Source organism: Methylorubrum sp. B1-46 (assembly GCF_021117295.1).
Taxonomy (GTDB): Bacteria; Pseudomonadota; Alphaproteobacteria; order Rhizobiales; family Beijerinckiaceae; genus Methylobacterium.
This window is the reverse complement of record NZ_CP088247.1, coordinates 1,419,169-1,476,839: the sequence shown is the minus strand read 5'-3', so window position 1 is coordinate 1,476,839 and position 57,671 is coordinate 1,419,169. Positions and strand designations below refer to the sequence as shown.

40 protein-coding genes, 1 pseudogene, 1 riboswitch and 1 other annotated feature (2 of these 43 only partly in view) are annotated in these 57,671 nt (G+C 67.7%); of the genes and pseudogenes, 18 read left to right on the top strand and 23 right to left on the bottom strand.

The window, feature by feature from the left end; all coding sequences use genetic code 11:
* The 12 genes from LPC10_RS06940 to LPC10_RS06885 all read left to right on the top strand — a co-directional run.
* Positions 1–962 carry the 3' portion of an urease subunit alpha gene (locus tag LPC10_RS06940; RefSeq protein ID WP_231346038.1) on the top strand. Its footprint begins 757 nt before the window's first position, so only the last 962 of its 1,719 coding nucleotides appear in the window; the start codon falls outside the window, past its left edge; it ends in the stop codon at positions 960–962.
* A gap of 37 nt (positions 963–999) precedes the next feature.
* Complete coding sequence (locus tag LPC10_RS06935) at positions 1,000–1,383, top strand: CrcB family protein (RefSeq protein ID WP_231346037.1); 384 nt, start codon at positions 1,000–1,002, stop codon at positions 1,381–1,383.
* A gap of 9 nt (positions 1,384–1,392) precedes the next feature.
* Positions 1,393–1,776 carry a fluoride efflux transporter CrcB gene (gene crcB, locus LPC10_RS06930; protein WP_231346036.1) on the top strand — a complete coding sequence of 128 codons (384 nt, stop codon included), beginning with the start codon at positions 1,393–1,395 and terminating at the stop codon, positions 1,774–1,776.
* A 23-nt stretch (positions 1,777–1,799) separates the two neighbouring features.
* A complete protein-coding gene (ureE, locus tag LPC10_RS06925; protein ID WP_231346035.1) occupies positions 1,800–2,474 on the top strand; it encodes an urease accessory protein UreE in 675 nt (224 codons plus the stop codon).
* A complete protein-coding gene (locus LPC10_RS06920) occupies positions 2,474–3,196 on the top strand; it encodes an urease accessory protein UreF (RefSeq protein ID WP_231346034.1) in 723 nt (240 codons plus the stop codon). Before ureE ends, LPC10_RS06920 begins: the two co-directional genes overlap by 1 nt.
* Positions 3,197–3,216: 20 nt before the next feature.
* The gene (gene ureG / locus LPC10_RS06915; protein WP_231346033.1) at positions 3,217–3,924 is read left to right on the top strand and encodes an urease accessory protein UreG; all 708 of its coding nucleotides are present in this window, start codon (positions 3,217–3,219) and stop codon (positions 3,922–3,924) included.
* A 4-nt stretch (positions 3,925–3,928) separates the two neighbouring features.
* Positions 3,929–4,864 carry an urease accessory protein UreD gene (locus LPC10_RS06910; protein WP_231346032.1) on the top strand — a complete coding sequence of 312 codons (936 nt, stop codon included), beginning with the start codon at positions 3,929–3,931 and terminating at the stop codon, positions 4,862–4,864.
* Positions 4,865–4,879: 15 nt separating this feature from the next.
* Positions 4,880–5,890: an urea transporter gene (gene yut / locus LPC10_RS06905; RefSeq protein WP_231346031.1), complete on the top strand. Its 1,011-nt coding sequence runs from the start codon at positions 4,880–4,882 to the stop codon at positions 5,888–5,890.
* A gap of 55 nt (positions 5,891–5,945) precedes the next feature.
* Positions 5,946–7,184 (top strand): ammonium transporter, encoded by a 1,239-nt coding sequence (locus tag LPC10_RS06900; RefSeq protein ID WP_231346030.1) that lies wholly within the window; start codon positions 5,946–5,948, stop codon positions 7,182–7,184.
* Positions 7,185–7,372: 188 nt separating this feature from the next.
* Positions 7,373–7,462, top strand: a riboswitch (glycine riboswitch).
* Between the two features lie 339 nt (positions 7,463–7,801).
* Positions 7,802–8,533: a L,D-transpeptidase gene (locus LPC10_RS06895; protein WP_231346029.1), complete on the top strand. Its 732-nt coding sequence runs from the start codon at positions 7,802–7,804 to the stop codon at positions 8,531–8,533.
* A 180-nt stretch (positions 8,534–8,713) separates the two neighbouring features.
* Entirely contained in the window at positions 8,714–9,343 is a 630-nt protein-coding gene (locus tag LPC10_RS06890) for a trimeric intracellular cation channel family protein (protein ID WP_231346028.1), read from the top strand.
* A 107-nt stretch (positions 9,344–9,450) separates the two neighbouring features.
* On the top strand, positions 9,451–10,812 hold the full coding sequence (locus LPC10_RS06885; RefSeq protein ID WP_231346027.1) for an amidohydrolase: 1,362 nt from the start codon (positions 9,451–9,453) through the stop codon (positions 10,810–10,812).
* Between the two features lie 55 nt (positions 10,813–10,867).
* On the opposite strand, the gene LPC10_RS06880 is transcribed toward LPC10_RS06885, so the two are convergent.
* The 4 genes from LPC10_RS06880 to LPC10_RS06865 are packed head-to-tail and all read right to left on the bottom strand — an operon-like array spanning position 10,868 to position 14,596.
* On the bottom strand, positions 10,868–11,812 hold the full coding sequence (locus LPC10_RS06880) for an HlyD family secretion protein (RefSeq protein ID WP_231346026.1): 945 nt from the start codon (positions 11,810–11,812) through the stop codon (positions 10,868–10,870).
* A 50-nt stretch (positions 11,813–11,862) separates the two neighbouring features.
* Positions 11,863–12,072 carry a DUF1656 domain-containing protein gene (locus LPC10_RS06875; RefSeq protein WP_231346025.1) on the bottom strand — a complete coding sequence of 70 codons (210 nt, stop codon included), beginning with the start codon at positions 12,070–12,072 and terminating at the stop codon, positions 11,863–11,865.
* Positions 12,069–14,108 carry an FUSC family protein gene (locus LPC10_RS06870; RefSeq protein ID WP_231346024.1) on the bottom strand — a complete coding sequence of 680 codons (2,040 nt, stop codon included), beginning with the start codon at positions 14,106–14,108 and terminating at the stop codon, positions 12,069–12,071. Before LPC10_RS06870 ends, LPC10_RS06875 begins: the two co-directional genes overlap by 4 nt.
* Complete coding sequence (locus LPC10_RS06865; RefSeq protein WP_231346023.1) at positions 14,105–14,596, bottom strand: MarR family winged helix-turn-helix transcriptional regulator; 492 nt, start codon at positions 14,594–14,596, stop codon at positions 14,105–14,107. Before LPC10_RS06865 ends, LPC10_RS06870 begins: the two co-directional genes overlap by 4 nt.
* Before the next feature lie 706 nt (positions 14,597–15,302).
* Between LPC10_RS06865 and LPC10_RS06860 the strand changes: the two genes are divergently transcribed.
* From LPC10_RS06860 to LPC10_RS06840, 5 genes are all read left to right on the top strand, one after another.
* Positions 15,303–16,436, top strand: coding sequence for a helix-turn-helix transcriptional regulator (locus LPC10_RS06860; RefSeq protein WP_231346022.1), 1,134 nt, complete (start codon positions 15,303–15,305; stop codon positions 16,434–16,436).
* Positions 16,437–16,901: 465 nt separating this feature from the next.
* Positions 16,902–18,692, top strand: coding sequence for a type I secretion system permease/ATPase (locus tag LPC10_RS06855; RefSeq protein ID WP_231346021.1), 1,791 nt, complete (start codon positions 16,902–16,904; stop codon positions 18,690–18,692).
* A gap of 31 nt (positions 18,693–18,723) precedes the next feature.
* Positions 18,724–20,625, top strand: coding sequence for an HlyD family type I secretion periplasmic adaptor subunit (locus LPC10_RS06850; RefSeq protein ID WP_231346020.1), 1,902 nt, complete (start codon positions 18,724–18,726; stop codon positions 20,623–20,625).
* A gap of 167 nt (positions 20,626–20,792) precedes the next feature.
* Complete coding sequence (locus LPC10_RS06845) at positions 20,793–38,240, top strand: carbohydrate-binding protein (RefSeq protein ID WP_231346019.1); 17,448 nt, start codon at positions 20,793–20,795, stop codon at positions 38,238–38,240.
* 517 nt (positions 38,241–38,757) lie between these two features.
* Positions 38,758–39,897: an HPP family protein gene (locus tag LPC10_RS06840; protein ID WP_231346018.1), complete on the top strand. Its 1,140-nt coding sequence runs from the start codon at positions 38,758–38,760 to the stop codon at positions 39,895–39,897.
* 349 nt (positions 39,898–40,246) lie between these two features.
* On the opposite strand, the pseudogene LPC10_RS06835 reads toward LPC10_RS06840, so the two are convergent.
* Positions 40,247–41,304, bottom strand: a pseudogene (locus LPC10_RS06835) (IS3 family transposase); the annotation flags it as partial.
* Positions 41,078–41,194: a sequence feature (AL1L pseudoknot), on the bottom strand. Its footprint overlaps the pseudogene before it by 117 nt.
* A gap of 74 nt (positions 41,305–41,378) precedes the next feature.
* Positions 41,379–42,730 (bottom strand): IS3 family transposase gene (locus tag LPC10_RS06830; RefSeq protein ID WP_231345814.1). Its coding sequence is split into 2 segments (ribosomal slippage): positions 41,379–42,392 and positions 42,395–42,730, totalling 1,350 coding nucleotides; the frame shifts between segments, so codons are not numbered across the junction.
* 114 nt (positions 42,731–42,844) lie between these two features.
* Here LPC10_RS06830 and LPC10_RS06825 point away from each other — a divergent pair.
* Complete coding sequence (locus tag LPC10_RS06825; protein ID WP_370644671.1) at positions 42,845–43,126, top strand: hypothetical protein; 282 nt, start codon at positions 42,845–42,847, stop codon at positions 43,124–43,126.
* 169 nt (positions 43,127–43,295) lie between these two features.
* Here the strand turns inward: LPC10_RS06825 and LPC10_RS06820 are convergent, their stop codons facing one another.
* The 17 genes from LPC10_RS06820 to LPC10_RS06740 all read right to left on the bottom strand — a co-directional run.
* Complete coding sequence (locus tag LPC10_RS06820) at positions 43,296–43,373, bottom strand: DUF4113 domain-containing protein (protein ID WP_231346984.1); 78 nt, start codon at positions 43,371–43,373, stop codon at positions 43,296–43,298.
* A gap of 626 nt (positions 43,374–43,999) precedes the next feature.
* Positions 44,000–44,980 (bottom strand): TorF family putative porin, encoded by a 981-nt coding sequence (locus LPC10_RS06815; RefSeq protein WP_231346017.1) that lies wholly within the window; start codon positions 44,978–44,980, stop codon positions 44,000–44,002.
* 273 nt (positions 44,981–45,253) lie between these two features.
* Positions 45,254–46,108 (bottom strand): quinol dehydrogenase ferredoxin subunit NapH, encoded by an 855-nt coding sequence (gene napH, locus LPC10_RS06810; protein WP_231346016.1) that lies wholly within the window; start codon positions 46,106–46,108, stop codon positions 45,254–45,256.
* Positions 46,108–46,770 (bottom strand): ferredoxin-type protein NapG, encoded by a 663-nt coding sequence (gene napG, locus LPC10_RS06805; RefSeq protein WP_231346015.1) that lies wholly within the window; start codon positions 46,768–46,770, stop codon positions 46,108–46,110. The genes napH and napG overlap by 1 nt, the downstream gene beginning before the upstream one ends.
* Positions 46,771–46,788: 18 nt before the next feature.
* Positions 46,789–47,145 carry a methylamine utilization protein gene (locus LPC10_RS06800; RefSeq protein WP_231346014.1) on the bottom strand — a complete coding sequence of 119 codons (357 nt, stop codon included), beginning with the start codon at positions 47,143–47,145 and terminating at the stop codon, positions 46,789–46,791.
* Between the two features lie 29 nt (positions 47,146–47,174).
* Positions 47,175–48,236 carry a tryptophan tryptophylquinone biosynthesis enzyme MauG gene (gene mauG / locus LPC10_RS06795; protein ID WP_231346013.1) on the bottom strand — a complete coding sequence of 354 codons (1,062 nt, stop codon included), beginning with the start codon at positions 48,234–48,236 and terminating at the stop codon, positions 47,175–47,177.
* A gap of 32 nt (positions 48,237–48,268) precedes the next feature.
* Positions 48,269–49,156: a methylamine utilization protein MauJ gene (locus LPC10_RS06790; protein ID WP_231346012.1), complete on the bottom strand. Its 888-nt coding sequence runs from the start codon at positions 49,154–49,156 to the stop codon at positions 48,269–48,271.
* 128 nt (positions 49,157–49,284) lie between these two features.
* Positions 49,285–49,644, bottom strand: coding sequence for an amicyanin (locus LPC10_RS06785; protein ID WP_017486761.1), 360 nt, complete (start codon positions 49,642–49,644; stop codon positions 49,285–49,287).
* Positions 49,645–49,707: 63 nt separating this feature from the next.
* A complete protein-coding gene (gene mauA / locus LPC10_RS06780) occupies positions 49,708–50,268 on the bottom strand; it encodes a methylamine dehydrogenase (amicyanin) small subunit (RefSeq protein WP_017486760.1) in 561 nt (186 codons plus the stop codon).
* 98 nt (positions 50,269–50,366) lie between these two features.
* Positions 50,367–50,984, bottom strand: a complete 618-nt coding sequence (gene mauD, locus LPC10_RS06775; protein ID WP_231346011.1) for a methylamine dehydrogenase accessory protein MauD — start codon at positions 50,982–50,984, stop codon at positions 50,367–50,369.
* Between the two features lie 5 nt (positions 50,985–50,989).
* On the bottom strand, positions 50,990–51,574 hold the full coding sequence (locus tag LPC10_RS06770; RefSeq protein WP_370644669.1) for a MauE/DoxX family redox-associated membrane protein: 585 nt from the start codon (positions 51,572–51,574) through the stop codon (positions 50,990–50,992).
* A 5-nt stretch (positions 51,575–51,579) separates the two neighbouring features.
* The gene (gene mauB, locus LPC10_RS06765; protein ID WP_231346010.1) at positions 51,580–52,806 is read right to left on the bottom strand and encodes a methylamine dehydrogenase (amicyanin) large subunit; all 1,227 of its coding nucleotides are present in this window, start codon (positions 52,804–52,806) and stop codon (positions 51,580–51,582) included.
* Between the two features lie 71 nt (positions 52,807–52,877).
* Positions 52,878–53,699, bottom strand: coding sequence for a methylamine utilization protein MauF (locus tag LPC10_RS06760; RefSeq protein WP_305080626.1), 822 nt, complete (start codon positions 53,697–53,699; stop codon positions 52,878–52,880).
* 425 nt (positions 53,700–54,124) lie between these two features.
* Positions 54,125–55,255 carry an aminomethyltransferase family protein gene (locus LPC10_RS06755; protein ID WP_231346008.1) on the bottom strand — a complete coding sequence of 377 codons (1,131 nt, stop codon included), beginning with the start codon at positions 55,253–55,255 and terminating at the stop codon, positions 54,125–54,127.
* A gap of 98 nt (positions 55,256–55,353) precedes the next feature.
* The gene (locus tag LPC10_RS06750) at positions 55,354–56,394 is read right to left on the bottom strand and encodes a DUF3445 domain-containing protein (protein WP_231346007.1); all 1,041 of its coding nucleotides are present in this window, start codon (positions 56,392–56,394) and stop codon (positions 55,354–55,356) included.
* A gap of 71 nt (positions 56,395–56,465) precedes the next feature.
* Complete coding sequence (locus tag LPC10_RS06745) at positions 56,466–57,425, bottom strand: PDR/VanB family oxidoreductase (protein ID WP_231346006.1); 960 nt, start codon at positions 57,423–57,425, stop codon at positions 56,466–56,468.
* Positions 57,422–57,671, bottom strand: the end of a protein-coding gene (locus LPC10_RS06740) for a dimethylamine monooxygenase subunit DmmA family protein (protein WP_231346005.1). The gene runs 356 nt beyond the window's last position; the window shows 250 of its 606 coding nt (coding positions 357–606); its start codon lies off the right edge, out of view; the stop codon is at positions 57,422–57,424. The genes LPC10_RS06745 and LPC10_RS06740 overlap by 4 nt, the downstream gene beginning before the upstream one ends.

The following is a 57,671-nucleotide window of genomic DNA, read 5'->3' as shown; positions in this document are numbered from 1 at the left end:
ACACCCTGAACGAGGCCGGCTTCGTCGAGAGCACCATCGCCGCCTTCGAGGGGCGCACGATCCACACCTACCACACCGAAGGCGCGGGCGGCGGGCACGCACCGGACATCATCCGGGTGGCGGGCATCGCCAACGTCCTCCCGAGTTCGACCAACCCGACCATGCCCTACGGCATCAATTCCCAGGCCGAACTCTTCGACATGGTGATGGTCTGCCACAACCTCAGCCCGAAGATCCCCACCGACGTCGCCTTCGCCGAGAGCCGCGTGCGGGCCGAGACCATCGCGGCGGAGAACGTCCTCCACGATCTCGGTGCGATCTCGATCCTGTCGAGCGACAGCCAGGCCATGGGCCGCGTCGGCGAGAACTGGGCGCGCACGATCCAGACGGCCCACGTGATGAAGGCGCGGCGCGGCGCCTATCCGGGCGACGCGTCGGGCAACGACAACCAGCGCGTCCTGCGTTTCGTCGCCAAGGTGACGATCAATCCGGCCATCACCGCGGGCGTCTCGCACGTGATCGGCTCGGTCGAGGTCGGCAAGATGGCCGATCTTGTCCTGTGGGAGCCGGCCTTCTTCGGCGCCAAGCCGAAGATGGTGATCAAGGGCGGCATGATCTCCTGGGCGGTGATGGGCGATCCCAACGCCTCGCTGCCGACGCCGCAGCCTGTGGTCTACCGCCCGATGTTCGGTGGCATGGGCCCGGCGGTGGCCAAGACCCGCGTCACCTTCACCTCGTATGCCGCCTACGAGGCCGGCATCGCCGAGCGCTACGCGCTGACCTCCAAGGTGATGCCCGTCTACGGCACGCGCACGCTGACCAAGGCGTCGATGGTGCGCAACGACCGCCTGCCGGTCATCGAGGTCAACCCGGAGACCTTCGCGGTCACCGTCGACGGCCAGCACGCCACGATCGAGCCGGCGACCCACCTTCCCCTCGCCCAGCTTCACTTCTTCAGTTGACGTCCCGCCGCCGGCTCAAGACTCGGTGCATGCGCTGATGAAACCGATCGACATCATGTGGGTGTGTCTCGGCGGCGGTGCCGGCTCGCTGCTGCGCTGGTGGCTCGGCGGGGTCATCGACCGTGCGATCCCGGCGCGCTTCAAGTTCGGCACGTTTCTCATCAACGTCACGGGGGCCTTCGCCATCGCCTACCTGTCCGCCGCCTTCGCGTTCGGCTGGCAGCATCGCCACGGGGACATGATGGCGTCCCTGGTGCTGACGGGTTTTCTGGGCGGCTACACCACGTTCAGCTCGATGCAGCTCGATACGGCGCAGATGGCAATGGAGCATCGCCACGCGCTCGCCGCCCTCTACCTCGTCGCCTCCGTCGGCCTCGGCCTCTGTGCCGCGGCGGCGGGCGTGGCCCTGGCGCGGGCATAGGGGCTCGGGATGGGCGCGCAGGCCGTCTTCGTCTTCATCGGTGGCGGGTTCGGCGCGATCACCCGCGAATTCCTGATGCTGCTGATCCCTCAGCAGAGCGGCGCCTTTCCGCTCGATATCTTCACCGCCAACGTCGTCGCCTCGTTCTGCCTCGGCGCCGCCTTCGGACTTCACCGCCTCGGCCGGGTCTCGGACGAGTTCATGCTGCTCGTCGGCACGGGCTTCTGCGGCGGGATGTCGACCTTCTCAAGCTTCGTCTTCGGCATCCTGTCCGAGGCCACGGCGCCGGGCCAGGCCGGCCTCGCGGTTCTCTACGGCCTCTCCAGCCTCGCCGTCGGCTACGCCGCGGTTTGGCTCGGGATCCTATCCGGGAAACGTCTGCGCCGCGCCTGAGCGCGGCCGTCTGGGAGGGACGCATGATCCTCGTCGAACACAAGCTCGGTCATCTCGGCGATCCGCTCTGGCAGGAGCGCGCGCGGCACGCCCGGATCGATCCGCTGGTGCTGGAGCAGTGGGAGGCGCCCAAGAGCCGCCTGCGCAAGGCGAGCGAGAGCGGGATCGAGCTGGCGGTCTCGCTGCCGCGCGCCGAGCACCTGCACGACGGCGACGTGCTCCACTACAACGCGGCGCGCGGCCTCATCGTCGTCGCCCGGATCGCCCTCAAGGACGTGCTGGTGATCGAGCTGGAGGGGCTGGAGCGCCTCGCGCCGCACGAGATCCTGCGCGCCTGCTTCGAACTCGGGCACGGCCTCGGCAACCAGCACTGGCCGGCGGTGATCAAGGGATCGACGGTCTACGTGCCGCTCTCGGTCGATCAGAAGGTGATGGCCTCGGTGATGCGCACCCACGCCTTCGCGCATGTGAAGACCCGTTTCGCTCCGGGCGAGGAGGTGGCGGCCAAGCTCGATGCGAAGGAGGTTCGGCTGCTGTTTGCCGGCGCCGACGCCACCCCGCACCACCATCACGGCGATCACGCCGGGGCGCATGCCCACGATCAGCACGAGGCCCATCACCACGCGCACGAACACGATCACGGGCATGCGAACGGTCATGCGCACACGCATCACCACCGGCCCGGTCCGGTGGCGTGATGCGGCACGGTGAGCCGAGGGCCCGTCTCGCGACCCACGGCACGGCGCATCTCGCGCGCCTGCTGCAATGGTCGGATTCGACGCTGCCGGTCGGCGCCTTCGCCTTCTCCAACGGGCTCGAATCCGCGGTTCAGACAGGGATCGTCCGCGATGCGGACAGCCTGCTGTCCTTCGTCGAACTCGTCCTGCACCAGACGGCGCGGGTGGACGGCGTCGCGCTGCTGCATGCCCATCGCGCCGCCCTGACGGACGATGATCCCGGCCTCATCACCGCCGACCAGGAGTTGCTCTGCCGCCGCGTCGGCGAAGAGCAGCAGTTGATGCTGACGCGGATGGGCAAGAAGTTCGCCGAACTGGCGCTCAGGATCACCCCGTCACCGATGCTGGCGCGCTGGCTCGCCGACATCCGCTCGGAGGCCACGCCGGGCTGCCTGCCGGTCGGCCAGGCGATCGCGCTCGCCGGTCTCGGCGCCGACGAGAGCGAGGCCTTCGTCGTCCACCAGTACGGCATCGCCTCGATGATCCTGAGCGCGGCGCTGCGGCTGATGCGGATCGATCATTTCGAGACCCAGCGCATCCTGTTCACCGCGCAAGGGCGTGTTCAGGACGACTACCTCGCCGTGCGCGATCTCGCCCTCGATGAGATGGCGGCCTTCGCCCCCGTCTTCGACGTTCTCGTTGCCCATCACACCACGGTCCATGTGCGCCTGTTCATGAACTGAGTGCGGCAAAGGAAGTAGAGATGAAGAAGATCACCCGTATCGGCATCGGCGGCCCGGTCGGCTCGGGCAAGACCGCGGTCATCGAGACGATCACGCCGCGCCTGATCGCGCGGGGCATCAAGCCGCTGATCATCACCAACGACGTCGTCACGACGGAGGATGCCAAGCAGGTGCGACGCACCCTCAACGGCGTGCTGATCGAGGAGAAGATCGTCGGCGTCGAGACCGGGGCCTGCCCGCATACGGCGGTGCGCGAGGATCCGTCGATGAACATCGCCGCGGTCGAGGAACTCGAAGAGAAGTATCCCGACAGCGACGTGATCCTGATCGAGTCCGGCGGCGACAACCTCACGCTCACCTTCAGCCCGGCGCTCGCCGACTTCTACATCTACGTCATCGACGTCGCGGCGGGCGACAAGATCCCCCGCAAGAACGGCGCCGGGGTCTGCCAGTCGGACATCCTCGTCATCAACAAGCGCGACCTTGCCCCCTATGTCGGCGCGAGCCTCGACGTCATGGCGCGCGATTCCAAGCTCATGCGCGGCGAAAAACCGTTCCTCTTTACCAACTGCAAGACCGGCGAGGGGGTCGACGACCTCCTCCAGCTCATCCTCGACTTGGCACTGTTCGACTTGACCTTGTCCGATGTGGCCTTGTCCAATTTGGCACCCGTCGATCGGGCGCCGTCCGACAGGGCGGTGGACCGCCCGCTCGCGGCGAGCGCCTGAGGCCATGGCGCTCCACGAAGCCCTCGGCCGTCTCGACGGGGCGCGTGAACTGCGCGGGTTCCAGACCGAGCCGGCGCAGATGCGGGCGGGGGCGCCCGGCAAGGTCGGACAACTGCGCCTCGGCTTCGCGCTGCGCGACGGGCGCTCGGACCTGCACGACCTCTACCGGGTTGCCCCGCTGCTGGTGCAGCAGGCGCTCCACTGGGACGAGGCGATGCCGGAGCTGCCGGTCTGCCCGATCATCTCGGTCGGGGGCGGCATCCTCCAGGGCGACCGCTACACGATCGAGATCGCGGTGGGGGAGGGCGCCTGCGCGCACGTCTCGACGCAGGGCGCCAACCGCATCCACTGCATGGACGCGAACTACGCGGCGCAGCACCAGAGCGTGACGGTGGCGGCCGGCGGCTATCTCGAATACCTGCCGGACGTCACCATCCCCTATCGCGGCTCGCGCTTCCTCTCCCGCACGGAGATCGTCGTCGCGGAAAGCGCCACGCTTCTCTACGGCGAGATGGTGCTGGCGGGCCGCAAGCATCACCATGCCGAGGAACGCTTCGGCTTCGATCTGCTGTCGATGGACGTGGCTCTCCGCCGGCCCGACGGGCGCAAGCTGTTTGCGGAAAAGATCCTGATCGAGCGGGGCGACCCGACGATCGGCTTCGCGGGGGTGATGCGCGGCTTCGACGCCTTCGCCAACATCCTCTGCGTGACGCCGCCCGAGACCGCCACGCGCATCAAGGCGCGGTTCGAGACCAACTTCTCCGGCGAGGCGCCGCGGGCGGTCTCCGGTGTGAGCCGCCTGCCCAACGCCGCCGGGCTGATGCTGCGCGCGGTCGGGGTCGAGAGCTACGACGTCCGCCACGAGGTCCGCCGGTTCTGGCGCATCGTGCGCGAGGAGGCCCGCGGCCGCACCCTTCCCGCCGAACCCTACTGGCGCTGAGCGAAGGCCGAAAAGATGCCGCGCGCGAACCCCAACCTTCTCGTCCAGTCGCTGCGCGGAGCGAGCCAGGTCTTCTTCATGGAGAACGCGGCGACCGGCCTGCTGTTCTTCGTCGCGATGGCCTATGCCTCCGCGCTCACCGGCAACTGGGCGACCACGATCGGGGCGGCGCTCGGGGTTCTCGTCGCGACGTTGACCGCGCGGCTGCTGGATTGCGACGCACCCTCCGTCTCCTCCGGCCTCTACGGCTTCAACGGCATCCTCGTCGGCGCCGCGCTGCCCACCTTCATCGCGTCGTCGCCCCAGCTCTGGGCCGCGATCGTGATCGGCGCAGCGGCGAGCACGGTGCTGACCGCCGCCTTCAGCGCGACGCTCACCGACAAGTGGGGCATTCCGGGCTCGACCGGCCCCTTCGTGCTGACCGGCTGGCTGATGGTGGCCGCCGCCTATTCCTTCGGCCGCCTGCAGGTGACGGGCGATGCACCCCGGCTCGCCGCCGACCTCGTGCGGGGCGCCGCCGGCATTCCGGGGCCGGCGGATCTCGTCGCGATCTTCTTTCGCAACATCGCGCAGGTCTATTTGCTCGGCAGCGCGGTGAGCGGTGCCATCATCCTGGTCGGCATCCTGATCGCTTCCGTGCCGGCCGGGATCGCCGCCGTCGCCGGATCGCTGGTCAGCCTCGTCGTCGCGCTCGCGATGGGCGCCGATCCATCCGCGGTGAGCCAAGGCCTCTACGGCTTCAGCCCGGTCCTGACGGCGATGGCCGTCGGCGTGATCTTCCTGCAGCCCTCACCGCGGGTCGCGGTCTATGCGGGACTGGCCACGGTGACCACCGTCTTCGTCCAGGGCGCCCTCGACGCCCTCGTCGCGCCGGCCGGCATCCCGTCCTTCACCGCCCCCTACGTTCTGACGATGTACCTGTTCATCGCGCCTAAGCGCCTGATGGCGCCCCACCCGCACGCGCCGGTCGCCGATCACATGCTCGACGAGGGGACCCCGGCCCGTCCGGTGAGCCCCGCGCGGTGACGCCCGGCACCGCGCCGCCCCGACATTTCCGAAGAACACGATCAAGGAGCGGGCGATGCACGGCATCAATGCAGGCGACACGGCCTTCATCCTCATCTGTACCGCGCTGGTGCTGATGATGACGCCGGCCCTAGCGCTGTTCTACGGCGGCCTCGTCAAGCAGCGCGACGTGCTGTCGGTGATGATCCAGAACTTCGTCTGCATCGGCGTTGTCGGGGTGATCTGGGTGTTCGGCGGCTTCAGCCTCGCCTTCGGCCCCGATATCGGCGGCACGATCGGGGATTTCGCCACCTATTTCGGGATGTACAGGGTCGGCATCGAGCCCAACCCCGTCTACGCGCCGAACATCCCCTTCATCATGGTCTTCGCCTACCAGATGATGTTCGCCATCATCACGCCGGCCCTGATGACGGGCGCCTTCGTCGGGCGCTTTCGGTTCGGCGCCTACCTGTTCTTCATCACCGCCTGGACCATCCTCGTCTACCTGCCGGCCGCGCACTGGATCTGGGGCGGCGGCTTCCTGGCCAAGCTCGGCGTCGCCGACTTTGCCGGCGGCATCGTCATCCATACCTCCGCCGGGTTCTCGGCGCTGGCGACCGCCAAGTATCTCGGCAAGCGCAAGCTCGCGGAGGGCCAGTCCGAAGCGGCGCCGGCCAGTCTGCCGCTGGTCGCCCTCGGCGCGGGCCTGCTGTGGTTCGGCTGGTTCGGCTTCAATGCCGGCGGCGCCTACGCGGCGGACGCGCTGGCGGCCTACGCCTTCACCAACACCATGCTCGCCGGCTCCATCGCCATGCTGACCTGGATGTTCTGGGAATGGCGCGAGACCCGGCACCCCTCCTTCTCGGGCGTCCTCGTCGGCGCCGTGGCGGGTCTCGCGACGATCACCCCGGCCTCGGGCTATGTCGAGCCCATCGCCGCCCTGGCGATCGGTGCCATCGGCGCCACGGCCTGCTACTTCGCCAAATACGTGCAGCGCTGGTTAAGGATCGACGACACGCTGGAAGTCTGGCGCGCCCACGGCGTCGGCGGCCTCACCGGCGCGCTGCTCGTCGGCGTCCTCGCCAGCCCCCACATCAATCAGGTCTCGGCGAGCCTGGAGCAGTTCGGCGTCCAGCTCCTCGCCGTCACTGTGGTCGGCGCCTATGCCGCCCTCGTCACCTTCGGCATCCTGAAGGGCCTCGACCGGTTCGGGACGCTGCGGGTGCCCGACGCGATCCAGGAAGAGGGCCTCGACACGATGCTCGGCGAGCGCGCCTTCAACCTGTGGAACATGGACCGCACCTTGCCGAAGTAGAACCGGCGGAAAGCAGGGCCATTGCCGACCGACGCGGTGCCCTTCGTCAGGCCGGTCGTACCTATCGGGAGAACGGCTCCGTGGCGGCTCCCGCCCGGCGCTCGTTCGTGTGTCGTACCGCACCAATTAAATCGCAAGCTAACGAATTGACTGGCCAAGCCGACCGTCGGGCGATAGAACGGTCAAGTCAGCGACGCGCGGGAGAGAGCCGGTGCAAACCGGCCGCCGAAGGAGCAACCGCCCCGGAAACTCTCAGGCACCCGGACCGCTCGTCGTTCAACACTCTGGAAAGCGGAGCGGACGCTCCCGCCGATGGTGTAAGTCGCGGCCCTGATCGGGGCCGGGCGAAACTCTCAGGCCGATGACAGAGGGGGCTCGCATGCACGGCGCGTGCGAACCGACCTCGGAGGCCTCTCGCCATGACGGACCCATAGGCTGACCCGCAGGCCGCGAGGCGGCCTCTCACGTCTCCCTCGATCCTCCCTCTCGATCCGCGCGACCGGCCGGCTCGGCCTTCGCGCCGGAATGCCGACGCTTGCCCGGCTGCCGCCCGTTCGGCGCGGCCGCGCGGGTCCGAAGATGCGCGGATCCGCGAACCACGAACTGGAGCCACGACGATGCCGGCCACCCGCCGCTCCCTTCTCCTCGCCGCCGCCCTCCTGGCCCCGGGCCGCGCGCACGCCTTCTTCTGGGACTCCGCCCCGGAGCCCAAGGCTCCGGAACCAGTCGAACCGGCCGCGAACCGCGACGCGTGGTTCATCGGCGAGATCCCGGACGAGCCCTTCAACGTGCCGATGGTCGATCTGACCCTCGTTCCGGCGCAGTACCGTCGGCAGATCGTAATTTACGACGGCCCGGAGCGCGCCGGCACGCTGGTCGTCGACACGCACCAGCGCTTCCTCTTCCTCGTCCGCGAGGACCGGACCGCCCTGCGCTACGGCATCGGGGTGGGCCGGGCCGGCTTCACCTGGTCGGGTGTCGCGGTGGTCAAGCGCAAGGCGAAATGGCCGGGCTGGCGCCCGACGCCGGCCATGCTGAAGCGGCGGCCCGAAACCCCGCGCTACGTCGAGCCCGGCATCCACAACCCGCTCGGCTGCCGCGCGCTCTACCTCTACCAGGGCGACCGCGACACGCTCTACCGCATCCATGGCACCAACGAGCCCTGGACCGTCGGCGGCACCGATTCATCCGGCTGCATCCGCCTCCTCAACGAGGACATCCACGACCTCTACGGCCGCGTTCCGCTCGGCACGACGGTCGTCGTGAAGACCGCGCAGCCGGAGGTGATGGTGCAGCGCGAGTGGGACGGCCCAACCCGCTCCGACAACCAGGTGCTGCTGTTCCGCTAGAGCGCTTTCCGACGAAGCGGGTGCCGGTTCGTCGAGAGAAAGCGTGACAAGACAAGGGCGTAGGGCTTCGACCCGAAAGGTGGCCACCGGCTTTCGGGGCGATGCGAAGACAAGAGGATAGCGCGTCGCCCTTCCTCGCTGCCCGCTGACGAAACCCAGACCCCCGATGGACTGAGAACGATGTTCGAGACCGCGACTGCGACCCTGGATTGGCTGGGGCTGATCGTCTTCACGATCACCGGTGCCCTGGTGGCCTCCCGCAAGGAGATGGACTTCGTCGGCTTCGCCGTGCTGGGCACCGCGACGGGGATCGGGGGCGGAACGCTCCGCGACCTGCTGCTCGGATCGCCCGTGTTCTGGACGCAGCGGCCGAGCGCGCTCCTGGCGTGCCTCGGCATCTCCTGTGCCGTGTTCTTCTTTGCGCATATCCCGCAATCCCGCTACCGCACCCTGGTCCGGCTCGATGCCCTAGGTCTCGCGCTCTTCGCGGTAGCCGGCGCCGAGAAGGCCATCCAGGCCGGGGCCGGCAGCGCCGTGGCCGTCGTCATGGGCGTGGTGACCGCGACCTTCGGCGGCGTGATCCGCGATCTCCTCGGAGGCGACAGCCCGGTGATCCTCAGCCGGGAGATCTACGCCTCGGCGGCGGGCGCCGGTGCGCTCACCTACGTCTCCCTGGCCGCGCTCGGCGCGCCGCGGGAACTCGCCCTCGGCTCCGGCTTCCTCGTCGCCCTGCTCCTGCGGGCGCTCTCCCTCCGCCTGGGATGGACGCTGCCGCGATATCGTCCTCGCGCCCGCCGCCCCTATTCTTGAACGGAACGGTCCCCGCGCGCCGCGCGCGAGGCTCTCTCCAAAACACGTATCCAAGACACGCATCGTCGAACGGCGCCGTCCCGCGGATCGGCTGAAGGAGGACCCCAATGGTTGTTCGGGATTTTCGCGGCGCGCCGGCACGGGCCGCGCTCCTCGCACTGACGATCCTCTCCGGCGCGGCACCCGCCTGGGCCGAGGCGGGGCATCTGCCCGGCCCGACGGACGCGCAGCTCGCCACCTTGAGGAGCGTCTACGAGGACCTCCACGCCAATCCCGAACTCTCCATGCAGGAGCGGCGCACCGCCGGCATCGCCGCCCGCTGGCTGAAGGATCTCGGTTTCGAGGTCACCGAGGGCGTGGGCGGCACCGGCGTCGTCGGGCTCCTGCGCAACGGCGACGGGCCGACCGTGCTGTTGCGCGCGGACATGGACGCGCTGCCGATGAAGGAGAATACCGGCCTGCCCTATGCCAGCACCCGGACCGGGACCGACCCGGCCTCCGGCCGAACTTCCCCCATCGCCCATTCCTGCGGCCACGACCTGCACGTGACCTGGCTGATGGGCGCGACCCAGATCCTGGCGGCCCATCGCGACGGCTGGCGCGGGACGGTGATGGCGGTGTTCCAGCCCGGCGAGGAGATCGGCGAGGGCGCCAAGGCCATGGTCGAGGACGGCCTGGTGAAGCGCTTCCCGAAGCCGGACGTGGTGCTGGGCCAGCACGTGCTGCCGTTTCCCGCCGGGCAGGTTCGCCTCAAGAGCGGCCCCGTCCTCTCCCGGAGCGACAGCCTCAAGGTGACGCTGTACGGGCGCGGCGGACACGGGTCCGGTCCGGAATCGACCGTCGACCCCGTCGTCATGGCCGCCGCGACGGTGATGCGGCTCCAGACCATCGTCTCGCGCGAGGTCGCCATGACCGAGGGGGCCGTCGTCACGGTCGGCTCGATGCAGGCGGGGACGAGCGCCAACATCATTCCGGATCAGGCCGAACTCCAGCTCAACATCCGCACCTTCGACGATCGCGTGCGCGATCAGGTGCTCGCGTCGGTGAAGCGGGTCGTCGAAGGCGAGGCGACGATCTCCCGAGCCCCGAAGCCGCCCCTCATCACCATGCTCGGGCAGTTCCCCCTGACGGTGAACGACGACGAGGCCACGGAGCAGGTGAGCAAAGCCCTGAAGCGGCGCCTCGGGCCGGAGCGGGTGCTTCCCGCCGGCAGCGCGGCGGCGAGCGAGGATTTCACCGTGCTCGCCCGCGCCTGGGACGCGCCCTCGGTGTTCTGGTTCGTCGGCGGCACCGACCCGGCGCTCTACGCCGAGGCGGAGCGGGCCGGAACCCTCAACGCGCTCCCGTCGAACCATTCGCCGGAATACGCTCCGGTCCTCGATCCGACTCTGCGCACCGGCGTGGAGACGATGCTGGCCGCCGCAGGCCACTGGCTCGCTCCCGGCGCCTCGGGCTCGGGCCCGCGGTAGCGGGGAAAGGGCACGGAGGGCCGACGCGGGCAGGGGCGCCCAAGCGGCAAGCCCCTCAACGCGCACCGGTGGGCGAGGGGGCGGCCGGCTCCCCGCGCCAGAGCCGCAGCGGGTCGAACCCCGGCGCCTCCCCCTCCGGCTCGACCGAGACCGTCGCCGTCCGGCCGGAGACGAGCCGGACCTCGTCGGCGACGCTGTCGAGCTTGATCCGGACCGGGATGCGCTGGGCGAGGCGCACCCAGGCGAAGGTCGGGTTCACGCTGGCGAGCAGGTTGGAGCCGGCGGTGCGCTCGCGGTCCTCGATGCCGCCCGCAAAACTCTCGACCCGGCCCGTCAGCGTGGCGCGCTCGCCCATCAGCCGGATGCGGGCCCGATCCCCGACATGGATGCGCGGTAGCTTGGTCTCCTCGAAATAGCCCTCGACCCGGATTGTGTCGCTGTCGATGAGCGCCATCACGCCCCGGCCGGTGGTGACGTAGGCGCCGGGCCGCAATTCCATGTTGGTGATGCGGCCGTTGACCGAGGCCTTCACGGCGGAGCGCTCCAAGTTGAGCCGGGCGAGATCCCGGTCGGCGCTCGCCTGCCCGTAGGCGGCCTTGGCCTCCAGGTCGGCCGCACGGGCCGCCTCGACCCTCTGCTGCGACACGGCGGCGTCGCTGAGCTTGGTGTAGCGGGCATAGTCGGCGGAGGCCTGCTCCATCGTCGCCTGCTTGCCCGCCACCATCGCCTCCGCCTGCCGCAGGGCGAGGGCGAAGCGGTCGGGATCGATGCGGAACAGCACGTCGCCGCGCTTCACCACCTGATTGTCTTGGACCAGCACCTCGGTGACGAGGCCCGAGACATCGGGGGCGACCGCGACCACGTCGGCGCGCACGCGCCCGTCCCGGGTCCAGGGGGCCTCCATGTAGTAGTCCCACAGCGCCAGGCCAACGACGACGGCGACGGCGACCATCCCGAGCGTGACGACGAGGCGGAAGGTGAGGGCAAGGAACCGGGGCATGGGATGGGTCCGAACAGGGGAGGCGCGGAGCGGCGGGCGGGCTTGCCCGCTCAGGAGGTGAGCGGCACCGCCACCGCGACGACCGCGCCGAGCAGGATCACGTAGAGGGCGAGATCGAAGAGCGGTCGGTGCCAGACGAGGCGGTAGAGGCCGAGTCCCGCCAGGATCCGCCGAAGCGGAACGCTGATGGCGAAGGCGACGAGCATCCAGGCCGCGAGGCTCGGCACGAACACGCCGTAGAGGTCGAACTCGCCCGTCATGCCGCGAGACCCGGTTCGAGGATGGGGGGGGAGGCATTGTGGGGCGGTGCATCCGGGAACAGGCCGCGGCGCAGGCCGACGAGGCCCATCAGCGCCGCGCGCCCGGCCGCCTGCCGGGCATCGGCCGAGACCGCATCGAGCGCCCCGTCGAGGGTGTCGAGGAGGCGGGGCGGCGGTTCGGCCGCTGCGCTCCTGAAGTGGTGCGCCAGCGCGGCGAGAAGCGCCTCGACGGCGCCGCGCGCCGGGGTCGAGAGCCGGCGCCGGTCGCGGCGCAGTTCGACCACGTTGATGCCGACGCGCACCTCGGCCAGGAGGTCCGCGGTCCATTCGGCGTCGTCCGGCGGCAGGGCGGCGAGGCGCGGCGCGATCAGCCCGACGCGGTCGAGCATCAGCGCCGCCAGTTCGAGGCCGTTCTGCGCGCCGCGCCGCTCCGCGGCTTCGGCGAGGCTGCGCCGGTTGATCGCCCGCAGACGCCGGGCCGACCAGCCAGCACCGACCGAGCGGACGAGGCGCGTGACGACGGCCGCCGACCACATCCCGACGATGACGGCGATCGCGGAATTGGTGAAGGCCGCAAACTCCCCGGTGTAGCTGCCCTGGAGGGCGATCATGGCCGAGCCGTTGACGGCGGCACCCATCGCCAGGGGGGCTGTCTTCGGCTGCGCCATGAAGACCCCGCAGAGCAGGAGTCCGGGCGCGAGCGCCAGCGCCAGCATCTCGAAGGTGGTCGCGAGCGGCAGGATGGCGAACAGGTAGGCGCCCGCGCCGAGCGCGCCGAGAATCGCGGAATTGGCGAAGCTGACGATGAATGGTGCCGGGTCGTCCTGGGCCGCGAAGAAGCTGCACCCGACCGCCGCCATCATCGGGGCGCCGGCCCCGTCGGGCCAGCCGGTGGCGATCCAGATCGCGCAGGTGAGCACGATGGAAAGGAACACGCCGATGCCCGAGAGGAACGCCATGCCGTGATCCCGGTGCCGGATCGTGCGTGCGGAGGCGGTGTAGCGGAAGGCGAGGGATTCCGACACCGGCGTCCCCTCGGCAAGGTGGCGCTGCAGGAGGCGGGCGTCCTGGCGCAGGTCGATGAAGTCGCCCAGGCGCGCCAGAAGGCTCGCGCGCACGAGGTCGTTCCAGGAGGCGCGCCCGGCGAGGTCCGGCTCGAGCGCGCTCGCCTGCACCTTGAGGCGCTCGGCCTGCGCCGGATCGGTCGTGCCCGAGGCGAGCCAGGCCGCCACGGCGTCGAGGAGGCCACGCACGCTCGGAGGCAGGGCGTCCGCCCGCTCCAGGGCCTCGATGCGATCGGCGATCGCGGAGGCGATGGGCAGGAACATCAGCATGTGTTGGCGGAGCGTCGCCATGGCCTCGGCCGAGCGCTCGGCGCCGGTCATGTCGTAGCGCAGCGGCGTCGCCAGGGCGTCGAACGCGACCGCCTCGGCGGCGAGCCGCAGGCGCCTGGCCTGATTGTCCTCCCCCGTGCGGCTCCGATCGAGAATCTCGATCACCCAGCCGCGCGCGCCGCGCAGCCACAGGTCAAGCCGGGCCGCGATCGCGGGCGCCACCGATTGCGGCAGCACGACGGTGTTGACGAGGCTGGCGCAGAGGATCCCGAGGGTGATCTCCTCGGCGCGGGCCACCGCGGTGTCGAACATCGTGCCGGGCTCGGCCACGCTGGGAAAGCCGATCAGGGCCGCCGTGTAGCCGCCGAGCATCATCAGGTAGCTGCGCGGCGTGCGGTCGAGCAGCGAGACGTAGAGGCAGACGGCGACCCAGAGCGCGATCGCGACCGTCAGCAGTTCCGGCGCGTTGGCGAGATTCGGGACGAGGACGACCGAGACGACGGCGCCGAGCAGCGTGCCGAGCACCCGGTAGAGCGCCTTGGAGCGGGTGGCGCCGGCCAGCACCTGACTCGTGATGTAAACTGTGCCGAGCGCCCAATAGGGCTTGGGCAGGTCGATCCAGAACGCGAGGTACAGGGCCAGCATGCCGGCCCCGAAGGTCTTGAGCGAGAAGACCCAGTCGCGCCAGCCCGGAAGGGTCATCCCCGGAACTCCCGTGGGCCCGTTTCCGGAGCCGCTTCCGGGTCCACGCCGCCAGCGTGACGCTGGATCGCCCGGAACACCCGCAGGCCGGCCTCCAGGTCGGCGGCGCTGATACCCGCGAAGGTGGTCTCGCGCAGCCGGTCGAGGTCGGCCTCGATCCGGGCGACGACGGTTTCACCGGCGGCGGTCAGGCTCAGAACCTTCGCGCGCCGGTCGCTCGGGTCTTCCCGGCGCCGGACGAGACCGGCCGCCTCCAACTGGTCGAGGAGGCGGACGAGCGACGGTCCCTCGATTCCCACCGCCTCGGCCAGGGCGTTCTGGCGCGGCTCACCCCCCAGGCGCCCGATCAGGACCAGCGGCAGCGCCTTCGCCTCGGAAATCCCATGCGCCTCCGTCGCCGTATTGGCGAGCCGCCGCCATTGGCGCCCGGAGAGCAGAAGGGTGTGGGTGTAGGCCAGCCGCAACTGGCGCAAAGTCTCGTCGGCCATCTCAGCCTGTCCGCTTCGCCCCTGAACGAACACGCCCAAGGCCCCGAAATCATACGAGTAGGAAGCTATCAATGAGCTGACGAGCCTTCAAGCGTGCTTCCCGGCTGAAGGATGAGCCATCCGCGTTCGAACCGCGTGGCGAACTGCGTGGCTTGGCCCCATGGACCCTTCGGAAGACGCTAAATCACGCCCGACACCTCCTTTCTCGCCGGACAGGAGCGAGAGCATATCCGATCAAACTCTTGTACAGGGAAAGGTCGAAGCACTCACAGACGTGATGCGCCGCTTGGTTCGAATGGATCAGCCATCGGGATGTCCTGCGCGCGCGATGCAGGCTACCCCGATGGCTGAGTTCTGAGCTGTCCCCCCCTTCGATCAGCTCGCCCCGCGACCGTAGCCGTTCCGATCCCAAGATTTGTCTCTCAAGACGGAGCTGGTCCCCGAGCTACGATTAGACTGAACTTGAGCGTCGGCCGACTTGAAAAGCCCTTATGCTTGCAGCTGCGGTAGAATACCGACAACTCAGATGATGCGACGCGTGCGAATCAAAATACCAACTGCTTAAGTGCAGTGCGCGTCAGGAAGTTATAATAAATCAATGTTGTTTTGGTGTGGATAAATCTGTATGTTCCTAAAAATTGCCGGCGGGGTTCCGATATAGATATGTGCGCGATGTCATAATCTGGATGCGGAAGCGGCCTGTGAGATGAGCAGGGCAGAGTTAAACTACGCAGACGGGCTTTCCTTCGGTATCGACATTTCGGAACTGGCTCGGCCCGAGGTGCTCCACAAGATCGTTTCATTCGTTGGTGCGGAACGGGGATGGATCGGTCTGCTGGATGGGGGGGATCGAGCGATCGAACGCATCGTCACGTCGACGATGATGCCCGATCGGGGCAACATGTCGGCGCTGAAGGCAATCTCCAAGATCATCCTGTCGAGTTGTCGGGAGCGAGAAAGCGACGGCTGGCATCTTTGTACTCTTCGTTCCATCAATCCGTCCGAAGCGGTCTACCTGGCGCCGAACTGCGCCCATGCTGAAGATGGACGATTGTATTCATTTTCCGAATTCGTGTTCGATGCGGACCGCCGCGTGGTGTGCTTCTTCGAGTTTCCTCTCACATTGCGCTCTGACATTTCATCGATCAGGCAAAAACTTTCCCACCTCGGGATGGAGCTGGGCAATTCAATAAATGTACTTTCAAAGATTGCCCAGCAAAGCACTTCTATCACGGTCGAGATGTTCGATTATCTCGGGATCGCGGCCGCGATCGCGATGGGGGCTGGTCTTGAGGTCGCCCGGAGCAATCGTGCATTCCGGCCCTACCTTCCCGAATCCGGACGTTTGAGGTCGGAGCCGGCGAGACTGGGCCAGTCGGTGGATGGCATGCGCGACGGACGGATCGTCGCTGCGCTGACACGACTGGCCGCAAGTCTCCGAGAGCCAGCCGCGGATGCCCCGTCTCAGCACTTCATTCCCATCCCGGCCCAGGGCGAACTCTCTCCCCTCCTGATGCACGTCATCAGGGACGACGACCACCTGATCTCAGGCCCCCTCGCGGTGCCGACTTTTCTCGTGCTCGTGACGCGCGTCGTCCGGCCGGCGGTGCCCAAGGAAGATGTGCTTCAGAAGCTCTTCGCGATGACGGGGGCCGAGGCGCGCGTCGCCCGCAGCATTGCAGCCGGCGAGAAGCTCGAAGAGATCGCCGTCAAGACCGGTGTCACCGTGGGTACCGTTCGGTTCCATCTCAAGGGCGTGTTCGCGAAGACCGGATTGGACCGGCAGGCCGATCTCGTCGGTTTGCTCAGTGGATTATCAGTGTCGCGCTGCCCGAAGTAGGTGTGCGAGCCATCCGATTTCGGGGCTGAATAAACCTTAACAATTGATTGTGGGGTTTTGTCGCGACCATGCGGCGCTGCTGAGGTCTGGTCTTCAGGCTTTGCGAGATTTGGTGTGGCCGATCAGGCGCGCCGACGGCTTTGATGACTACGTAGGTGAAAATTTGGTTAAAGATTATTATTGGCTCTCCCCGTTTGGGTAGTGCGGAGTGGACACCGTCCGGCTCAGATCAGAATAACGAACAAGGGAACCGTCCAAGGGCGGGAGGAAAAATCCAGATTGACAGTATGGGGCGGTCGGATTGCAGCCGCTTGTCCCCACCATCGATTGTGATGCTTCGCCGCGTCACAAATCGGGAAGTCATGTCCGTCAGCGCAGGTCTGTCCCTGTGCGCTGATCAGGGGCACACCTGTTCTCTTGCAAAACGTCGATCAACATTCTGCTGTAGAGCGTACGACAATGGCGATGGACGGCGTCTTTCAGAACTGTATGCGCCAAGTGCGCCGACAAGTGATGCCCGTGATGTGGTTCAGCCTCGCGGTCAACTTGTTGATGCTGATCAGCAGCATCTACATGATGCAGGTTTTCGATCGGGTGCTCGCCAGCGGCTCGCTGCATACGCTGCTGTGGCTGACCATCGCGGCCCTCCTGGGCATCGCCGCCTACGCCGTCATCGAGCAGGCCCGGCGTCGTGTCCTGGCGCGCACCGGTCTGTGGGTCGAGCAGCGGCTGTCGCAGCCGGTGATCCGGCGCGGCGTCGACGCGAGGCTCGCGGGGGTCCGGAGCGAGGCGAGCGCCTCCGACGTGGGGGACTTGAAGACCTTCATCTCGGGTGAGGCCCTGCTCGCCTTCCTCGACGCCCCCTGGATGCCGATCTTCATCGTCGTGATCTGGCTGATGCACCCCGCCCTGGGGGCCGTCGCAGTCGCCGGTGCCGTGATCTTGTTCGGTCTTGCCGTCCTCAACGATGTGCTGACCCGCTCCGCCTCGGCTCGATCCGCCGGCGACGCACGCCAGTTGCAGTTCAGCGCGCAGCAGATGGTCGAGCACGGCGAAACGCTGAAGCCGCTCGGCATGGTGGATCCGATGCTGCGCCGCTGGCGCGACCGGCAGGGCGCCGTCCATGCGGGTGCGCAGGGCACGCAGGACGTGACCGAGACGATCTCGAATCTCACCCGGGCGCTCCGCTTGGGCCTGCAGATCGTCATCCTCGGCGTCGGCGCGCTCCTCGTCCTGCGCGGCCAGCTGACATCGGGGGGCATGATCGGCGCCTCGATCATCCTGGGACGCGCGCTGTCGCCCGTGGAGCGGGCGCTGACCGCGTGGCGGAGCTGGGTCTCCGCCCGAACCGCGCACACGAACCTCCGCGCCCTGTTCGACGCCCTGCCGGACCATGCCGGGCCCATGGATCTGCCGGCGCCGGTGGGGCGCCTGGACATGGAAGCCGTGCGCTACGCGCCCCCCGGCGCGGTGGAGCCGGTGCTGCGCGGCATCGATGCCCGCATCGAGCAGGGCACGACCTGCGGCATCCTCGGCCCCTCCGGATCCGGCAAGTCGACCCTCTGCCGGCTCATCGTCGGCGCCTGGACGCCGAGCGCGGGGCATGTGCGCCTGGACGGAGCCGACATCACCGCCTGGAACCCGACGCAGCTCGGCCGCTCGATCGGCTACCTGCCCCAGCAGGTCGATCTGTTCCCCGGCACGGTCGCGGAGAACATCGCCCGCATGGGCGCCGTCGATGCCGAGCGGGTGGCGCGGGCGGCGATGCTGGCCGACGTGCACGAGATGATCCTTCGCTTGCCCGAGGGCTACGACACCGATGTCGGTCGCCTCGGCAACCGGCTGTCGGGCGGGCAGCGCCAGCGCATCGGCCTCGCCCGCGCGCTCTACGGCGATCCGGTCCTCGTCGTGCTCGATGAGCCCAACTCCAACCTCGACGGCGACGGCGAGCAGGCGCTCAATCGCGCCCTGATCGAGCTGAAGCGCCTGGGTCGCACGGTCGTCATCGTCGCGCACCAGCCCGGCGCCCTGCGCACCGCCGACACGCTGCTCGTGCTGCGCGACGGGGCGGTGGGCGCGTTCGGTCCGCGCGACGAGGTGCTCAAGCACCTCATGGTGCCCAAGCCGCGCGACGAGGCGACGGCCCCTGCGCACCGGAACGCGCCGGCCGGACCCGCGGCGGCATCCTCCGCCGCGTCCTTCGCCGCCGCTCCCTTTGCCGCCGCACCCTTCGCCGCGGCTGCCCCCGCCGAGTGACCCGCCGCGTGTTTTGTCGAAGGCCGATCCCATGCTCGCCCTCCTGTCATTCTTCCCGGCGCCCGCCCTGTCCGGCGAACCGCACGCACAGCCCTCGGCGCAGTCCGGCCTCCAAGCCGACGTCGAGGCCCTGCTGAAGCCGGTGCAATCCTTCGCTCAGGCCACCTTCGACGGCCTCGCGGGCCTCGTGGGGACGACCCTGGCTGACGTCCACGCCGCCTTCGCCGCGGCCCCGCTTCTCGCAACGAAGCTGGCGGCGGTGGCAGGCCTCGTTCTCCTCGGTGCGGGCTGCCGGGCCTTGGCCCGCCGCGCCTTTGGCTCCGCGTCGCGCAAGACCCGGATCGGCGGCTTTGCCGTGTTTCTCCTGGCTCTCGTCACCGGTATGGCCGCGGCCGCCGGGCTATTCGGCGCGGGAATGAATCCGTCTGCGCCAGCCCTTCGCGATGCGGCGCAGCGCCCGTCGGCCACAGGCTTGCGTGAGGCGTGGATCGATCCGCCGCTCGCGCTTCTGCGCGAGACCGGCCTCGACCCCGCGATCGGCCTCGCGCTGCTGCTGGGCGCCTGCGCCCTCGCCCTCCTCCTGAGTGCCAAGGTCGGCAAAAGTGCCAAGGCCGGCAAAGGCGACGGCGCTCACGACGATGCGGAGGCTCTGTCCCAGTACGTGCAGGCACCCAGGCGCCTCGGCTGGGCAACGATCCTGCTCGTGTTCGGCTGCGGCACGACGCTCGCGGCCGCCATCCCCCTGGCGGGGGCGGCCGTCGCTCCCGGTTTCGTCAGCCCGGATGGGCACCGCAAGACGGTGCAGCACTTCGAGGGCGGCATCGTCCGGCGCATCCATGTGCGCGAGGGGGATCTGGTGCGCGCGGGCGACCGGCTCGTCACCATCGAGGACACGCTCGCGCGGGCCAACATGGCCGAACTGAGCGAGCGCCTTGTGCACTTCCTGGCCATAGAGGCGCGCCTGCTGGCGGAGCAGGCCGGCGCGTCCGCCATTCCCCCCCAGGACGCGCCGATGATCCATCAGGCCGCCCTGGCGAACGCCCTGCGCGGTCAGGAGACCCTCTTCATCAGCCGTCGCGAGACCCGGGCCGGGCGCGAGCGCATCCTGGGACAGCGCATCCTGCAGCTGCACGAGGAGAGCGAGGGGCTGCGCCAGGTCATCGCCTCCCAGAACGAGCAGGAGGCGCTGATCAAGAAGGAGATCGCGACGGTGGAGACCCTGCTGCGCCAGGGCCTCGAGCGCCTCCCCCGGCTCCTGTCGCTGCAACGGGTGCAGGCCGAGCTCGGCGGCGCGCGCGCCAGCAACTTCGCCCGCATCGCCAAGAACAAGCAGGCGGTCGGCGAGGCCGAGATGGAACTCCTCACCATGCGCCAGCAGGACCGCGAGAAGGTCAACGAGGAGCTCAACACGGTCCGCGCCGAACTCGCCTCGCTGCGCAGCAAGCTGCCGGCGCGCACGGACGTCCTCGACCGCACCCTCGTGACCGCGCCGATCGACGGCATCGTCATGAACGTGCGGGTGACGACGGAATCCGGCGTCGTGCGGCCGGGCGAGGCGCTCCTGGAAATCGTTCCCCAGAAGGCGAGTCTCATCGTCGATGCGCGGGTGAGGCCGATCGACGTCGATGTCGTCCGGCCCGGCATGGGGGCCAAGGTCGTCTTCTCGGCCTTCGCGCAGCGCAACCTGCCGCAGATCGACGGCCGCCTTCGCTCGATCTCGGCCGACCGCATGACCGATGAGCGGACCGGCGAGAGCTACTTCATCGCCAAGGTCGAGGTCGACGCGGCCAAGATCCGCGAACTCAATTCGAGCCTCGAACTCGTGGCCGGCATGCCGGCCGAGGTGTTCATCCTGACCGGGGAACGGACGGCCCTCGACTACCTCGTTCGGCCCTTCCTCGAATCCATCAACAAGAGCTTCCGCGAGACCTGACCGGGCTCGCCGATCCGCTCCGATGACGCATCCGGCGAGCGATCGCCGGGTGGACCACAGAAAGCCGACCGATCCGTTCGAGGCCGCCGCACCGCGCCGGCCGACCAGACCCCAGCACGAGGCGGCGGACCACGCTCCGCTGCGCACGGCCGACACGGGAGCCAACCATGGCGCGCAACAAGTTTGGCAAGGGCACGTCGGGCAGCAAGTCCGGCAGCAAGACGGAAGCGGTCCTGGCGCTGGCCTCCGGAGCGATGGTGCTCGCTCTCGACGAGGGCAAGAACGTCATCGGGCAGACGTCCGCCGCCGTGCCCCCGGCCGCGCCGCCGAAGGCCCCCCTTGCGCAAGGCAGCTCGGTGTCCCTCGAAGTCGAGGATCTCCCCTCGGCGCCGCTGGCCTCCTCGGCCACCCCGCCGAGCCGGAGCACCCATTCCGCGCGGGAATTCACGAGCGAGGACACGGGGCCGGTCATGACGGCCTCGGTGGAAGCATCCGCGCCCAAGGTCGGCTCCAGCACCCTGGTCGAGAGTTCGAGCCGCGTGTCGGCGCCCGCCCCCGCGATGGCCGAGGACAGCTTCGAGGCCGCGCCGGGAAGCTTCATCCCCGGCCCGATCAGTTCGGGGAGAGGCGGCAGCGGCAGCACGGCGCGGACAGCGAACAGCAACACCCTCCTGTCCGAGCAGGACGTTGCGCTGGCCGCGCCCCAAGCCGACGCGGTGCCGCCGGTGATTCAGACCCTGCGCCTTCAGGCGGAGGCGACGACGGGTGTGACGCGCGGGAGTGTCAGCGGCGGCACGACGACGACCACGCCCGTCGTGGTGTCGTTGGCGAACGCGAGCACGAGCGATCGGCCGAACGCCGATGCGGCCGACGGGGACGCCTACGTCGATTTCGGAGGGTTGAACGGCAACTTCAACGCCGGATCGGGTGAGTATCTGCAGTGGACGTTCGCGGTGCCTGCAGCGGGCACCTACGATCTCGCCTTCGGCTACGCGTTCTCCTCCGCGAGCGCGTCGAACCGGCCGATGCGCCTCGAAGTGAACGGCCAGATCTGGGACCGTCTGTTCGACTTCCAGACCACCGGCAACAACGCGGTCTACAGCGAGGCGGTCACCCGCGTCCACCTGGAGGCGGGCACGCAGACGGTCCGCCTGACGGCGACCGGCTTCAGCGGGCCGAACCTCGACTATCTCGAAATCCGCAGCGCCGACCCGCACCGGATCGTCATCCAGGCCGAGGATCTGCTGTCGTCCGCGACGACCGACATGGCATCGTTGGCGGTCAACCGGCCGATCACGCTGCCGTTCCTGAACGGCAAGACGCAGCCGGAAACCTTCCGCGTCGGCGCGGAGGGCGATGCCTATCTCGACTGGGGCTCGGCCGCCAACACCCTCGACATTCCCGTCACCGCGACGGTGGCCGGCACCTACAGCATCACCATCACCTACGCCAACGGCGGCACCACGGGCCGGCCGCTCGCGCTCACTTATCAGGACGGAACTGCGATCGGCACGTTTGCCCTCGCGCCCACGACCGCTCCAGCGGCTTACCCGGCCTTCTATGAGGATCTCACTGGAGCGGTACGGCCCGCTGACGGTAACGATGTGGGCACTGTGCCCGACCAGACCGGGTGGGAAGGTTGGACGAAGTCCACCCTCACCGTGAATGTGACGCTGAACGCCGGCACGACGGTGCTTCGCCTCTCCGGCGCGGGGGGCCCCAACATCGACAAGTTCGAGTTCGTGCTGGTCGAGGCGTTCAAGCCCGAACCGGTCGCCCCGTCCGACATCACGCTCGCCAATCTCTCGGTGGCCGAGAACCTGACCGGCGCCGTGATCGGCCGTGTCACCGTCACCGACGCCGATTCCGCTGCGCACACGATCCAGGTCTTCGAGGGTGCGACCCTCAGCACCCGCTTCGAGGTCGTGAACGGTGAGCTCAAGCTCCGGGCCGATCAGAGCCTCGATTTCGAGGCGGGCTCCAGCCTCCCGATCCGTCTCGTCGCCACGGATGCAGGCGGATTGTCCGTCAACCGATCCTTTGCGATCGCCATCACCAACGACACGACGGACGATGTCCTCCCGCCCCAGCCGAACACCACGCCGACGGCCGGGAACGGCAGCACACAGACCAACGAAGATACCGCCGTCACCTTCGATGTCGCGCCGCTGATCGCCGACGCCGACGCCGACGCGGGCGATGTCCTCACCGTCACCGCCACGGTCCCCGCCGCTCAGGGCACCGTCTCGGTCAACGGCACGCTCATCACCTTCACCCCGGCCGCGAACTTCTCCGGCCAAGCCGACATCGCCTACGTCGTCACCGACAACGGCTCGCCCGTCCGCTCGGCCACCGCCTCGCTGACCGTCGCCGTCACGCCGGTGGACGATGCCGCGACCGCGCTGAGCGTCACACCCGTGTCGGTCGCCGAGAATGTGGCCGGTGCGGTCGTGGCGACGATCGCGATCACCGACATCGACACGATCTACGGGCCGGATGACGTCATGCTCTCGGGCGCGGATGCGGCCAAGTTCCGCGTCATCGACAGCGGGGGTGCATTGCACCTCGCCCTGCGCGAGGGCGTGTCGTTGGACTTCGAGGGCGCGCGCCCCGAGGTCTCGGTGACGGTCGGTGGCCTGAGCCAATCCGTGACGCTCTCCGTCACCAATGACATGACGGACGACGTTCCTGGAACCCAGCCGAACACCGCGCCGACGGCCCTGAACGGCACCGCTCAGACCAGCGAGGACACCGCTGTCACCATCGACGTCGCTAGCCTGATCGCGGACGTCGACACGGGCGGCACCCTCTCCGTCACCGCCACGGTCCCGGCCGCGCAGGGCACCGTCTCGGTCAACGGTACCGTCATCACCTTCACGCCGGCCGCCAACTTCTCCGGCCAAGCCAGCATCGCCTACATCGTCACCGACAACGGCTCGCCCGCCCTCTCGGCCTCTGCCTCCGTCACGGTCGCCATCGCGCCGGTGGACGACGCCGCGACCGGACTGAGTGTGACCGCCCTGCCGGTCGCTGAGAATGCGCCCGGCGCGATCGTGGCCAACATCGCGATCACGGACATCGACAGCAGCTATCTCCCCGAGGACGTCGTGCTTTCGGGCGCGGATGCCGGCCGGTTCGAAGTCGTCGGCACCGCGGGCGCGCTGCAACTGGCGCTGCGCCAGGGCCAAACCCTGAACTTCGAGGGCGCCCGGCCCGAGGTCTCGGTGAGCGTCGGTGACCTAACTCAATCCGTCACCCTCGCCGTCACGAACCTGAACGAGGCGCCGATGCTGACAGGCACCCTGGCGGCGGCCAGCGTGCCGGCGAGCGGCGGGTCGGTGTCGCTGGCGGGCCTCGTGGCGGCCGATCCGGACGGCACCACGCCCGCGCTCGGGCTCCGTCTGGCCGGCGGAGGGGATCTGCCCTCCGGCATCAGCCTCAGCGGCGGGGCAGTGACCGTCGCGGCCGGCGTCGCGCCCGGCGCCTACGCGTTCGAGGTCTTCGCGACCGACGGCCAACTGACCTCCGCCGCCGTCCCCTTCACCCTCACGATCCAGGCTCCTCCCATGCCCGAGCCCTTCAACCAGATCCTGATCCAAGCCGAGGCCGGGCGTCTGACGATCGTGGACACCGACATCAACACGAACGACACCTTCGTCCGCAATCCTTGGAACAAGGAGACGTCGAACGCGGCCGGCCTCGTCGACGGATTGCGGCCGGGCTTCACCGGCAGCGGCTATCTCGACTTCGGCGACACGCCCGGCGACACCGCGAGCTACAGCTTCACCGTCGCGGAGGCCGGCAGCTACGACATCCACGTCCGCTATGCTTCCGCCGGCAATCGCCCGCTCGCCTTCCGGCTCGACGGCGCGGCGCTGCCCAACCTGTCCAACCTGCCCTTCCTCTCGACGGATCCGGATGGAACCGGCGCAGCGGACGGGTTCAACAACTGGTCCGTGCAGAAGGTGACGGTGACGCTCACCGCCGGCACGCACACGATTGCCTTCGCGATCCCGGGGGGCGCGACTTCGGGCCCCAACCTCGACGCGATCGCGGTCACGCGCCAGGGCGCGACCGCGACCTTCAATGCCCCGAACGCGCTTCCCGTCGTGACGGAGGCCGGCTTCACGGTCGCCGAGGGAACGGTGACCGTCGGAACGGTGACGGCGAGCGACCTCGACGGTGACCGGGTCGACTTCGCGCTGACCGCGAACGCGGCGACCGACAACGCCCTGTTCGTCATCGACACCCGGACGGGCGCGCTGAGCTTCAAGACCGCGCCCGACTTCGAGGGTGCGCGCGGTGCGGGTCCTTACACAGTGGAGGTCGAGGCGTTCGACGGAACCGGGCGGACCCTGAAGACGCTCGCGGTCGCGGTCACCAACGTCAACGAGGCACCGGTGATCACCACGACAGTGCTCTCGGCCACGGAGAACCAGACGGCGGTCGGCCTCGTGGCGGCGACCGACGTGGACGGCAACGCGCTCACCTACGCGCTGACCGCGAATGCGGTGACCGACAACGCGCTGTTCGCCATCGACGCCCGGACGGGCGCGCTGAGCTTCCTGACCGCGCCCGACTACGAGGCGCTGCCGGCCGGCAAGACCTTCAACGTCGAGGTTGCAGTCAGCGACGGCAGCCTGACGACCTCCAAGACCATCACCGTCTCCGTTACCGACGTCGCCGAGGGCGGGCCGGTGCCGGTCGTCTTCGGGGCGATCACGCCCTACTCGTCCCAGGATCGGCCGCAGGACGGCGGTACGGTCACCGCCACCCCCGATTCACTGACGCTCGACGGCAATTTCTGGAAGCGCGTGAGCATCGGCAGCTACACGGTCACAGAGGCGACCAAGCTCGAGTTCGACCTGCGCGTGGGCACCGGCGGTGAACTCCCCGAGATCGTGGCGATCGGCTTCGACGTCGATGAAGACCCCTTCGACGCGGATGCCAGCATCTACCAGCTCGGCGGAAGCCAGACCCAGGGCGGGTTCATCGATCTGCGCGGCTCGGGCACCCCGAACGGGGACGGGACGGTCCGCTTCGTCATCGATCTCGGCGCCCATGCCGGCAAGACCCTGACGTCGCTCGTGGTCGTCAACGACGACGACAGCCGTCCGAATCTGGGCTCCTCGACCTACACCAATGTGCGGTTCGTGGAGACGGCCGACGCCAATGCCGCGCCGGTCGTGGTCGGCGGCGGCATCGCCGACCGCACGATCCCTGAGACCGGCTCGCTCGAGATCGACCTGCCGTTCCTCGATCCGGACGGCGACGCGCTGAGCTACACGCTCGAGGTGAAGAATGCGGCCGGTGCGGTCGTCCCGAACGGCGGCCTGACGATCACCGACGGCGTTCTCTCCGGCAGTCTCGCGGCCCTCGGCAACGGCGTCTTCACGGTGACGGTGCGGGCAAGCGACGGGACGGCTTTTGCCGAGGACAGCTTCTCGCTGACGGTCACGCACGTCAACAAGGCGCCGGTGGCCGAGGATGTGGCGCTCGAGCCGTATTTCGGCCGCGTCGGCACGGCCTTCACCGGCTTCGACATCAACGGACTGTCGTCGTTCTTCAGCGATCCCGAGAGCGAGGCACTGACCTTCACGATCGAGGACCTACCGCCGGGCCTGAGCGTCAACGCGGAGGGCTATGTCAGCGGTACCCCGATCGCGTCGGGCACCTTCGCGGTGAAGGTCCGGGCGAGCGATCCGGCCGGCCTGTCCGACACGCTCACCCTGACCTTCGTCGTCGAGGCGTCGGCCGCGGGCAACGTCGTCTCGGTCGAGGCCGAGGCCCTCACGGGGCTCTCGACCGCCGACGGCTTCTTCGCCACCGGCGCCACCGCCGCCTCCGGCAGCCGACTGATCCTGCTCAATCAGGGCGATGCCGGATCGGTCTCGACCAACCTCGCGGCCAACGGCCTCGCCGACGGCTATTACCGCGTCACCGCCTACGTCTTCGACGAGACGGACGGCGCCAGCACCTTCTCGCTGTCGGTCGATGGCACCCAACTCCGGATCGGCGGAACCTCGAGCGTCGTCCTCAACGACGCGGGTCCGGGCAGCTTCGTCAACCCGCTGGCGCTGCGCGGGACGGCCGCGAACGCGGGCAACCTCAAGGCGATCACCTTCGACACGATCGTCCGCGTCGAGGCCGGGAGCGTCATGACGCTCAATGGCCAGGCGATCGGGGGCGAGTCCCTGCGCTTCGACCGCTTCACCTTCGAGCGCGTCGAGGCGCCGAACGCCGCGCCCACCGGCATCACGCTCACGGGCGCGGTGGCCGAGAACGCCGTGGGCGCCCTCGTCGGCCTGCTCGCGGCCACCGATGCGGAGGGCGATGCCGTCAGCTTCACGGTGTCGGATCCGCGCTTCGTCGTGGTCCGCAACACCGAGACCGGCCAGACCGAGCTGCGTCTGGCCGCCGGCGCGGCGCTCAACCACGAGACGGATAACGGGACCACCATCAGCGTCGTGGCAACCGATGCCCGCGGCGCGGCGACGACCGCACAGGTCACGCTCTCGGTCACGGATGTGAACGAGGCGCCGACGCTGTCCGGCACCATCGCGGCCCAGGTCTTCCAGAGCGACGCCGGTGGCGAGGTCAACCTCGCGGTGCTCACGGCCGCCGACCCCGATGCGGGCGATGCCGCGACGCTGTTCGTCCGTCTCGCGGGCGGCGGCGCCCTGCCGACCGGTATCGTCCTCGACGGCAGCGTCCTGCGGGTCGCCCCGAACGTGGCGCCCGGCGCCTACGCGATCGAGGTCCTCGCCAGCGACGGCGAACTCGCCTCGGCCCCCGTGGCCTTCACGGTCACGGTCGAGCAGCCTGGAACGCCGCAGCCGTTCGAGCCCATCGTGATCCAGGGCGAGGCGGCGTCCGTCACCCTGACGCAGGCGGCCGACGCCAACTCGACGCTGCTGCGTACGACTACGGCCAACCCGGAAACCCCCGGCGGCACGAAGGTACTCGACCAGTTCGGCCTGCGGGCCGGCTACACCGGAACCGGTTACCTCGACTTCGGCAACGATGCCGGGGACCGGGCCAGCTTCGTGGTGACGGTGGCACAGGCCGGCACCTACGAACTGGCCATCCGCTACGCCTCCGGCGACGCCCGCGCCCTCGACCTCGCGGTCGGCACCGGGCCCGCGACCCTGGTCGAGTTCGCGAACACCGGAGCGCCGGCGAGCGGCACGACACCCGCGGTCGACGGCTTCAACGTCTGGGCCACCAAGACGGTGACGGTCACCCTCGCGGCGGGGGCGAACACCCTCTCGCTCGCGATCCCTGCCGGGCGCGTCAACGGCCCCAACATCGACAGCCTGACGATCAGCAAGCCGCAGGCGCCGGCCGACGTCTCGGCCGACGCCGACGACATCCCGCTCTTCCTCTCCGGCCCGATCGGCGAGCTGACCGGGGCGGCAAAGGAATCGATCAACTTCAAGATCGCGGGCGTCGACGCGGATATCGTCAAGACCGAGATCAGCTTCGACAACGGCGTCACCCGGACGCTCGTCCGGCCGGACGCGGACGGCGACTTCGTCGCGGACGGCTCCGGCCTCGCGGCGGGCTCCTACACGGCGCGGGTCTACGTCACCGACGGCGCCGGCAACGTCGCCTCCTCCTCGATGTCGATCGTGATCGGGGGCACCGTGACGGTGGCGCCCTTCACGATCCAGGCCGAGGACGCCACGCGGGTCACGGTGCAGGATACCGGTGTGCCCACCAACGCCGACTTCACCCGCGTGGTGGACGCGGCCCATCCGGATGCGACCGGCAATTACCGGGTCGGCGCGGTCGGCGGCGCCTACATGGATTTCGGCGCCAATGCGGGCGACGCCATCACGGTGAACGTCGATGCGCCCGCGGCCGGGACCTACCTCGTCACGTTCCGCTACGCCAACGGCGGCGCGGCCAACCGGCCGCTCGACCTGCGGCTCAACGGTGGTACGGCGCTCTCGGTCGACTTCGTGCCCGGTCCGGTGATCGGCACCGGCACGACCGCGTCCGGATGGGAGTCCTGGGTCGAGAAGACGGTCGAGCTGACCTTGAAGGCCGGCGCGAACACGATCGCGCTGGCGATCCCGGCCGGAGCCCTGGCCGGGCCGAACATCGACGAGATCCGCTTCGTCCATCAGGGAAGCGGGCCGAGCCAGCCGCAGCCGTTCCAGCTCACGATCGAGGCCGAGACCTTCACGCCGATCGATACGACCGGGACCGGCAATGCGATCACCCAGGCGCGGACACTCGCCAACAAGGAGCCGACCCTCCCGCTCCTGCGCGACGTCAACGGCGACGGGTTGTGGGACGGCTTCACCGGCACCGGCTACCTCGATATGGGGGCGCAGATCGGTGACGCGGCCTCGTTCAACCTGACGACCCCGCAGGCCGGCACCTACACCTTCGCGTTCCGCTACTCGAACGGCGGCAACCCGCAGGGCGACCGTCCGATGACGGTCACGGTGAACGGCGTCACCAAGACGCTCTCGTTCCCCGGCACCGACGTGAACGGCTGGGACAACTGGAAGACGGCGACCGTCGAGATCGATCTCGCGGCCGGCGCCAACACGGTGACGATCGCCAACACGGTCGCCAACGGCCCCAATATCGACAGCGTCACGATCAGCCGCGACGGTGCTCCGGTCGATCCGCGCGGCCGCGAACTGTTCCAGGAGGTCGTCAAGATCAACTTCGAGCCGGCTCCGGGCCAGACCACGCAGGGCCTGCCCGCCGGCTACGTCACGCCCGCCGGCTATCTCGCCGACACGGGTGCCGCCTACGGCGATCGCGGCAATGGCTTCAGCTACGGCTGGGTGACGGAGGCGAGCGTCGTCGACGGCACGGCCAACGGCACCATCGCGGCCGCGCAGCCCGCCAACGCCCACTGGTACAAGAACACGGTCACGGGCGCGTCCAATCTCCAGAAGACCTACGCGCATTTCGAGTTCCCGGGTGCCGGTGCGGCCGGCGCGCGGGCCTGGGAGATGGCGCTTGCCAACGGGACCTACCAAGTCAAGCTCTCGATCGGCGACACCGCGGGTGCGTTCGACAGCACCTATGCGATCAATGTCGAGGGCAAGCGCTTCATGCCCTCCTGGGTGCCGGCCAACCCGCTCGACAACTCGCAGAACGGCGGCGGCTTCCGCTCGACGCTGGTCACTGGCATCGTGCAGGTGACGGACGGGCGGCTGACGGTCGACTCCATCGGCGGCACCAACACCGAGATCCAGTATCTCGAGATCGACCGCCTGCCCGACCTGACGCCGACCGACACACGGACGGCGGACCTCGACTACTCGACCTTCGCCGCGCCGCGCGCCGCCTACCTCAACGATCAGGTCTCGATCGCGCTCGGCGAGAACGGGCAACTGCCGACCGGCATCAACCCGCTGTCGAGCTTCGTCGTCGGCGTCAACGTGCAGGCGCCGAACCACCGCGGCCCGAACATCGCCCATGTCGAGGGAATCAAACTCGTCGAAACGCTGACCGGCCAGGAGGTCGCGATCAACGTGCAGATCTCCGGCGGCGCCGACTCGCTGACGATCCGTCCGCTGCAGGCGCTGAAGGCGAACACCAGCTACACGCTCAAGGTCGAGGATGTGCTCGACCTCGGCAGCATCACGGATGCCGCGGCCGCCATCCGTCAGATGCAGGACCTTACGACGACCTTCGTGACGGGCGTGGCGCCGACTGAGGTGGCACGCGAGGTCGCCTTCACGACTTCGACGCTCCTCAACGGCTTCGTCGACGGCGCCGGGGGCTTCACCTCGATCGAGTTCGGCCCCGACGGAAAACTCTACGTCGCCACCATCATGGGCGAGATCTTCCGCTGGAGCGTCAATTCTGACGGCTCGATCAACAAGGCCTCCAAGGAGAGCCTCGTTCTCGACTACCTGCAATCGGGCGCGGATCGGCGCGGCATTATCGGGCTCACCTTCGATCCGACCGATCCGAACACGATCTGGATCAGCGACAACTATCCGATCCCGCGCGAGAACAAGGCGTTCGACACGCCGGAATTTTCCGGCCGGGTGAGCAAGATCACGCTCGGGCAGAACGGCTCGTTCACGGGTGCCACCGCCGAGACCTACCTCACCGGTCTGCCGCGCTCGGGCGGTGACCACGTCACCAACAGCCTGGAGTTCCGCGCCAACCCCGATGCGGGACAGGCCGGCGAGCCGGCCTACCTCCTCTACCTGTCCCAGGGCTCGAACTCCGCCGCGGGCGCGCCCGACGGCGCCTGGGGCAACCGGCCCGAGCGGCTGCTCAACGCGGCCGTCCTCGAGATCGACCCGACCCGCAAGGCGCCGACCGGCGGCTTCGACGTGCGCACGGAGCCGGTGACGGTTCCGACCACGCAGAACCCGCTCTCAAGCTTCAACAGCGACGGCACCTATCCGGGCTTCTACAACCCGTATGCGGCGGATGCCGTCCTCAAGATCTTCGCCACCGGCATCCGCAACGCCTACGACCTCGTCTGGCACTCCAACGGCCACCTCTACATGCCGACGAACGGCACGGCGTCGGGCGGCAAGACCTTCGACGACCCGACGCAGCCCGGAAGCCAGATCATCGTCAACTCGCCGACCCAGGATGACTACTTCTTCACCGTCGAGCAGGGTAAATATTACGGTCACCCCAACATCCTGCGCGACGAGTACATCCTCAACGGCGGCAACCCGACGTCTGGCGTCGACAAGAACGAGGTGACCGACCGCAAGGACGGCAACCCGAACACCGACGGCTACGACGCCGGCGTCCGGCCCGACCTGAACTACGACCTCGACGGCGCCTACAGCCTCGGCCGCAATCAGTCTCCCAACGGTGCGATCGAGTACAAGGGCAGCGCTTTCGGCACGAATCTCAAGGGTGCGGTGCTGTTCGCGCAGTTCTCGACCGGCGACAACGTCCGCGCCATCCGGGTCGATGCGAGCGGCAAGATCATCGGCGACGACGTGCTGCGGCGGCCCGATGGTTCGGTGATCAACAACTACATCGATCCGCTCGACATCATCGAGAACCCGGTCACCGGCCAGCTCTACCTGATGACGCTGAATCGCGGCACGGGGGCGAGCCAGCTCATCCTGCTGACGCCCGCCCCCGGCGGCGTGACGCAGGACCTCACGGCGGACGAGGGCGGCAACCTCGCGCTCGTCGCCGTCAATGTCAGCAACCCGGCGGCCGCCGTCTTCCAGCTCAACGGGCTCGACAGCGACATCACCGCGGTGCGCGTCTCGTTCAACGGCGGTCCGAGCCAGACCGTCACGCTCGACCCGCAGAACCGCTTCACCGCCAACGTCGGAACCTTGACCGGTCCGGTGATCGCGACGGTCGAAGTCACGGACGATGCGCTCAACCGCGCCTCCACGACCGCGAGCTTCACCCCCGGACAGAATCCCGGCCCGACCGGGCTCGTCTCCCTGATGACGATCCAGGCGGAGGACACCACGCCGGGCGACGGCACCGCCGTCACCGTGGCGACGGGCTCGGCCGCGCAGATCCAGATCCGCAGCGCCGCCAACCCCGAACCCAACGCGACCGGCACGGGCTACGTGAACGGCCTGCGTCCGGGCGCGGTGGGCCTCGACGGGAACACCAGCAACACCGATGGCGTGCCGGGCGGCTACGCCGATTTCGGCGCCAGCAACGCGGACTTCGTCACCTTCAGCTTCTCGGTGCCGAGCACGCAGGCCGGGGCTGGCGTCATCAAGGTGCGCTACGCCAACGGCGCCACCGCGGACCGGCCGCTGGAGGCCGTGCTGAACGGGGTGAGCCTCGGCAATGTCAGCTTCGTCCCGCCCACCGGCGTGACGGGTGACCCGGCCTGGACGGTCTGGCAGACGGTCGACGTGCCCGCCAACCTGGTGGCCGGCTTGAACACCATTACGTTCAAGTCGGTCGCGGCGACGGGGCCCAACATCGATCAGATCGAGGTGCTGGTGCCCGAGGCACAAGTGCCGAGCACCCCCTATACCTTCTACGAGGCGGAGACGGCGCAGATCGTCGGCGCCAAGGTCGTCACGGAGAACCGCAACCAAGTCGGCACCGGCTTCGTCGATTTCGACGGGACCGGCGATCAGTCGATCACCTGGACGGTGAATGCGGCGAGCGCCGGCTCGTTCGAGATCGGCTTCCGCTACGCGCTGGCGGCCTCGAAGGCGGACCGTCCGCTCTCGCTCACGGTCAACGGCGTCAATCTCGGTCCCGTCAACTTCGAGGGCTTCGGACCGGATGCGGAGAACACCTGGCAGTTCGAGACGGCGATCGTGAACCTCCGGCAGGGCGCCAACACCGTCACGGTCACGGCCCCGAACGCCGTCGGCCCGAACATCGATCAGCTTCGCGTCGCCACCGGCACCGCGGCGCCGCCCTTCGAGCCGGACTACGTGTCCGTCACGACGGAGTCCCGGATCGAGCTCGAACAGACCGCCGACAGCTCGACCCGCATCCTCAACAGCCAAGCCGTGGAGTTCTACTTCAAGGTCGCGGCCAACGGCCTCTATGCCCTCGACCTCGCGGCCAATGCCGGCGCGGCCAATGGCGGGACGCTGCGCCTCTTCCTCAACGGCACCGCCACCGAGGAAATCGCCTTCCCCGGCGTCGGGACGGCGGGCGAGCGCACCGTCTACGTCAACCTCGAAGCCGGCACCTCCTACGCGCTGCGTGTGCTGTCGTCCGCGCCGGGCGCGAACGCGCTCGACTATCTCGACGTGCGGCGGGCACCCGGCAACCCGAACGCCGACATCGCGGTCCAGAGCCTCGATCCGGCCTATCTCGATAACCGGCTACACTTCAGCTACCTGGAGGATCCGGACTCGGTCGCGCCCGACGCGGCGGATCGCGACTTCAAGGATTCCGGTACGGTGCGGATCACCAATACCGGCACCGAGACGCTGTCCCTCACCGACTACGACCTCACCGGTCCGTTCGTCCTCGCGAATCCGACCCAGCTCGACGGGTTGACCATCGCGGCGGGCCAATCGGCCGATGTCACGGTGCTGTTCAACCGGGCCGCCTACACCCCGCCGACCAGCAACATCGACGCGACCTCGACGGTCTTCACCGGCGCGCTGAAGCTCATCACCAACGATGCCGACACGCCGGTCACCACGATCGATCTTGCGGGCTTCTGGCAGGCGCGGGACGAGGGCGGGCAGGAGCCGAACGTCAACGAGATCTGGAAGATCTTCGGCTTCGGCAACGTCATCGAAGGCCTGACGCTACGCGGCGGCGGTGAGAACTCGGTGCTGAGCACCAACGACGTCTTCGCCAAGACCGACGAGACCGAGGTGCTGTCGCCCTACTGGCGCATCGCCGACGGGGTCACGCAGGCCAAGGTCACTCAGATCGCCGCCTTCCACGGCACCGGCGGCGCGACGCTGCACATCCACAACCCCGGCGACAAGGGAGCCAACGTCCGGTTCTGGGATCACGAGGGAACGGACAACCAGCGCCTGCTCCCGAATGCCGGCAACGACACAACCTTCGCGACCCGCACCTTCGACCGGGTGGCCATCCCGGACGCCTGGGCCGGCAACGACATCTTCGGCATCTCGGTGGCCGGATTGTCCACCGATCCGCGGCTCAATCCGCGCGGCAACGTCGAGGTTCCGGGCGCGCAGCAAGGCCACACGGTGAAGATGTTCCAGGCGCTCGATGCGCAGGGGAAGGTGATCCCGAACGTCTATCTCGGGGTCATGGACTATACCGGTATCAACTACGACTATAACGACAACCTGTTCGTCATCGAGGGCGTGACGCCGGTCGGCTTCGGCCAGCACATGGTGGTGAGCGGGCTCGACGACGCGGCGGCCGGGGATCGTCTCGTCTTCACCAACATCGACTCGCCGGCCAACGCCTCGCAGGCCTTCCGCAACGAGGCGACGTTCACCATCCGGAACGACGGCTCCGCGGCGCTCACCATCGACAGCGTGACGACCGGCAGCGCCGCGTTCCAGATCGTCGGCACGCCGCCGGCCTCGATCGCGGCCAATGCGAGCGCGACCGTCACGGTCCGCTTCGTCGGCACGCATAACGGTACGTCCGCCGGCGCGGACCTGACCGAGTCGACGCTGACGATCCGGTCGAACGACTTCGTCCAGGGCGAGAAGGTGATCGCGCTCGCCGGCCTCGCCCAGGAGTTCTCGGAGAACAACTCGGAGCCGACGGTCGCCCAGATCGTCAAGGCCCTCGGCTACAGCACCGACATGGCCCAGGGCGATCTGGCGAATGGCGGTCGTGTCGAGACCGTCGGCAACGAGGTGCTGATGCCCTACCTGGAGCGGCTCGACGCGACGAAGGCGGTCGAGGTCATCCAGGTCGCGGCCTTCCTCAACCAGGGCAACGTGGCGCGGCTCGGCTTCCACGGCCTCGCCTCGTCGCAGGTCACCAACCTGTTCGCCAACGACGATCAGCAGGGCCAGACCGTGCTGCCCGACCAGTTGGTGACCGGCACGGGCGCGGGCGCGAGCGTGGCGCGCGGGACCATCAACCAGAGCACGCCGTTCGGCCTCTACATCTCCGTCGATGGCCGGCCGACCTACTCGTCCTGGACCGATCCGGTCGCCAACCGCATCGATCCCCAATTCGGCCAGCTCGTCGGCGACGATCAGGGCCACCTGATCCGCTTCTTCGAGGCGCGCGACGCCAATGGAGCCGTGATCGCGGGGACGTATATCGGCATCCAAGACTATCCGGGTGCCGGAAACTACGATTACAACGACCACATGTTCGTCATCAAAAACGTCAAGCCGCATGTCTTGACGAGCACGAACGACGCGAATGGCGACCGTATCAACGACGCCCTGCAGCGCGACACGGATGGTGACGGTCTCGTCAACTTCTTCGACACGACGAACACCGCCCAGACGCCGTTCGGCGGTACCGCGCCGCAGATCGGGGCCGCCCCCGTTGTGATCGACGCCACGCGCTTCGATCTCGGCGGACAGGGTGTGGCCTACAACGACACGACGGCGAACGACGAGGGGGGCACGGCGGGCCGAAACGAGGGTGTCGACATCGTCGGCAACAACGTGGCCGTGGGCTACATCGCGGCCGGCGAGTGGATCGAGTACACGGTCAACGTGGCACGGGCCGGCGTCCACACGCTGACCTTCGCCGCCGCTTCCCCCGATCCGGGACGCACCATCACCGCTTCGTTCGAGCAGAACGGCTCGACCTACGTGACGGCGGCCTCGGCCAATGTGGTGGACACCAACAACTACACCTCGTTCACCGCCACCGCGCCGGTCCAGGTCAATCTGGCGGCGGGTGTCCAGACGGTCCGCCTCACTTTCGGCGGCGGCGCCTTCGATCTCGACACCTTCACGATCGATCGCGCCAACGTGGCGCCGACCGTGGCACAGACGCTCTCGGGCGCCAGCGCTACGCAGGGGCAGTTCTTCAGCTACACCATTCCCGCGGGCACGTTCGTGGACGTGGACGGCGACGCGCTCGCCTACACCGTCACCGGACTGCCGGCGGGCCTGAGCTTCAACGCGGCGACCCGCGTCATCAGCGGCACGCCGCTGACCGCCGGTTCGCTGACCCTGCAGGTGACGGCCTCGGACGGTGCGGCGAGCGTATCCACACCGCTGGCGGTCGCGGTGGCGGCGCTGCCGGGTGGCCTTCAGCAGCCCTTCGGCGGGACGGCGCCGACCTTCACGAACGGCGTGCTGACGGTGGACGCGTCGAACTTCGACACCGGCGGCCAGGGCATCGCCTACAACGACAATGCCGGACGCGACGGCGGCACCACCTTCCGGTCGGGTGAAGCGGTCGAGTTCGTCAACAGCCAGAACGACATCGGCTACATCCGACCGGGCGAGTGGGTGGAGTACACCATCAACGCGCCGACCGGCGGCACCTACGATCTGAGCTTCCTGGCCAAGACCCCGCTGGCGAACGCCAGCATCGCGGTCTCGCTCAACGGCGGGGCGGCGCTCGGCACGGCGGCGCTTCAGGATGGCGGCGCCAGCTTCGACGCGGCACCGTTCCAGGCCTCGGCCCCGATCGGGGTCAACCTAGCGGCGGGGGTGCAGACCCTGCGGCTGACCTTCAACGGCACGCCGCAGGCCGGCTCACCCTATGTGCTGGATCTGCGCTCCTTCACCCTCGACCTGCGCGAAACGCCGCTCACTCAAACGCCCTTCGGCGGCACGGCGGCAGGTTTCTCGAACGGGGTGCTGACGGTCGACGCCTCCAACTACGACAACGGGGGCCAGGGCGTCGCCTACAACGATGCGGCGGGCCTCCAGGGGGGCACGAATGGCGGCCGGGCCGGCAGCGCGGTCGAGCAGACCGGGGCGGGCGACATCGGCTGGATCGATGCGGGTGATTGGACCGAGTACACGATCTCGGTTCCGACGGCCGGAGCCTACGATCTCGACCTGCTTCTCTCGAACGGGGGCGAGACCGGCCGCTCGGCGAAAGTCGACTTCTACAAGCCGGGCGTCGCAACACCCTACGCGACGAGCGGGTCGATCGCGAATCCGAGCACGGGCAGCTACAACACCTTCGTCGCTCGGGAGGTCGACGACATCGCGCTCGATGCGGGGACGCAGATCGTCCGGGTGACGTTCTCGGGCGGAAGCCAGGACTTCCGGTCGTTCACGCTGACGGCTCCGAGCAATCCGCAGAACCCCTTCAACGGGACGGCGCCGACCTTCACGAACGGCGTGCTGACGGTGGACGCGTCGAACTTCGACACCGGCGGCCAGGGCATCGCCTACAACGACAATGCCGGACGCGACGGCGGCACCACCTTCCGGGCGGGTGAAGCGGTCGAGTTCGTCAACAGCCAGAACGACATCGGCTACATCCGACCGGGCGAGTGGGTGGAGTACACCATCAACGCACCGACCGGCGGCACCTACGATCTGAGCTTCCTGGCCAAGACCCCGCTGGCGAACGCCAGCATCGCGGTCTCGCTCAACGGCGGGGCGGCGCTCGGCACGGCGGCGCTTCAGGATGGCGGCACCAGCTTCGGCGCGGCACCGTTCCAGGCCTCGGAACCGATCGGGATCACCCTGGCGGAGGGCGTGCAGACCCTGCGGCTGACCTTCAACGGCACGCCGCAGGCCGGCTCACCCTATGTGCTGGATCTGCGCTCCTTCACCCTCGACCTGCGTGAGCCCGGCCCGAATGCTCTGTCCGCGCTGACGGCCAATTCGGAGACCGGCCTCGGCGAGCCGGCATCGGACAGCACAGCCTTCAGCATGCAGAGCGGTGGGGTCGAGAAATTCGTCTGGTTTCCCGACGGCGCCATCCCCAACGACGTCTACGCGACGATGACCTCGGCGATGTCCGAACTGTACGGCTCCGAATCGGTCTCGCAGGCGGTTGGTGGCGGTGCCGCGGATCCACACCTGCCTCTTGCAGGTGAACCGGGACTTGGATCGACAATGGTTACGGATGCGCCGAGCGGCATCACGGTCCCCAAGGCGCTGTTCAGCACGCCGACGCCGACGCATTTCAACTTCGGAGTGCGATTCGCCATGCCCGCGACGCCTGACCCGGTCAGCCACCAATCGCTGCACCTGGACCAGGAGACGAGCGATCAGGCTCTCGCCCCGCTCTCACCGGTCTTGGGTGAGTTCGAGACCTTGATGCATATCGCCTGAGACGCGGAGGGACGGTCCAACAAGCCGCCGTCACCGAGTGATGCACCGCTCTGGGTTCCCCAGGGCGGTGCAGCGCGTCAATCGGCCCGCAGCGAGGATCACCTCGATCGCTCTCGGAGTCAGCGAAACCATCCGCCTGCGGTTCTTCGGCTGATGCAGACCCACGGTTCCTTTCCGGTCCCGATGATTTCCATCAGGGTGGCGAGAAAGCGCCGGCGCGGGCCGACGTTGCTCATGCCGAATGGGCAGGACATCACCAATCCGGACAACGCGCCCATGGCGAAGCCGATGCTGAACCGCTCCGCGAAAGCCGGAGCGGTTCAGTCTCTCATGTTCCGGCCATCGCGTGCCCAGCCGGTTCTGCCTCGATTGCAGGCAACGTGCCTCAGCACGTTGCAATTTCGAATGCGGCCGGTAAATCGGTATCTGGTATACCAGTGTGCCGCGTCGATCTTCCGAGCCTCCGCCCATCCGATGGGCGCCTCGGGCGGAGCCGGCAAGCGAGGGACGCACGAGGATGTCCAAGACTGCCATCCCCGAACGCCAAGCCGGCAGGTCATCCGGATTTCGGCTGTTCAGGCCCATCCTGGCAGGTGCGACCCTGCGGGAACGTGTGGTCGCGTGCCTCGGCGCGCTGGTCGGCATCACGCTGACGGGCCTGATCTGCGGCTTTGTCTTCGGTCAGGGGCCTGACATCCCGCTCATCGTCGCTCCGATGGGCGCCTCGGCGGTGTTGCTGTTTGCGGTGCCCGCGAGCCCGCTGGCGCAGCCCTGGTCCATCATCGGCGGCAATACGATCTCGGCCTTCATGGGCGTGCTCGCCGCCCGCTTCATTCCGGACCCGGTTGTGGCCATCGGCGTCGGGGTGTCGCTTGCGATCGCCGCGATGTCGCTCACTCGCTCCCTTCACCCGCCTGGGGGCGCGGCCGCATTGACGGCGTTGATCGGCGGCCCGGCCGTCACGTCCGCGGGCTTTCTGTTTCCTCTATTCCCGGTCTGCGTGAACTCGGTCATTCTGGTCGCGCTCGGCATCGCCTTCCACAAGATCTCACGCCGCAACTATCCCCACGTTCCCGTGGCAGCGCCGGTCAACACGCACGGAACGGCGGACCTGCCCGCGCCGCTGCGTGTCGGCTTCCGACAGGAAGACGTGGATGCCGCACTGCTCGAGCTGCACGAGACGCTGGACATCGACCGCGCCGACCTCGATCGGCTCCTCCGCCAAGTCGAACTCCGCGCGCTCGTGCGCACGCAGGGCGACCTGACCTGCGCCGAGATCATGTCGCGCGACGTGGTCACCATCGCGCCGGATGGCAGCGCCGAGCAGGCGCGGGAACTCCTGATCGCACGCAACATCCGGACATTGCCCGTGGTGGACGGGGCCGGCCGGCTGCTCGGCACGCTCGGCCTACGCGAGCTGACGTTGCATGGCGAGCGGGGCATCGCGCAGGTGATGTCCGAGGCCCAGACGACCGGCCCGGACGAGCCGGTCGTCGCGCTGGCGTCCTCGCTGACCGACGGTCGCACCCATGCGGTTGTGGTCGTGGATGGTGAACGCCGCGTTTTGGGCATCATCACTCAGACCGACCTCCTCGCGACCCTGACGCGCCTGCTCTCGGCCAGGACCCTCGCGCTTCCCAGCCCCGTCGCAGCGTAGACGGCCGATCAGGCCCGAATCCGTCGAGTACCCGAGGCTCAGCGCGCCATGGTGGACGTTGGCCCGTTCGTTGCTAGCGCTTCCCGTCGTTCTGGCACTGCCAGGTCCGCGAGATTCAGCCGATGCAAGACGGATCGCTTCTCCTTCAACTCCTGCACGCAGCCTTGATGGCTTCGAGCATGATGCTGACGTGGCAAGTCCATCGCTTGCGTAAGCCGAAGGCGGAGTAATCCGGTTTCCGTCTGATCGACTCGGCTGGATTTTCTCGTTGGCTTTGAGGGTTGAGCGTTTTTGGTCTGGATCGCGGCTATGAACCGCGCCGGGTTTCCCGGAGGCCGTTTGGTTTGGGTCATGCGGCCAAGGCTTGCACCTCGGCCTGGGCAAAGTAGCGCGCTTCGGCCTCGGCAGGAGGCACGTCGCCGATCGGCTGGAGTAGCCGACGCGTGTTGAACCAATCGACCCATTCGAGGGTGGCGAACTCGACCGCCTCGAAGGACCGCCACGGCCCACGGCGATGGATCACCTCGGCCTTGAACAGACCGTTGATCGTCTCGGCCAGGGCGTTGTCGTAAGAGTCGCCGACGCTGCCGACCGAGGGCTCGACGCCCGCCTCCGCCAATCGCTCCGTGTAGCGAATGGACAAGTACTGGCTTCCTCTGTCGCTGTGATGCACAAGGCCGCCGCCCTGCAGGGGGCGGCGTTCATGCAGAGCCTGCTCCAGGGCATCGAGCACGAAGCTGGCATGGGCGGTCCGCGACGCCCGCCAGCCGACGATGCGACGAGCGAAGGCATCGATGACGAGGGCCACGGAGACGAAGCCGGCCCAGGTTGCGACGTAGGTGAAGTCGCTGACCCACAAGGCGTTCGGGCGCGGCGCCTTGAACTAGCGGTTCACCCGGTCGAGTGGACAGGCTGCGGCCGGATCAGGGATCGTCGTACGGATCTTCTTGCCCCGTACGACTCCGGCCAACCCCATGACCCGCATCAGTCGAGCCACCGTGCAACGGGCCACCACGACCCCTTCCCGGCCGAGTTGCCGCTAGACCTTGCGCACCCCATAGACACAGAAGTTCTCCTCGAACACGCGGCGGATCTCGACCATGAGCGCCGCGTCCGAGCGAGCCCGAGCCGGCAGCTTGCCGGGATCGGCCCGCCGCGCGGCATAAGCGTGGTACGTCGACGGGGCGATCGGCAGAACCTTGCAGATCGGCTCGACCCCGTAGGCGGCGCGGTGGTCGTCGATGAAGGCGATCATGTCCGCGACCGGCGGTCGAGCTCCGCCAAGGCAAAATACGCGCTGGCCTTCCTCAGGATCTCGTTGGCCTGCCGCAGTTCGCGGTTCTCGCGCTCCAGCGCCTTGATCCGCTCGCGCTCGTCCGTGGTTGGGCCGGCTCGCTGACCTCGGTCTGTCCGTTGTCAGATGATTTGAGACGCTTTGAGGTGCTCAGGAACGGAGGCTCTGGTCCACCTGGGTTGAGAGGTTAGGCAGCCTGCGCGTAATGGCGCAAGCGGCGATCCATGAGGGTCTGACGCTTGATCCGCGCCCGTTCACGCAAGATCGTCTCGCCGCGGCCGAAGTAGACGTCGGCAGGGGTGAGGTTGCCCAGGCTCTCGTGAGCCCGGAGATGGTTATAGTGCTCGACGAAGGCGGCCACACGCGCCTCGAGTTCGCCGGGCAGGTAAGCGTGTTCGAGTAGAATGCGGTTCTTGAGCGTCTGGTGCCAGCGCTCGATCTTGCCCTGCGTCTGCGGATGGCGCGGGGCACCGCGGATGTGGGTCATACCCTGACTGCCGAGCCAGTCGGCCAGATCACCCGCGACGTAGCTCGATCCGTTGTCGGTGAGCAGCCGTGGCCGATGCGCCACCTGCACATGGTCGAGCCCGGCCGCCGCCAGCGCAAGGTCGAGCGTGGCGGTGACGTCGCCAACCTGCATCGTCGTGCACAGCTTCCACGCCACGATGTAGCGCGAGAAGTCGTCGAGCACGGTCGAGAGGTAGTACCACCCCCATCCCACGACCTTCAGGTAGGTGAAGTCCGTCTGCCAGAGCTGGTTGGGTGCGGTCGTCTTGTCGTGGAACGCATCGGCGGCTTTGACGACGATGTAGGCCGGGCTGGTGATCAGGTCCTGGGCTTTGAGCAGGCGGTAGACGGTTGCCTCCGAGACGAAGTAGCGCCGCTCGTCGGTGAAGCGCACCGCCAGCTCGCGCGGGCTGAGCTCTGGCTCCTCCAGTGCGAGGGCGACGATCTGCTCGCGGATCTCTGTCGGCAGACGGTTCCAGACCCGGCTGGGCCGCGAGGGACGATCCGCCAATGCCTCGGGGCCGCCGCACTGGAAGGCGTCATACCAGCGGTAGAAGGTGGCGCGCGGGATGGCGAGCTTCTCCAGGGTAGCGCGCACCGGCAGGTGAGACTGCTCGACCAACTGGATGATCTCCAGCTTCTCAGAGGCCGGGTACCTCATGCCTCGTCGCCCCCAGCCGCGGTCATGCTTTTTTTCAGCAGGCGGTTCTCCAGGACGAGGTCGGCCACGACTTCCTTCAGCGCACCCGCCTCGCGGCGCAGATCTTGGACCTCATCAGCGGTCGCGGCGCGGGCCGTGTCGCCGGCCAGCCGCTTCTTGCCGGCCTCCAAGAACTCCTTGGACCAGCCGTAGTACATCGAGCTGGCGATGCCCTCACGCCGGCACAGCTCGGCGATGCTGTCTTCACCGCGCAGGCCTTCCAGCACGATGCGGATCTTCTCCTCGGCCGAGAACTGCCGGCGTGTCGCGCGGCGGATGTCCTTGATCACGGCTTCTGCCGGCTTCCGTACCGGCCCGGACGTCTGTTTCATCTTCGCTCCTGGAGGCGACGATGAACCAGCTATCCTCCGTTCGTGAAGACCCTCAGTATGTCTCAGGAGTGCTGACGGCGGACAATTCCTGCTGACAGTCTCGCCTTCCAGAGCGTGTACGAGTTCCAGGGGTCGGATCTGCGTGGCCTCGGCTTGGGTGGTGGCGTGACCTATGTCAGCCAACGCGTGGCCGGCACTGCGCTGTCGACCTTCCGATTGCCGGAGTACACGGTCTTCAACCTGATCTCGTACTACTGGATCACGCCTGAGGTGCGGATCTACCTCAACGTCGACAACCTGTTCGACGCGACCTACTACGACCGCGCTTTCCAGAGCCGCTACGCGACACCGGGCGCACCCCGCACGATCATGGGCGGTGTGGCGGCCCGCTTCTAACGAGCATCATGGCTGCGGGTAGAGCTTTCCCCGGCAACAAGTTCGCAGTCCCATGTCCGCAGCAGTAGTCCCACGGTTTGGAAACAGACCGGCACGAAGCTGCGCCATTCAATTAGAGGTCGCTGCCGAATCGACAGCCTGTCTTACAGCGGGCCATTCTGGAGTCTGCTCAGGGTCGGAAGGTGACCCTTCTGGCCTGCGCGACTGGCAATTCATCGACCTGCGTCGTGTAGCGTGGCGTGCGCATCTCAACCTTCATCGTCCAGGCGCATCGCTGCCACTCCAGCCCACGCCAACACCACGCTGCCACACCCGTAGAAGGCACTGAAGGCATTCATCGCACCCAATGAGCCGCGTCGAGCACGCAGCTCGGGCATCATGCGCGTGCTTCAACCCTCCGAATGGCATGTCGTCGGAGCAACCGTTGATGTGCGTCAAAGCACATTCGTCATAAATTGAGAATTGCCGGTCGCATCTTTCGGGATTGTAGGCCGGCCTGCCGACGTTTGCCTCTGTATAGGATCTGTTGGAGGAGAAACGATTGTCAGTGCCGGTTCGCAGCGCCGCAATGGTTATGCTCATAATTTTCAGCGTTGCTGGCGGGACGACCGTTGCGCTCGGACAAGTGCAGCCGAAGACCACCTACAACAGCAGCACGGCGCAGGATGCGCCGCCCAGCGGTCCGTTCACCCTCACGCCGGGAGCCCGTGCCGAAAGCGGGAGCGTGGCGCCGTCAAGCGATCAGTTGCGCGGCTCCGTGTTCGATGCCCGAACCGGCCGCGTGCGACCAGGCAATCCTTCGCCTTCCGTTCGATAACGGGCGCCGATATCGAGGTTTTGCGATGCGTGAGGATGGCCTATCCGTCCTCATCTCTACTTAAAGAATCCGAACAAACCGGATGGCTCCGCGTAAATCCCCGGGGCTGAGGTCGATGCCTGCCAGCGGATGGCCCCGATGATTGCATCACCACACCAGCCGGAGCGACCGCCGTTGAAGTAGCCACGGTAATCGCCCGTAAAAGTGAAGCACTGCGTTGGTGTGAGATCAGTCGTATGGTATCTGAAATCGATCAGTATATTTTTGTAATTATATGATATTCCAATGTTGCCGTAATTGTAACTCGGCAAGTCAACGGCGGCGAAGCGCCCGATCGATGCATCGAATCCTGTCGCTGAGGTCTTCGCTGCGCCGATGAAGTAGTGACCGCCTTCAGCGGAGATCGAGAAGCCCCCGGCGTAGGCCTCGGGCAGGAACGAAAACCAGTTGGCTGGAAGTGTGTAGGCGATCGTGCCGGACGTGTAGGTCGCAGTGGCGTGCTGCCCGAAGAAGCTGGGCGCATGGATGATATTCGCTCCGACGATAAGTTCTGGCGTAATTTGATAGAGCGCCTTGCCGGCATACTCGATGAAGTCACTGTTGGCAGTCGTCAGGAATGCGCCGTTGGTCGGGTTGATGAGCCGTTGTTCGTTGGGGTAGAAGTAATACACGACACCAAGATCAAGTGACAGCTTGTCAAAAACCGGACGGATGCCGGCGGTCAGATCAAACTCGAAATCAGGCCGTGTCGGCAAGCGCACCTGCCATGTATATAGGCCCGTATAGGCAAAATTGTTGAAGAACTGTGCTTCGAAGAACGTCTGAAAACTTCCCTGCCGATTCGATTGCGAGACACCTCGAAAGTTGTAGTCTGTCGCATATTGCGAGTAAAAGGAGAAGCCGATGAGTGGATCGGCGGCCTTGGCCTCGGGCGGCATCTGTTTAGGTGCCGATAAGCGGTCGGCGGCGAGACCGGGTGGACCGGAGAGAGCGAGCGCTCCGCTCAGTAATAGAGCGCGAAGATTGATTTTCGACATAACTTTATTTCCCCTTGCCATGCTGTTCCCGATAGATCTATTCCTAAAAGAATATTCTAGTCGCAAGGGAAATTTTGGATAATTGCGACAAGTCTGATGTTTTTGAATAAAAAGTAGTCTCAGCGAGTCGTTTATGTCCCAGGTATTTCGAAATATGCAGTTATTTGAGCTTTTTGAGCGCTGATCCACCTTGGAGGGTGGCGGATGAATTTATCATACTGAGAATAACAAGGAGTCAATCTGCGCATAAATTGTCAAAAAACTGTTAAAACCTCAACGAATATTTGTACGTACTGATATCTCGAAGACATCGACTGGGCACGCATCGATGCAGCTACCGCAATTGAGGCAATCCTGATTCAGGATCGACATCGTTCCACGTCCCTTCAGGGCCGGCGTGATGACGTGGGGCTCTGTGCAGATCTGAAAGCACGCCCCGCAATCGGTGCATGCCTCCCGCCGCGATGCGGCGACCCGCACGACGCTGGCCTTGCCCATGATTCCGTAGAAGGCGCCGACCGGGCAGAGATGACCGCACCAGCCCCGTCGCGTGATCAGCAGGTCGAGGAGGAACACGGCCGCGATGATGGTCCAGCCCGCGCCGAGTCCGAAGATCAGGCCGCGCTGCAGCAGGCTCACCGGATTGACAAACTCCCAGGCGACCGTGCCGCTCAGAAGCGAGGCGAGCAGTGCACCGCCCAGAACCCAGAGCCGCGTGCGCCGGTCGAGCTTGCGGTCGCGCGTGATGCCGAGTTTCTCCCGAAGCCAATAGGCTGTATCGGTGACGATGTTGACGGGACAGATCCAGCCGCAATAGGCGCGGCCTCCCACCACGATGTAGAACAGCGTGATCAAGAGGGCGCCCAAGAGGGCGACGCGTGCCGGCACTGCACCGGCGGCGAGAGATTGGACGGCGATGAAGGGATCGCTGAGCGGCAGGAGTCCGAGGATTTCGCTCGACGCGAAATTGCCCCGGACGAGCCAGATCCCGGCGAGCGGGCCGGCCATGAAGACGCCCAGCGCCGTGAGCTGCGTCAGGCGGCGCAGGATCCACCATTTGTGCGCGCGCACCCAACCCTTGGCCGCCACGCCCTCCCTTCGCGCTTCCGCTGTCAGGCTCAGGCGCATTACACCGCCCTCCCCGCCGGGTTGCGCCCGCGGCCGCCGAGCCCGAGTTCGCGCGGCAGCACCCGGATCGCGGCGTGGCCCAGCACGCAGTGCTTCTCGCAGGTGCCGCAACCGGTGCATTTGTCGGAATGCACCGTCGGGATCACCATCCGGCGTCCCCTGATCGTCTGCGGCTCCAGCGTGATTGCCTCGTCGCGGATCGGGCAGACGCGGTGGCAGATGCTGCAGGTGATGCCCTTGTAGTTCAGGCAGCTCTCGTGGCCGACGAGGACGGCGACGCCCATGTCGGCCTGCCGGATGCTCGGGATGTCGCGGTCGAGGGCGCCGGTCGGGCAGGCCTTGGCGCAGGGCACGTCCGCGCACATGAAGCAGGGCGTTTCGCGGGCGACGAAGAAGGGAGTGCCCAGCGGCGCCTCCTCTCCCAACTCGGCAAGGCGCAGGGTGTCGAACGGGCAGGCCCGCACGCACAGGCCGCAGCGGACGCAAGCCCCCTGGAAATCGTCCTCCGGCAGGGCGCCGGGCGGGCGCAACGCCGTCGCCTCGGCCCTGCGCGCCGACTCGACGTAGGCCGTGAGCGAGAGGCCCGCGAGGCAGGCGACGCCGGCAGCCTTGGCGCCGCTCGTCAGAAGGTCCCGCCGCGACGGAGGGTTCGGCTTTGCCATGGCAGGCCTCCCGGCGTCCTACTGGCTCGCGGCCTTGTCGGCGACATCGAGTTCCATCCGGATGATGGGATGGATCCAGCAGCGCACGACGACGTGGCCGGCTCGGCGCAGCACCGCGTGCTTGGTCGTGCGCGGCGGTTGCGTGTCGAGGGTTTCGACCTGACCGTCCTCGTAGGTGAGGTACAGGTTGTGGGCGATGTCGGCATGATTGACGAAGCGGATCGTGTCGCCCACGCGGGGCTTGATCGTCACCTCCTGCAGTTCCGCGTGATGGATCATGACCTCGAACTCTTCGGCACTCGCCGGCGCGGTCAGCACCGCGAGGCTCAGGGCGAAGCCAGCGGCAAGGCGACGGAATGCGGGATCAAGGGCCATCCGACCGTTCCTCGTCATGGCAAGTCCTCTCACGGCAGGTGCGGCAGGGTGAGGGCGGCGGGTTCCGCCGCCAGGGATTCGAGGAAGGCGGTGAGATCGCGCCGCTCCTGCGCGCTGAGCGCGACCGGTTTCATCTCGAAGGACAGGCTCGGACGCCGCTCGCCGCCCTCGACGTAGTGCTCGATCACCGCGTCCAGGCTGCCGAGCTGGCCATCGTGCATGTAGGGGCCCTGCATCCGCAGGTCGCGCAGCGACGGCGTCTTGAAGGCGTAGCGCATGGCCGTCACGGAGGGCGGCGCGAACTTGCCGCGGCCGAGATCGTCGCCGGCCTTCAGGCCGATGTCGTGGAAGCTGTCGTCGGTGAAGCGCCATCCGGAATGGCAGGCCGCGCAATTGGCCTTGCCGGTGAAGAGAGCGAAGCCGCGACGGGCGTCGGCCCCGAGAGCCGCCTCCTCGCCCTCGACCCAGCGATCGAACGGAGCCTTGCCCGAGACCAGCGTCCGCTGGAAGGCGGCGAGCGCCGCGGTGACATTGCGCGCGCTGATGGGCTCCTCGTCGCCGAAGGCTTCGCGGAAGAGCGGGGCGTAGCCCGGCACCGCCTTCAGGCGCTCGACGACGAGATCCATCGACATGTTCATCTCGTCGGGCGCCGTGATCGGCATCCGCGCCTGCGCCTCCAGGCTGTCGGCCCGGCCGTCCCACTGGAAGGCGGAGCCCCAGGCGAGATTGCGCACCGGCGGGGTTCGCCGCGGCAGCAAGACCATGCCGAAGCCCACCGCCCGGGTGAGACCGTCGCTCCAGCCGAGGCTCGGATTGTGGCAGGTCGCGCAGGAGACGCTGCCCGAGCGCGAGAGCCTTGGGTCGAAGAACAGAGCCTTGCCGAGCGTCACCTTTTCCGGTGTCGCCGGGTTGGCTTTGGGGTGCGGCACGCCGTCCGGCCGGCGGAAGCGCTCTTTCAGCGCGGTGATATCCTGTTGTGAGGGGCCGTCGGTCGCCGTCGCGGCGTCCGAGCGTGCGGTCACGACGTAGGTGCCCCCGCAGAGGAGGACGGCCCAGGCAAGCAGGACGGGGATCGGCAGGATCGGCCGCATGGCCCTCACTATCCTTGGCGCTCTGGCCGGGATCAGGAAGCGAGCGCCAGATCGGCGCCGCGGCGACGCGCGATCTCGCGCAGGAGCGTCTCGCGGGCGGCGAGGTCGGCGAGGCTCGCCATGTGCGCGAGACGCCAGCGCGCCTCGCCCCGCAGCCCCTGCGCGCCGTCGCCGGGGGACTCCAGATCCTGCAGGACGGCGTCGCGCCAGACCTCCAGGGCATCGACGAGGACCGTCAGCGGCTGGTCCTTGAAGGTCACGGCGCAGCCAAGGGTGCCGCTATGCACCAGCATCTCCAGGGTCACGGTGGGGACGGGCCGCGGCGGCTTTGCCGGGAAGGGAGCCCTGCCGGCGCGCCAGCATGTCAGCACCGCGTAGGCGTTCAGCAGGCGCCAGGCCGGGTCCGAGGCGTTGCGGGCGCGCTGGTAGACGCGCAACAGCGGCTTGAGGTCGTCCGGCGCGAAGGCCACGGCGTCGAGGTCGAGGTCGAGCGCGCTCGGACGGAACGGGGTGCAGCGCCAGCGCGCCTCGTTGGCCGGATCGGCCACGCGCCAGCCGGCGACGGCCATGCCGCGTCCGAGTTCCAACGTCCAGCGGGCGAGCCGGTCCTCCAGGTCGTGCCGGCAGGCATCGAAGGCGGCGTAGGGCTCGGCGCTTTTGATGCGGTAGATGATCTCGCTGAGCTTGCCCGACGCGTCGCCGTAGCAGGCGATCTCGGCCGGCATGCCGTCCAGCGCGACCGTAAGCACCTCCTTGGCGGACTCGGCCCGGATGTCGATCTCCCAGCTCTGGGTGATGGGATTGCGCACGAAGAAGCCGACCAGCACGTCGCGAACGGAGCGGTCCGCCTGTGAGCGCTGAAGACTCGCGGCCGATGTCTCGCCCTTGAGCGAGCCGGTCAGGTCGTAGGGAATCCACATCGGTGCACCTTGCGCGCTGACGGGCCCTCCTCGACGGATCGGGGGGCATTCGAGTCTCGGGGGCGGTACGGCGGAGGAAGGCCGGCAGGTCGCGGTCCGCTCGCGTCGGAGACCTGCCGGCTTCGTCGCTACTCGACGACGACCTTGCCCTTCATGAAGGGATGGGGCGTGCAGATGTAGTCGTAGGTGCCCGGCGTGTTGAACTGGACCGAGAAGGTCTGGTTGGAGCGCAGCATCGGCCCCTCCAGCTCCTTGTCGACGCTGCCGCCGGGCTTGAAGTGCACGTTGTGCGGCAGGGCCTCGGTATTGGTCCAGGTCACGGCCGAGCCCGCCTTGATGCGGACCTCCGGGGTCGCGAACTTCATCTTGGCGATCTTGACCTCGGTGCTGCCGGCAGGCGCCTCCGGCACCACTTCGAGCGCGCCGGCGGCAAGCGCCGCACCGGCGGAGAGGGCAGCAAGCGTTGCTGCGAGAACGAGGACGCGCATGGGGTTCGACTCCGATGTCTCAGGGCTGTCCGGGAGCCGCGGCCCGCAGGCCGCGGCCGGGGATCAGCCGGCCTTTCCGACGATGGGCGAGATCGTGCAGTGGTAGGTCATGGCATCGTCCTCGGCGCCGAAGCACCAGATGATGTCGTTGCCGAATTCCGGGCGGTAGACCGGCAGCTCGCCTTCGGTGTTCAGGCACGAGCACCGGGTGGACATGTTGGCGCCGCAGCAGTCGCGGTATGAGATCAGGTAGCTCTGCTTGTCGGTCGGGTTGTAGCAGCTGGCGACCCAGGAGCTGGACGCGAGCTTGGTGCCGGGCGGGCAATTGGTGAGCGAGCCGCCGGAACAGTCGCAGATGTTGCCGTCGATGGAGCAGTGGCGCCAGTAATCGCAAGCCTGCACGTCATGGTCCTGCGGCGTCCACTTGCCCCGAGGATCGCCCGCGCTCTCAGCGGCATTGGCGCGGCTGACGCGCCCGCGGCGGTCGACCGGAAGCAGGGGCACAAGCGCCACGCCGGCCACCGCCGTGCCGACGCGTCCGATGAAGCCGCGGCGGCTGGTATGTCCCGCCACCTTGCGGGACATCTTCTCGAAGAGATCGTCGAATTGGGATTTTCCGAGCATCGTTTCCTCGTCGCTGTTCTGGGTTTGCGGACGCGGGCGGCCTGCGATCAGGCGGCCTTTTCGATCAGGCGGCCTTTTCGATCAGGCGGGCTTTTCGATCAGGCGGCCTTGGCGCCGTGGCTGTGCTTCCGGCTCGTCATGAATTGCTGGATCGACGCGAAGCCGCTCTTGTCCGCCTCAAGCAGACTCTCGAGATGCTCGCGGGTGTTGGTGAGGCCCTTGGCGCGGATCACGCCCTCGGCATCGAGCAGCACGCCGTAGGGGATCTTCCCGACCTGGAAGGCCATGCCGACCTCGGCCGAGACGACGTAGCGGATGTCGCCGAGCTCGTGCTTGGCCAGGAAGCGCTGGTGCTCGTCCGGCTGCCCATCGCTGATCATCACCACCGCGAACTTCTCGGCCCGGGCGATCGACTTGATCAGCGGGAAGAGCTTGTCGCAGACCGGACAGGTCGGGGCGGTGAACATCAGCAGCGTCGGGCGACCCTCGGCGCTCAATCCGCCGATGCGCACGGTGGCGCCGGCATGGTCGGGAAGGTCGAAGACCGGCGCGGCGTCGCCGATGTCGGGACCGTGATCGGTGATCATGGCGCCCATGGGCGAGGAGCGTTCGTGGAGGAGGCCGACCTGTCGCAGCAGGCCGAGCAGGAGCACGGCGCAGCCGATCAGGGCGAGCCAGAGCAGGACGTTCGAGGCGATCAGGAACTGCATGGTCATCGCAGTCAGCCTTTCGAAAGGGAAGAGGGGCGCGCGCCGGCTTGAAGCCCGTTCAAGAGCGAAGCGCCGTAGCCGATGAGGAGGGCGAGGCCGGCGGCCGCGAAGCCGACGGCAAGATCGAAGGGGCCGGCGGCGGGCGCCGCCGGCAGGATCCAGGCGAGGCCGAAGGCCGCGAGGGCGAGACCGGCGTTGCGGCCGACGAGCAGCCAGCCGAGCGGCTGCCGCATGCCGTTGCGGAAACATCCGCAATCGATCGCTGTCCGGCCGCGGACCACGTTGATCGCGATGGCGAGGCCGAACAGAACCAGCAAGCCGCCGAGGCCCGCCGCGGCGATCGCGGCCGTCGCCGGGACCGCGAGACCCGCCGCGAGCGCCAGTTCCGCGAGGGGAAGCACGGCGGCGAAGGGGCGGGCCATCGCCTCGGGCATCAGCCGGAAGTTCCGCACGACCCCGAAGAACTCGTCGGCGTGACGCAGCTTCGGCAGGGCTGCGGCGACGAAGAGCAGGATCAGGAACGACCGCAGGAAGACCGTGACGACGGGCTCACCGAGGAGCGGCAGGGCGATGTCGGACAGGGCGATGGCGGACATGATCGTCACATGTCCGAGGTCGTGATGACCTGCGGGCCGGCGCCGAGCTGGTTGACGCTCGACATCTCCTTGCCGGTCTCGGGATCGAAGATGAACAGCGTCTTGGCGCCGGTGGAGAGCGCGTAGAGCTGCGGCTTGGCATCCTGGCTCACGCCGACCGAGTCGATCTCGTGCTTGAGCTCGATCTTGCTGAGGCGCTTGCCGGACTTGGCATCGATCACGAACAGGAAGCGGCTCGGCGCCTTGTGCTTGGAGGCCGCGCGCTGGTCGCCGAGCAGGAAGATGCGGTCGCTGTCGCGGTGATAGGCGACCTGCTGCCAGCCGCCCGGCGCCCAGCCGTCCTTCTTCTCGGCCTCGGTGAAGGCCTCGATCGCGGGAAGGAACTTGGCCTCCTGGGAGGACAGGTCGACCTGGAAGATCTTGCCCGTATAGGTCGGCCAAACGAGGCGGCCGTTCTTAGGCGAGTAGGCCGGGTGATTGATGACGTACTCGTTCTCCTTGTGGAAGATCTCGGTCCGTTTGGTCTGCGACTTGCCGTCGGCTCCGATGCTGACCTTCAGCAGGCTGCCGTCGCGGCAATGCATGAAGAAGGTGTCGTTGCTCGACGGGAAGATGTGGTAACAGTCCGGCACCTCGATCATCCGGTCGAATTTCTTGCCGACGAGGTCGACGACGCCGACGGCCGGCTGCGGCGAGAACTGGTAGAACAGCAGCGTCTTGTTGTTGGGCGTCAGCGCCGTCATCCAGGGATAGGTGCCGACGAGGAAGCGGGGTGCGTTCGGCAGCTCGATGTCGGCGATCGGGTCCGCGGTCCGCGGGTCGAGCAGCTCGACGTAGTCGGTGCGCTTGCCGCGGGCGATCCGTGAGAACACCGTGTTGGCGTGGCCGAAGAAGGAGCCGTCGCTGGCCACGATCGGATTGCCCATGAAGCCGCTATCGGCCGTGCCGAGGACGCGGGCGGTGTCGCCGTCGATGATGAAGCTCTGCGAGATCGCCGCGAAGTGCTTCGGATCGTAGACGTAGACGCGCCGGGCATTCGGCGCGGGCGCCTTCAGCACCACCGGATCGTCGGCCTTGCCGGCGGCGAGGTCGGCGGCGGCCTGCTTGGCGGCGGTACCCGGCTCGGCGGCCGCGACCGGGCCGGCGGCCATCAGGGCCGCGAGCGCCGCGGCACCGAGGGCGGACGAGCCGTAGCGGAAGGCGTGCCGAAGCGAGGCATAGGCGTGCGTCATCATTCTCTCCTTGAGGCGAGTGCGAAAAACCGAAGGGCGGGATGGGTGAGCGGGCGCCGGCCCGCTCGCGCTCAGAGCACGGCGAAGGTCAGCAGCGCCGCGCCGAACGCGATCAGCAATCCACCGTCGAGAAAAGCTGCACTTTCCTGGCGGCGGGCGAGCCAGTTCTGCACGGCGATGTCACTCACCGGCAGGTAATTCACCGCCATGGGCAGGAAGCGGCCCGCGTTGAAGGCCAGGAACAGCACGATCGCGGAGGTGACGTTGCCGCTTGCCACGGCCGCCGCGGTCACGAGGTACAGGATCGGGGTCTGGACGTAGGTGAGATAGTTGAGGCCGAGCGAGATCCCGTAGAGGCCACCGATGAACCACATCGGGAAGCGCTGCCGCGCGTCGTGCGGCACCTGGGCCCGGCGCTGCGGATAGGGGACGCGCAGGAAGCCGAGCTGATGCGCGCCGTAGACGAGGCCGGCGAGACCGAGCGCGGCGAGCGTGAGAACCGACGCGCCGGCAAAGCCGAGGAGCCCCCCGGCCAGCCCGAGGACGAGGCCGAGGATCACGGCCCCGAGGGCGTAGCCGGCCCCATGGAGCAGGAAGGTGGGCGTGTAGGTGATGAGGGCGCTGCGCGCGTGCCGCCCAACCGGGCGCAGGAGGCAGAGGCTCGAATAGCCGCAGGGCGACCAGGTCGAGAGCAGGCCGCCCACGAAGGAGAAGCCGAGGATGAGGGCCGGCAGGGCGCTCGCCTGCGCATCGATCCGGGCGATGAAGGCGGCGCCGGCGGCGCCGGTCAGCGCGGCGCCGACGAGGCCGGCCAGTCGCGTCCGACGGGAATATTCCTGAGCGAAGATAAGACAGTCCGCGACGCCCTCGGAGCGCGTCGAGACAAGCGGCATCGCTTCACCTCCAGCCGGAGGCGTCAAAGTGGTCATGCCACGATCTCCCTGAGTGTTTTTATCGAACGCCGCTCACGATGTTGCGACGTCCCTTCGTTGTCATATTCCCTACGGGATACAAATTTTATCTTCAAGCGAAATGTTGCCTGAAAACAGGTCATCTGCACGGTTTTCAGACCGAATTGCGCACAATTTGTGCAACGCAATGTCATCGAATCAGGTCGACCGACATGGACGTTTCCGGTTGTCAAGATACGTGAGAAGCACTGGCCTGGAGGCTGCATCGGGTCATGGCGTCTCCACTCCGACGCGGCGAATTTCCGGAGGCTTTGCTGCGCGGCCGCGTCTGTGCCGGACTTGGAGCGCGGTGCGCCGATCTTTGCGCTGCATCGCGCCCTCCGTTCACTCCACCTCACCTGCACCGGTCAGGCCCGCTCATCCAGCGGATGGGTGCGCAGCCGGTTCGGGTCATAGAACGGGATACGCACGACGTGCGCGGTGAATGAGCCCTTGTCCGAGCGCACCGCGAACTCCGTCCCGAAGGCGGTAAGATCCGACGTGACCTGAGCGAGCGCGATCGACTTCATCAAATGCCGGCTGTAGGTCGTTGAGTTGATCCGGCCGACGGTCCGCCCGTCCCGGACCAGCCTCGCGCCCGGTTCGATCGCCCCGTTGGCATCGATCTCCAGGCCGACATTGGCGTAGCGCACCTCGCGCCGGCGCCGTTCCAGGGCCACTTTGCCGTGAAAATCCGGCTTGGACAGGTCGACTGTCCAGTCCGCGCCGACCTCCCAGGGCGTCTCGTCGCCCTGCGGCATGTCGAAGGGGAAGAACAGCAGGGCGCCCTCGACCCGGACGATGTCCAGGCAATCCCACGACGCGGCGCAGATCCCGTAGGGTTTGCCAGCCTCCATGACCTTGTCCCAGAGGAACTCCGCATCGGCAGCCGCGCAGAACACCTCGTAGCCCCGCTCGGCCGAGTAGCCGCCACGGCCGATCGAAACACTTCTGCCGAACAGAGTCGTTGGCGCGTGCTCGAAATACTTGATGCCGGTCAGGTCGAGGTCGGTGTGTGGCCTCAGGATATCGAGCGCGGCGGGGCCTTGGAGGGAGAGGATATGGACGTCATCGTCCCGATCGCAGGTCGATTGCGAGCCCTCAAAGAAGCTGGCGATGACGGTATCGAGCCGGCCGCCGCCGTGGCTCACGCGGAACGCGGTCGGGCCGTCGCAATAGACGAGCACGTCGTCGATCAGCGCGCCGTTCTCGTCCACGATGTTCGAGATCGACGACTGTCCGGGCTTCAGCTTGCCCACGTCCGAGGTCAGCATCCGGTTCAGCACCTCGGCGGCATCGGGACCGGAGACGTTGATGATCCGCAGGGCCGATACGTCGAACAGCCCGGCCTTCGAGCGAACAATTGCGACCTCCTCGTGGGGGTCGGTGTCGTAGTGCTGCGGGATCAGCCGCCCATTCCACTCGGTATCGAGCTTCGAGCCGAGTTCGTGATGCCGCTTCGCCAGGGCGTTTTTGCGCGGAAAGGTGTCGGTGGTCATGACTCGTCCTACCTTCAGGTATGCGACGGCGCCGGGTGACGCGGTCTCGAAGACGTCGGTGCGGTTGAGAGGAGCGGCGACGGGTGCCGCCACGGGCGTCAGTCGGGTGCGAAGCCGGGCGAGGTCGGCGCGCCGTCGTCGTAGCGCGACAGCCACGCCACCGTCTTGTCGCGGTAGCGCGACAGGCCCTTGTACTCGGCGAGCTCACCCCGCACGTCGCGCAGCACGCGGTGGAAACGCCGCGCCCATTTCGGCACCGTGACGAGTTCGTCCATGCTGATCATGTAAGCCCGGATCGAGAACACGATCGCATTCGACCGCGGCAGGCGCCACATTGCCTGAAGCTCGACGCGCAGATGGACCTTGTCACCGACATTCTCGGGCGTCACCGTCGTCCGGTCCCGGCCCCACTTGTCGTAGTTTTCCGGCGAGGTATCGAGCCGAGGATTGATGGTCATCGTCCAGTTGAGGCGCCGGACCGGCCGTCCCTGCTGTAGATTGAGCAGGAACTTCAAGGCGCGCTCGAACACGCCCATGTCCTTCGCGAGCGGAACTGGCGCGTGCCATTCCATGAAGTTCATCCCGATGTCGAAATCGAGCGACCAGTCGGCCTGACCGGTGATCATGCCGGAATCCATCCAGAGATTGCCGAGCCGCTGGTCGAGCAGCGCGAAATCGCCCTGGCACTGGCGGGTGATGTACTCCATCGGTGGGCGGGGAAGGGTCGCGGTGTCGCCGAAGGTGAAACGCTGGTCGATCCCGAGCGGCCGGTTGACCCAGTGCCAAGCGTCGCCGTCGCGTGTCAGCTGGAAATGTTCGGGATAGTGCTTGGCCATCGACTCCATGAGGAGTTCGACGAGGTCCCACTCGGCGGTGATCATGTGCGGCAGCGACTGGCACCGACCCGGATCCTCCTTCAGGACGAGTGCCCGGTCGTGCATTTCAGCGAGGTAATGCTCATCGATGTCGATCGGAAATTCGAACGGGGACTTTGCCGGTCCCGGCATGTGCTGCTCGATATTGACCGAGTACATGTACTCGTCCTTCTCGAACGGGAACGGGAAGCGGCGGATCGCTTCGGGCGAGTTCGAGAACGTGAAATCGTCGCGGAACGATTCCTTCTTGAAGTGAAGGGTCATCGGCGTTTCCCCTGTCGTTTCGTGAGACGGTGCGGCGCCGGGCGGTGTCGCGTCCCGGCGGGTTCGGGGCTCTACAGATCGAGAACCAATTCCCGCCCGGCGAGGCGGGAGACGCAGAGCATGATCTTCTTGCCGGAGGCGCGCTCGGCCGGCGTCAGGTAATGGTCGTTGTGGATCAGCTCGCCGTCGGCTTCGCAGACATCGACTGCGCACTGGCCGCAGGCGCCGCCGCGGCACAGGAAGGGCGCGTCCACGCCCGCCGCCTCCAGCGCCTCGAGCAGGCTCTGGTCGCCGCGCACCTCGCAGGTGATCCCGGCCCGCGCCAGCTGCACCGAGAACGGGTCCCCGGCCGGCGGCGCCTGGAATCGCTCGGAATGGAGGTTCTCCTCCGGCCAGCCGGCCGCGCGCCCTTCGTCGAGCACCGACTCGATCATCCCCGCAGGGCCACAGACGTAGAGATGCGTGCCGAGCGGCTGGTTCGGCAGGATATCGCTCATGACCAGGATTTCCTGGCAGTCGTTGCGATAGAGCCGCAGCCGGTCGCCGTGGTGCGCGCGTAGTTCGGCGATGAACGCACCGTGCGCCTCGCCGCGCACGGCGTAGTGGATCTGGTAATCGGCGCCGGTGCGCCGCAGTGCCTCCGCCATGGCGTAGATCGGCGTGATGCCGATGCCGCCCGCCACCAGCAGATGCCGGCGCCCGGGCAGAAACAGGGGGAACAGGTTCACCGGCATCGTGATCCTGAGCTCGCTGCCGACGACGACGCGCTCGTGCATGAAGCGCGAGCCGCCGCGGGACTTCTGCGTGCGCAGCACGCCGATCCGGTAGCTCGAACCATCCTCGGCGCGGTCGACCAGCGAGTAGGCGTTGCGGATGGTCCGGCCGTCCGCCGGCATCAGCACGACGACGTGGCTCCCGGCGGCGAAGGGCGGCAGCGTCCCGCCATCCGTGCGCGCCAGCCGGAAACGCCGGATCGTCGGCGTCGCCTGCTCGATCTCGGTGACGCGGACCGGGATTTCGACGCCGCTCATCGTGTCAGCTCCTGTGCGGGGGGAATGTCGCCGGGCATCTCGGCGTCGATGCGCACGCCCTGGAAGGCCGAGAGCCGGCGCGAGAAGTGATCGCGCACGAGCAGGCTCTGTCCGCAGCCCGGGCAGCGGTAGGGGGAAACGGTTACCGCCTCGGCGACGTGCTTGCAGTGCACGCACTGAACGCGGCGGGCGAGTGAGCCGCGCGTCTCGGCAATGACGGAGTGCGGCACTACGCCGAAGCCCGCA

Bases quoted from the DNA above. Each gene is read 5' to 3' on its own strand.
- ureE (WP_231346035.1), top strand. From the start codon at position 1,800: ATGATCCTCGTCGAACACAAGCTCGGTCATCTCGGCGATCCGCTCTGG.
- LPC10_RS06895 (WP_231346029.1), top strand. From the start codon at position 7,802: ATGCCGGCCACCCGCCGCTCCCTTCTCCTCGCCGCCGCCCTCCTGGCC.
- LPC10_RS06885 (WP_231346027.1), top strand. From the start codon at position 9,451: ATGGTTGTTCGGGATTTTCGCGGCGCGCCGGCACGGGCCGCGCTCCTC.
- LPC10_RS06820 (WP_231346984.1), bottom strand. From the start codon at position 43,373: ATGCGCACGCCACGCTACACGACGCAGGTCGATGAATTGCCAGTCGCG.
- LPC10_RS06870 (WP_231346024.1), bottom strand. From the start codon at position 14,108: ATGACCCTTCCGGGCTGGCGCGACTGGGTCTTCTCGCTCAAGACCTTC.
- LPC10_RS06745 (WP_231346006.1), bottom strand. From the start codon at position 57,425: ATGAGCGGCGTCGAAATCCCGGTCCGCGTCACCGAGATCGAGCAGGCG.
- LPC10_RS06815 (WP_231346017.1), bottom strand. From the start codon at position 44,980: ATGTCGAAAATCAATCTTCGCGCTCTATTACTGAGCGGAGCGCTCGCT.
- LPC10_RS06750 (WP_231346007.1), bottom strand. From the start codon at position 56,394: ATGACCCTTCACTTCAAGAAGGAATCGTTCCGCGACGATTTCACGTTC.
- mauD (WP_231346011.1), bottom strand. From the start codon at position 50,984: ATGACCATGCAGTTCCTGATCGCCTCGAACGTCCTGCTCTGGCTCGCC.
- LPC10_RS06860 (WP_231346022.1), top strand. From the start codon at position 15,303: ATGAGCAGGGCAGAGTTAAACTACGCAGACGGGCTTTCCTTCGGTATC.
- mauG (WP_231346013.1), bottom strand. From the start codon at position 48,236: ATGCGGCCGATCCTGCCGATCCCCGTCCTGCTTGCCTGGGCCGTCCTC.
- LPC10_RS06760 (WP_305080626.1), bottom strand. From the start codon at position 53,699: ATGCCGCTTGTCTCGACGCGCTCCGAGGGCGTCGCGGACTGTCTTATC.
- LPC10_RS06865 (WP_231346023.1), bottom strand. From the start codon at position 14,596: ATGGCCGACGAGACTTTGCGCCAGTTGCGGCTGGCCTACACCCACACC.
- LPC10_RS06755 (WP_231346008.1), bottom strand. From the start codon at position 55,255: ATGACCACCGACACCTTTCCGCGCAAAAACGCCCTGGCGAAGCGGCAT.
- LPC10_RS06800 (WP_231346014.1), bottom strand. From the start codon at position 47,145: ATGGCCCTTGATCCCGCATTCCGTCGCCTTGCCGCTGGCTTCGCCCTG.
- LPC10_RS06840 (WP_231346018.1), top strand. From the start codon at position 38,758: ATGTCCAAGACTGCCATCCCCGAACGCCAAGCCGGCAGGTCATCCGGA.
- LPC10_RS06880 (WP_231346026.1), bottom strand. From the start codon at position 11,812: ATGCCCCGGTTCCTTGCCCTCACCTTCCGCCTCGTCGTCACGCTCGGG.
- crcB (WP_231346036.1), top strand. From the start codon at position 1,393: ATGGGCGCGCAGGCCGTCTTCGTCTTCATCGGTGGCGGGTTCGGCGCG.
- LPC10_RS06850 (WP_231346020.1), top strand. From the start codon at position 18,724: ATGCTCGCCCTCCTGTCATTCTTCCCGGCGCCCGCCCTGTCCGGCGAA.
- mauB (WP_231346010.1), bottom strand. From the start codon at position 52,806: ATGACGCACGCCTATGCCTCGCTTCGGCACGCCTTCCGCTACGGCTCG.
- LPC10_RS06890 (WP_231346028.1), top strand. From the start codon at position 8,714: ATGTTCGAGACCGCGACTGCGACCCTGGATTGGCTGGGGCTGATCGTC.
- LPC10_RS06790 (WP_231346012.1), bottom strand. From the start codon at position 49,156: ATGTGGATTCCCTACGACCTGACCGGCTCGCTCAAGGGCGAGACATCG.
- LPC10_RS06935 (WP_231346037.1), top strand. From the start codon at position 1,000: ATGAAACCGATCGACATCATGTGGGTGTGTCTCGGCGGCGGTGCCGGC.
- mauA (WP_017486760.1), bottom strand. From the start codon at position 50,268: ATGCTCGGAAAATCCCAATTCGACGATCTCTTCGAGAAGATGTCCCGC.
- LPC10_RS06785 (WP_017486761.1), bottom strand. From the start codon at position 49,644: ATGCGCGTCCTCGTTCTCGCAGCAACGCTTGCTGCCCTCTCCGCCGGT.
- LPC10_RS06920 (WP_231346034.1), top strand. From the start codon at position 2,474: ATGCGGCACGGTGAGCCGAGGGCCCGTCTCGCGACCCACGGCACGGCG.
- LPC10_RS06855 (WP_231346021.1), top strand. From the start codon at position 16,902: ATGGACGGCGTCTTTCAGAACTGTATGCGCCAAGTGCGCCGACAAGTG.
- ureG (WP_231346033.1), top strand. From the start codon at position 3,217: ATGAAGAAGATCACCCGTATCGGCATCGGCGGCCCGGTCGGCTCGGGC.
- LPC10_RS06770 (WP_370644669.1), bottom strand. From the start codon at position 51,574: ATGTCCGCCATCGCCCTGTCCGACATCGCCCTGCCGCTCCTCGGTGAG.
- yut (WP_231346031.1), top strand. From the start codon at position 4,880: ATGCCGCGCGCGAACCCCAACCTTCTCGTCCAGTCGCTGCGCGGAGCG.
- LPC10_RS06845 (WP_231346019.1), top strand. From the start codon at position 20,793: ATGGCGCGCAACAAGTTTGGCAAGGGCACGTCGGGCAGCAAGTCCGGC.
- napG (WP_231346015.1), bottom strand. From the start codon at position 46,770: ATGGCAAAGCCGAACCCTCCGTCGCGGCGGGACCTTCTGACGAGCGGC.
- napH (WP_231346016.1), bottom strand. From the start codon at position 46,108: ATGCGCCTGAGCCTGACAGCGGAAGCGCGAAGGGAGGGCGTGGCGGCC.
- LPC10_RS06910 (WP_231346032.1), top strand. From the start codon at position 3,929: ATGGCGCTCCACGAAGCCCTCGGCCGTCTCGACGGGGCGCGTGAACTG.
- LPC10_RS06875 (WP_231346025.1), bottom strand. From the start codon at position 12,072: ATGACGGGCGAGTTCGACCTCTACGGCGTGTTCGTGCCGAGCCTCGCG.
- LPC10_RS06900 (WP_231346030.1), top strand. From the start codon at position 5,946: ATGCACGGCATCAATGCAGGCGACACGGCCTTCATCCTCATCTGTACC.